Annotated in this window: 39 protein-coding genes and 1 pseudogene (1 of these 40 only partly in view); 23 read left to right on the top strand and 17 right to left on the bottom strand. The window is 65.2% G+C overall.

Going from position 1 to position 57,671, the window contains the following annotated elements:
* Nucleotides 1-195, top strand: partial view of a response regulator gene (locus J8F10_RS33175; RefSeq protein WP_210662296.1) — the end only. 516 nt of this gene lie to the left of the window's left edge; 195 of the gene's 711 nt are visible here — the last part of the coding sequence; the start codon falls outside the window, past its left edge; its stop codon occupies nt 193-195.
* Nucleotides 196-265: 70 nt separating this feature from the next.
* Here J8F10_RS33175 and J8F10_RS40090 read toward each other — a convergent pair whose 3' ends face one another.
* From J8F10_RS40090 to J8F10_RS33155, 4 genes are all read right to left on the bottom strand, one after another.
* Entirely contained in the window at nt 266-2,926 is a 2,661-nt protein-coding gene (locus J8F10_RS40090) for a hypothetical protein (RefSeq protein WP_210661148.1), read from the bottom strand.
* Between the two features lie 251 nt (nt 2,927-3,177).
* Nucleotides 3,178-3,954 carry a YdjY domain-containing protein gene (locus tag J8F10_RS33165; RefSeq protein WP_210661146.1) on the bottom strand — a complete coding sequence of 259 codons (777 nt, stop codon included), beginning with the start codon at nt 3,952-3,954 and terminating at the stop codon, nt 3,178-3,180.
* 226 nt (nt 3,955-4,180) lie between these two features.
* Nucleotides 4,181-4,582, bottom strand: coding sequence for a DUF1801 domain-containing protein (locus tag J8F10_RS33160; RefSeq protein WP_315854207.1), 402 nt, complete (start codon nt 4,580-4,582; stop codon nt 4,181-4,183).
* Between the two features lie 558 nt (nt 4,583-5,140).
* The gene (locus tag J8F10_RS33155; protein WP_210661142.1) at nt 5,141-6,952 is read right to left on the bottom strand and encodes a hypothetical protein; all 1,812 of its coding nucleotides are present in this window, start codon (nt 6,950-6,952) and stop codon (nt 5,141-5,143) included.
* A gap of 999 nt (nt 6,953-7,951) precedes the next feature.
* Here J8F10_RS33155 and J8F10_RS33150 point away from each other — a divergent pair.
* From J8F10_RS33150 to J8F10_RS33135, 4 genes are all read left to right on the top strand, one after another.
* Entirely contained in the window at nt 7,952-8,260 is a 309-nt protein-coding gene (locus J8F10_RS33150) for a hypothetical protein (protein WP_210661141.1), read from the top strand.
* Nucleotides 8,261-8,440: 180 nt separating this feature from the next.
* On the top strand, nt 8,441-9,883 hold the full coding sequence (zwf, locus tag J8F10_RS33145; protein WP_210661139.1) for a glucose-6-phosphate dehydrogenase: 1,443 nt from the start codon (nt 8,441-8,443) through the stop codon (nt 9,881-9,883).
* Between the two features lie 263 nt (nt 9,884-10,146).
* A complete protein-coding gene (locus J8F10_RS33140; protein ID WP_210661137.1) occupies nt 10,147-12,222 on the top strand; it encodes an RNA polymerase sigma factor in 2,076 nt (691 codons plus the stop codon).
* A 90-nt stretch (nt 12,223-12,312) separates the two neighbouring features.
* Nucleotides 12,313-12,591 carry a hypothetical protein gene (locus J8F10_RS33135; RefSeq protein ID WP_210661135.1) on the top strand — a complete coding sequence of 93 codons (279 nt, stop codon included), beginning with the start codon at nt 12,313-12,315 and terminating at the stop codon, nt 12,589-12,591.
* A gap of 4 nt (nt 12,592-12,595) precedes the next feature.
* On the opposite strand, the gene J8F10_RS33130 is transcribed toward J8F10_RS33135, so the two are convergent.
* Nucleotides 12,596-13,639, bottom strand: a complete 1,044-nt coding sequence (locus tag J8F10_RS33130; RefSeq protein WP_210661132.1) for a DNA topoisomerase IB — start codon at nt 13,637-13,639, stop codon at nt 12,596-12,598.
* A 115-nt stretch (nt 13,640-13,754) separates the two neighbouring features.
* On the opposite strand from J8F10_RS33130, the gene J8F10_RS33125 reads away from it, so the two are divergent.
* Complete coding sequence (locus J8F10_RS33125) at nt 13,755-17,810, top strand: PVC-type heme-binding CxxCH protein (RefSeq protein ID WP_210661130.1); 4,056 nt, start codon at nt 13,755-13,757, stop codon at nt 17,808-17,810.
* Nucleotides 17,811-18,267: 457 nt separating this feature from the next.
* Here J8F10_RS33125 and J8F10_RS33120 read toward each other — a convergent pair whose 3' ends face one another.
* From J8F10_RS33120 to J8F10_RS33110, 3 genes are all read right to left on the bottom strand, one after another.
* Nucleotides 18,268-19,956: an N-acyl-D-amino-acid deacylase family protein gene (locus tag J8F10_RS33120; protein ID WP_210661128.1), complete on the bottom strand. Its 1,689-nt coding sequence runs from the start codon at nt 19,954-19,956 to the stop codon at nt 18,268-18,270.
* 994 nt (nt 19,957-20,950) lie between these two features.
* On the bottom strand, nt 20,951-21,223 hold the full coding sequence (locus J8F10_RS33115; protein WP_210661126.1) for a hypothetical protein: 273 nt from the start codon (nt 21,221-21,223) through the stop codon (nt 20,951-20,953).
* Between the two features lie 287 nt (nt 21,224-21,510).
* Entirely contained in the window at nt 21,511-22,800 is a 1,290-nt protein-coding gene (locus J8F10_RS33110; RefSeq protein ID WP_210661122.1) for a Gfo/Idh/MocA family protein, read from the bottom strand.
* 298 nt (nt 22,801-23,098) lie between these two features.
* Here J8F10_RS33110 and J8F10_RS33105 point away from each other — a divergent pair, with 298 nt between their 5' ends.
* The 4 genes from J8F10_RS33105 (at nt 23,099) to J8F10_RS33090 (ending at nt 25,600) form a co-directional block, all read left to right on the top strand.
* Nucleotides 23,099-23,908, top strand: coding sequence for a DUF6655 family protein (locus J8F10_RS33105; protein WP_210661120.1), 810 nt, complete (start codon nt 23,099-23,101; stop codon nt 23,906-23,908).
* A gap of 327 nt (nt 23,909-24,235) precedes the next feature.
* Nucleotides 24,236-24,433, top strand: a complete 198-nt coding sequence (locus J8F10_RS33100; RefSeq protein ID WP_210661118.1) for a hypothetical protein — start codon at nt 24,236-24,238, stop codon at nt 24,431-24,433.
* Between the two features lie 287 nt (nt 24,434-24,720).
* A complete protein-coding gene (locus J8F10_RS33095) occupies nt 24,721-24,897 on the top strand; it encodes a hypothetical protein (protein WP_210661117.1) in 177 nt (58 codons plus the stop codon).
* A 7-nt stretch (nt 24,898-24,904) separates the two neighbouring features.
* Nucleotides 24,905-25,600 (top strand): RsmE family RNA methyltransferase, encoded by a 696-nt coding sequence (locus tag J8F10_RS33090; RefSeq protein ID WP_210661115.1) that lies wholly within the window; start codon nt 24,905-24,907, stop codon nt 25,598-25,600.
* Nucleotides 25,601-26,016: 416 nt separating this feature from the next.
* On the opposite strand, the gene J8F10_RS33085 is transcribed toward J8F10_RS33090, so the two are convergent.
* Nucleotides 26,017-27,195 (bottom strand): prenyltransferase/squalene oxidase repeat-containing protein, encoded by a 1,179-nt coding sequence (locus J8F10_RS33085; protein ID WP_210661113.1) that lies wholly within the window; start codon nt 27,193-27,195, stop codon nt 26,017-26,019.
* Between the two features lie 333 nt (nt 27,196-27,528).
* On the opposite strand from J8F10_RS33085, the gene J8F10_RS39510 reads away from it, so the two are divergent.
* Nucleotides 27,529-28,467: a hypothetical protein gene (locus J8F10_RS39510; RefSeq protein WP_246523725.1), complete on the top strand. Its 939-nt coding sequence runs from the start codon at nt 27,529-27,531 to the stop codon at nt 28,465-28,467.
* A gap of 23 nt (nt 28,468-28,490) precedes the next feature.
* Here the strand turns inward: J8F10_RS39510 and J8F10_RS33075 are convergent, their stop codons facing one another.
* Nucleotides 28,491-31,067 carry a GIDE domain-containing protein gene (locus J8F10_RS33075; RefSeq protein WP_210661111.1) on the bottom strand — a complete coding sequence of 859 codons (2,577 nt, stop codon included), beginning with the start codon at nt 31,065-31,067 and terminating at the stop codon, nt 28,491-28,493.
* Between the two features lie 235 nt (nt 31,068-31,302).
* On the opposite strand from J8F10_RS33075, the gene J8F10_RS33070 reads away from it, so the two are divergent.
* On the top strand, nt 31,303-31,452 hold the full coding sequence (locus J8F10_RS33070; protein ID WP_246523724.1) for a hypothetical protein: 150 nt from the start codon (nt 31,303-31,305) through the stop codon (nt 31,450-31,452).
* Between the two features lie 182 nt (nt 31,453-31,634).
* Complete coding sequence (locus tag J8F10_RS33065) at nt 31,635-32,342, top strand: phosphopantothenoylcysteine decarboxylase domain-containing protein (RefSeq protein WP_210661109.1); 708 nt, start codon at nt 31,635-31,637, stop codon at nt 32,340-32,342.
* An 83-nt stretch (nt 32,343-32,425) separates the two neighbouring features.
* On the opposite strand, the gene J8F10_RS33060 is transcribed toward J8F10_RS33065, so the two are convergent.
* On the bottom strand, nt 32,426-34,279 hold the full coding sequence (locus J8F10_RS33060) for a helicase-associated domain-containing protein (RefSeq protein WP_210661107.1): 1,854 nt from the start codon (nt 34,277-34,279) through the stop codon (nt 32,426-32,428).
* Nucleotides 34,280-34,489: 210 nt separating this feature from the next.
* Here J8F10_RS33060 and J8F10_RS33055 point away from each other — a divergent pair, with 210 nt between their 5' ends.
* A complete protein-coding gene (locus J8F10_RS33055) occupies nt 34,490-35,008 on the top strand; it encodes a hypothetical protein (RefSeq protein WP_210661105.1) in 519 nt (172 codons plus the stop codon).
* A 66-nt stretch (nt 35,009-35,074) separates the two neighbouring features.
* A pseudogene (locus J8F10_RS33050) lies at nt 35,075-35,188 on the top strand (SDR family oxidoreductase); the annotation flags it as partial.
* Between the two features lie 63 nt (nt 35,189-35,251).
* Here the strand turns inward: J8F10_RS33050 and J8F10_RS33045 are convergent.
* From J8F10_RS33045 to J8F10_RS33020, 6 genes are all read right to left on the bottom strand, one after another.
* Nucleotides 35,252-35,686, bottom strand: coding sequence for a hypothetical protein (locus J8F10_RS33045; RefSeq protein WP_210661103.1), 435 nt, complete (start codon nt 35,684-35,686; stop codon nt 35,252-35,254).
* A gap of 64 nt (nt 35,687-35,750) precedes the next feature.
* The gene (locus tag J8F10_RS33040) at nt 35,751-36,692 is read right to left on the bottom strand and encodes a DUF1559 domain-containing protein (protein ID WP_210661102.1); all 942 of its coding nucleotides are present in this window, start codon (nt 36,690-36,692) and stop codon (nt 35,751-35,753) included.
* A gap of 498 nt (nt 36,693-37,190) precedes the next feature.
* Entirely contained in the window at nt 37,191-37,697 is a 507-nt protein-coding gene (locus tag J8F10_RS33035; protein WP_210661100.1) for an SET domain-containing protein, read from the bottom strand.
* Between the two features lie 103 nt (nt 37,698-37,800).
* On the bottom strand, nt 37,801-38,811 hold the full coding sequence (locus J8F10_RS33030; protein ID WP_246523722.1) for an LLM class flavin-dependent oxidoreductase: 1,011 nt from the start codon (nt 38,809-38,811) through the stop codon (nt 37,801-37,803).
* A 179-nt stretch (nt 38,812-38,990) separates the two neighbouring features.
* On the bottom strand, nt 38,991-40,619 hold the full coding sequence (locus tag J8F10_RS33025; protein WP_315854206.1) for a M20/M25/M40 family metallo-hydrolase: 1,629 nt from the start codon (nt 40,617-40,619) through the stop codon (nt 38,991-38,993).
* Between the two features lie 93 nt (nt 40,620-40,712).
* Nucleotides 40,713-42,356, bottom strand: a complete 1,644-nt coding sequence (locus J8F10_RS33020; protein ID WP_210661096.1) for an FAD-dependent oxidoreductase — start codon at nt 42,354-42,356, stop codon at nt 40,713-40,715.
* 1,314 nt (nt 42,357-43,670) lie between these two features.
* Here J8F10_RS33020 and J8F10_RS33015 point away from each other — a divergent pair.
* From J8F10_RS33015 to J8F10_RS32980, 8 genes are all read left to right on the top strand, one after another.
* On the top strand, nt 43,671-43,919 hold the full coding sequence (locus tag J8F10_RS33015; protein ID WP_210661094.1) for a hypothetical protein: 249 nt from the start codon (nt 43,671-43,673) through the stop codon (nt 43,917-43,919).
* A 2,030-nt stretch (nt 43,920-45,949) separates the two neighbouring features.
* A complete protein-coding gene (locus J8F10_RS33010) occupies nt 45,950-46,609 on the top strand; it encodes a sugar transferase (RefSeq protein ID WP_246523720.1) in 660 nt (219 codons plus the stop codon).
* 165 nt (nt 46,610-46,774) lie between these two features.
* Nucleotides 46,775-47,911: a hypothetical protein gene (locus tag J8F10_RS33005; RefSeq protein WP_210661090.1), complete on the top strand. Its 1,137-nt coding sequence runs from the start codon at nt 46,775-46,777 to the stop codon at nt 47,909-47,911.
* 100 nt (nt 47,912-48,011) lie between these two features.
* On the top strand, nt 48,012-48,674 hold the full coding sequence (locus J8F10_RS33000; RefSeq protein ID WP_210661088.1) for a hypothetical protein: 663 nt from the start codon (nt 48,012-48,014) through the stop codon (nt 48,672-48,674).
* A 213-nt stretch (nt 48,675-48,887) separates the two neighbouring features.
* Complete coding sequence (locus J8F10_RS32995) at nt 48,888-49,793, top strand: exosortase/archaeosortase family protein (protein ID WP_210661086.1); 906 nt, start codon at nt 48,888-48,890, stop codon at nt 49,791-49,793.
* A gap of 180 nt (nt 49,794-49,973) precedes the next feature.
* The gene (locus J8F10_RS32990; RefSeq protein ID WP_210661084.1) at nt 49,974-52,286 is read left to right on the top strand and encodes a polysaccharide biosynthesis tyrosine autokinase; all 2,313 of its coding nucleotides are present in this window, start codon (nt 49,974-49,976) and stop codon (nt 52,284-52,286) included.
* Nucleotides 52,287-52,427: 141 nt separating this feature from the next.
* Nucleotides 52,428-53,069 (top strand): hypothetical protein, encoded by a 642-nt coding sequence (locus J8F10_RS32985; RefSeq protein WP_210661082.1) that lies wholly within the window; start codon nt 52,428-52,430, stop codon nt 53,067-53,069.
* 86 nt (nt 53,070-53,155) lie between these two features.
* Complete coding sequence (locus tag J8F10_RS32980) at nt 53,156-57,493, top strand: tetratricopeptide repeat protein (RefSeq protein WP_210661080.1); 4,338 nt, start codon at nt 53,156-53,158, stop codon at nt 57,491-57,493.
* The last annotated feature ends 178 nt before the right edge of the window (nt 57,494-57,671 follow it).

Genomic DNA, 57,671 nt, shown 5'->3' with positions numbered 1-57,671 from the left:
GGCCGCGCGTTCAGCCGCAAACAACTGATGGAAGCGGCGATCGGCGACAACTCCATCGTGCTCGAGCGGACCATCGACGTTCACATCAAAACGCTGCGGCAGAAGCTCACGAAGGCCGGCGGCTCTGCGGACCTGATCGAAACCGTGCGGAGCATCGGCTACCGGTTCCACGAAGACAAAGCCGAAGTGAAATAACAAGTACCTGTAACAAAAAGAACCGCCCCGCTTTCGAGCGGGGCGGTTTCGTTTTGGGCACTCGAGCACGCTATTTATCGATTCCGCCCCCTCCCAAAGGGGGTGGCGTCGTCCCAGGGATCGGCGGTTTCGGTGAAACTGGCATCGGGACACCCGGCGCTGAGGGTACTGCACCCGGAGCGCCCGGAGCGCCCGGAATGCCTGGGGCGGTTACCGGGGGCTTTTGCGGCGGGCTTCCCCCCGGGGGCATGCCCGGAACGCCACCGGGCGCGCCCGGCATCGGAGAGAGCCCACCCGGGGGTACGGCCCCGGGGAATCCGGGGGGGCCACCGGGGCCAGCGCCCGGGAATCCGGGAATGCCACCGGGCAAACCGGGAGGGCCACCGCCCGGGAAACCGGGAACCCCACCACCCCCGTTCGAGGCGCCCGGAGTTCCGCCACCCACATTATCCGTATCGATGACCACGCCATTGTGGAACAACAGCATCTTGCTGTCTGGCGAGGTAAAGAAGTGCCCCTGGAGCGGCTCCCCCTTTGCCGTGCGGATCGACGACTTCAGCTTTAGACCGTTGGCCGCGTCCGCGTCGGTCACCTCGTACACGTCCAGTCCGCTGCCCCGGTACGACGACACGAACAATCTCTTGTTTTCGAGATCGTACTCGACGTACCCGCCGTTCGCGGAGCGACTACCGACGCCGAGATCCATCTCGGTGCTGCCCTTCAACATGAACATCTTGAAGTGGATCTGAGAGGCCGCGTTGCCCCCTTGCCCACCCGGTCGGCCGGGTCCACCCGGTCCGCCCGCTGGAGGACCGCCCGGACCTCCGGGCGGCATAATTCCGCCCCCGGGAAACCCCGGGGGGCCGCCCGCTCCGCCCGGAGGACCGGCCGGTCCTGCGCCCGGAAAAGGAGCGATCCCACCTCCGGGTATACCTGGGGGGCCACCGAATCCGCCGCCCGGCCCCCCGACCGCGGGAGTCGCCGGTTGGTTCACCGGGAGCACCGACACCATCGCGCCGCCGGTCGTCGTCGGAGCCACGTCGAGCACGGCCCCCTGGAACGCGGTCGAGGGCAACGAGGTCATCGTCGCGGTGTCGAACGTCAGGACGCTCGCGGTCTTACTCTTCGCCACGTAGTCCCCGATAATCAGGAAGCTCTTGCCGTCCCCGGCCTTCACCATGTCCTTCGCGAGTTCGGGCAGCGGTTTCCGGTCAATTTCTTTGCGCGTCGCGGTATCGAACACCACGAAGTGGGACACTTTCTTCTGCGTCCCGCCCCCGCCCCCGCTGGTCGTCAGGACGTAGAGGTTCTTGCAGTCCGCCGACAACTCGATCGCGTGGATCATGTGGTGAATCGTCAGCGTCGCGACGGGCTTCAGTTCGGTCTTTTCGTCCGGCGCCTTCCCGTCGGTAGGTTTCACGTCGCGCAGCGCGTTCAGATCGTAAATGACGACGTCGCCACTGGCCGAAGCATTGTCGTACTGTGCCAACTTGCTCTGCGAGGCGAGTGGGTTCGTGACCGTTGCAGCGTACAGGAGACCCGCCTTGCCATCGATGACGGCGCGCGAAGCGAGTTGCGGGAGCCGGTAATTCGTCCCGATCTTCTTGAAATCGGGGTACGTGTACCGCCGCAGCCAGCCCTTGCTCGTCTTATCCGCCGTCCGCTCGTCGATCGTGAAGACTTCGTTCTTCTCCGTGTCGAACGCGGCCGTGTAGAAGCCCTCGATTTTTTGCTTTCGGTTCCCGTCACCGGTCCAGGGCGGGGAACCCGGTTTCGCGGGACCGCCGGGTGGTACCGGGCCACCGGGAGGACCGCCCGGAGGAAACGCCCCGGGGCCACCGGGAAGCGCCGGGGGAGGACCGGCGCTCGAACCGCCACCCGGAATCAGCGACCCAGGTCCGCCGGGAAGCGGGCCAGCACTCGAACCACCGGGAAGCGGGCCGGCACTCGAACCAGCATTCGGTTGGATCGGGACGAGTGGGGGAGGCCCACCGCTCGAACCGCCACCCGGAATCAGCGACCCGGGACCACCGGGAAGAGGACCGGCACTCGAACCACCGGGTAAGGGGCCGGCGCTCGAACCGCCACCCAGAGGGATCATTCCCGGGGGCTTCATCGGACCACCGGGGCTCATACCCGGGCCGCCCGGCGGTCCCCCACTGGGGCCGCCTCCGGGGAGGCCACCGGGAGGCGTCATGCTGCCCGGACTCCCGGGCGGCGTGGAAGAGTTCGTGTTGTCGGCCTTCGCAGCCGTTTCCGTTTTCTTGTCACCGGAAAGCAGCCAGATCCCCGCGCCCGCGATCGCGGCCAGGCCGACCACGCCGGCCGCAACGATCGCGATCATCGCGCCGGAACCACCCTGGCCCTTCTTCTTGCGAGCCGGCTTGTCGTCCTCGTCATCTTCGTCGTCATCGTCCCGCCGCTTCCGAGTCGAGCCGACAATACCGGGCTTCTTGGCACCGGCGCTGATCTTCCCCGCTTTGGCTTTGGGGCGGTCATCGTCCTCGTCTTCGTCGATCTCAACGGCCCCGACGACCGGCTTCCGGGGTGCGGTCTTCGCGGTGGGGGCAGTGGGTTTCTTTCCAGCGGCGCCCGTAACCTCGATCGGCTCGAGCGCTTCGGGTACGGCCATCTGTGCTTTGCACGACGTGCAGCGGATCGTTTTGCCGGCCAAAGTGTCCGGCACTTCAAATGCGGATTTGCACCCGGCACACGAGATCGGGATGGACATGCGCCCCTCAACGATTGGGGTTCCCGCGGCGAGAGTCGTTCGCGGGCGGAATGACGGCTAAAGGAACGACGACACGTCCGCGGGCGCGGATTGCCGATTCCTTATTCTGCCCAGAATAGCGAGCAGGAACCGCCGCCGCAACGACGTTCTAACGGACCGGCCGTTGCGCCGTTGGTGGAAAGGCAGTGTTTGGTGTTGCGCGAATCGCGCGCCCGGGGCGCGGAAACGCACCGCACCAAACACCCGTGCAACTACTTCTTCTCGGCGACCACTTCGAGAATCACCCACACCTTCGAGCCGAGTGGTGGGATCTTGTCCGTTTTGGCCTCGTAAGTGAGTTGGGCCTCGTCCTTGCTAATTTGCACCGGCATTTCCAGCGTCGAGTACGGGAAGTTGGAGATGCTGAAGATGTCCCCGCTGTTGGCCCCGTAGAACGGCTTCGCCTTCGGGTCGTCCGGGTTCTGAATGAACTGGCTCCCGGCGAACACCCAACTGTGCTGAATCGGGGCCTTCTTTTTGATGTCCCAGATCCAGTCCTGCGCCGGGTGGGTGTGGAGCTTGCCCTTGTGCTTGTAGTGGACGGACACGTTCACCTTGCTCCCGGTCGCGGGCTTGAACTCGGGCTCCCCGCTGTTGGGGTTCACGAACTGCGTGACGGTGCCGACCTTCCCTCCGGCCGCGAGGATCGCGAGGTGGACCAGTTCCGCGTCCTGGTCCACGCGCACGATCGCCTCGTGCTCTTTCGTCCCCTTCTTACAGAGGAACTGTTCGAGCGCCCCTTCCCGCAGGCACACTTCGCAGATCATGCCCACGCGCACGACTTTCTTCTTGTCGCCGTTCGGTGCGAACTCGGCGACAATGGTCTTTTCGTCCGGCGAAACGGCCTTGACGGTGTTTTTCTTGTCGAGCAACGGGTACTCGGGCAATTCTTCCGGCTTGGGCGGATCGTCCGCACTGGTCGCGAGCGGCAGGCTCGCACCTGTGGCCAGCGCGATGAGCGCCGCGAACCCGAGAATCGTCTTCAGCATGTGGGTACCTCACGGGGTTTCCACCAGTCAGACTATCAGCGGGCCGCGGTCTAACACAACGACAAAGCCACTCACTTCACGGCCCGAATCTCACTCGTCCCGCCACACGACTAACATTTGCTAACATTTCAGCCTGTGGGAAGCCGCGGAGCCGGGCGCGACGTAGGAATCGCTGATATTTCCGGCATTTTTGCGTAATCGTTTGCCGGCAGAGCCCGCTTGATGGTTAAGGAACCCAGCCGGGCAACGCAGCGGCCTGCTTCACCCACGCCGTCATCTGAGGCTCGTCGAGTTCGTCGCCTTCGTAGATGTCGATCCAGCGCGCCTCCTTGCTCTTCGGCGTGCCACCCGCGGGAACGGGTCGCAGCGACATACCGGCGAAGAAGGTCACCCGGACGTACTTCGTCAGGCAATGGGTACTGACGAACCAACCCCGGCCCTCGACACCGTAGAAGGGCGAGTTCCACCGCACGGCCTTGCGCACGTCGGGCACGGTCCGCACGATGAGCGCATCGAGCCAGCGCCCGACGTCGCTCTTCCAACCCGGCATCGCGGCGATGTACGCCTGCACCGGGGCGTCGCCGTCCGCCTTCGCGATCTGCGGGTTGCCGCCCGAAAGGAGCTTCACCGACTCGGCCTCCGCGCCTGCCTTTGCGGTCTTGCGCGCCTGACTTGTACGAGACGCGCGATTGGCCTTCGGCTTTGGCGTGCCCTCAGTCATCATTCGTCCCTAATTTTGTTAGACGTTTAACATCGTGGGTGAAATCGCGCGCGGTCGCGCCTGGCGCGGCACAGGATTTTGACACGCCGAACACGTCCGAACCGTGCTCGTGAATCGGTCACCGACTCCAAATTCAATTATACACGCGACCACAGTATACATAAAGTCAAAATCCTATTTTCAAGCGGGAGCGCACCGGACGGATGCACAGGGCTTCCGCCCTGTGCTACAAACGCCGGCCCCTCCGGGGCGGAAACGCATTGACGTTCGTCGTCGCACCAAGAATGAGGAGGGCGATGGAGCGCGGTGGATGGTTTTCGGTCTTCGCCCCGGAGGGGCCGGCTTACGTAGCACAGGGCGGAAGCCCTGTGTACCACGCCCGGATGCGCTTCCGTGTGCCCCTCATCAACGACAAAAGCCCCGGACTTGGCCCGGGGCTTTCGGGCGTGTTAGGCCGCGGTCACGTTACTTGCAGGGGTCGCCGCAGTGGGCCGGCGGGCACGGGTCGCAGGCGAGGCGGTTCGCACACAGGCCGCTGAAGAAGTCGCGGACCGGCTTCGGGCGGCACGGGTCGTTCAGCAGGCTCCGCAGCCCGCCACCCAGACCGCTCGAGCAGATCGGCGAGCAGTTGCCGGTGCTGCACGGGTTACCCGCACTGCACCCGTTGCTCGGCGTGCCGCACCCGCTGTTGCACGGGACGTAGCGGGCCTTCTTCACGATCACGTCGGTCGCGACCTGGACCGGGACGCGCTTGGTGACCGTCGTCGGCACCATCTCGGTGGTGGTGTGCGGGACCCGCACGCTCACCGTGTACGGCACCTGCTTCGTGACGGTGTAGGGCACGCACTTGGTGACGACTTCCTGCTTCATCGTGGTCACCTTCACGGGCACCTTCGTGACCACTTCTTCCGGCACGTTGCGGACGACCTTCTCGGCCACCCGGCGCATCTCCGTGACCTGCACGTTGCGGGTCACGTTGTAGGTCACGTCGCGGGACACGCGGAGCCCCTCCACGAACACCCGGCCCGCGCCGTCGGCGTCGTAGGTCGGGGCGTTCGGGTTGGCCAGAGCGCCCGGCCCGCCGCCGACGATCTTGGCCCCCTTCGCGGCCTGGGCCGCGGCGTCGCCGCCGAGGGCGGAGGCGTCCACATAGGCCCCCTGAGCGTTCCGGCGCACCGCGATCGGCTCGCGGACGATCTCGGTCACCGGCACGTTGCGGACGACCTGCGTCGGCACCTTCTCCACCACGGTCTTCTGCACGTTGCGGGTGACGGTGACGGGCACCTTCTCGGTTACCACGGTCTGCACCTTGCGGGTCACCTGGACCGGGACCTTCTCGGTCACGGTGCGCTTCACGTAGTTGGTCACCTGGACCTGCTCGGTCACGGTGCGGTTGCGGGTCACCTGGCGCTGCTCGGTGTGGGCCGGCTGGCGGACCAGCTTCTTGCGGGTGCCGACCTGCTTCTGCACCGTGGTGCAGGTGCAGGGGTCGAACTCGCACTTGTAGACCGGGACGCACTCCCAGGTGAGCTTACCGGGCACGCACACCGTCTCGCAGACGGTTTCGGGCACGGACTTGGTCACGCACTTGGTGGTGGTGCACGGCTCGCACACCGTCTTGCACACGTCCTTCAGGACCGTTTCGCACACGTCGTTGCAGACCGTGCGCTGGACGTTCTTGTAGCACGTCTCGGTCACCGGGACGCACACCGTCTTGCACACGTCCTTGATGACGGTCTCGCACACCGGCTTGCACACCGTGCGCGGGGTGTCCTTGTAGTGCGTCTCGCACACCGGCTTGCACACGAAGAAGCACTCCTTCCGCGTGTGCGGGTCGCAGACGGTCTTGCACACCGTCACCGGCACGTCCCGGTACACGGTCTCGCACACCTGCTTGCAGACCGTGGTGCGGCACTCCTTCAGCACCGTTTCGCACACCGGCTTGCACACCGTTTCCTGGACCTGCTTGTACGCGGTCTCGTTCACCGTCTTGTAGCACGTGCGCTGTTCGCACGAGTACGACGTCTTGGTGACGGGCTTCAGCACCGTCTCGCTCGTCGTCTGGTAGCAGGTGTGGTACCGCTTCTCGACGACGCTATCGTAAACGACTTGTTGCCCGCACGCCCCCTGCCCCGCCGCGAAGTTGGTCTGCGCGTCGCACGGCGAACAGTTGCCGGCCGAATACTTGGTGGTCCCGAAGTGCCCGGCGAGTGCCACCGAGCCGACGCCCAGCACGGCGATAGCCGCGAGCCACGGAGCGCCCTTACGAATCAACATGTGAAACGCCTCCTGCGGTTCAGTCCAGTTCCCGGGCCGTCTCCGCGGCGCGGGTGCCGCAGCGCGCCCCCGTTCGGCGCTGCTGCGTACCGACCGACCGTTAATCCGTCCCCCCGTTCGCAACGACGAGCGCATTCCGAACGGCTGAATCCCCTCAACAGCTCGTCTGCGTCGTGTATCGGAGCGCGTGTTCGTGCCGAATGACGCGCCCCGGCGCCGCGCGAGCAATTCGCCGCGCACGGGCGACGGGTAGAGGCGCGTGTACCGGCCGTGGCGAGGGGACCGGTTATACCGCCGGCCGTCACGAGCCCCCACACCGCGGCCCCGGCTCCGGCGCGCAAGCACGGCTGCGCACCGGCAAACGCCCGGGATTTCGTGCGTAACGAAGGGGCAAGAGCGGGAACCAGGGGCCAAAAAAGATACGAGCCGGCGGGCTCGAGGAGCCGCCGGCCGTGGGAACGTGTCGTGCTTGAAGAGAGCGGGGGCGGGTCCGGTTCGGGGGCGTTCCCGAGCCGCCGGGGGAAGTTATTCGGGGATGCGAAGCCTCCAGCCCGATAACCGGTTTTTCTGTTCGCCACCGATTATTAGTTGAAGACGGAACGAGTTGATGCACCCCGCGTGCCAATCCCGATGTGCAAATCGGCCTTGATTCGCAAATGTGCAGCAAATTTCAGGCGATCATCGACTTTTGCGGCGAGCGAGTCGGCGCGACCGCGCAACCAATTGCCGCAGTGCGGGAAGCTGGAATCACACAGTACCCGTTCGGTCCGGAAAAAACTGACCGGGGTGGCCACATTCTGGCCGGAAACGCGCGGGCGGGATTTGACCGGATTGTGCGCACATTTCCAATTGACAGCGCCCCGAGAAACTGCGAGTTGTGGAGTATAAGAGCTTATTCGGCGGTTCACCCATCTCGGACTCGCTCAACCGCCACCGCCCGTTCAACCGCCTCTCCGGTCGAATGTGGCGGATCTGTGACGCTTGGAGGACCCGAAGGTCATGATGCACTTCTCTTGCGACGTTTGCGGCAAGGACATGACCCAGGATGGGGCCGAACGGTACGTACTGAAAATGGAAGCGTTCGCGGCCACCGACCCGGCCGAACTGACCGAAGAAGACCTGGAAGCGGACCACGTCGAAGAGATGGCCCGACTACTGAACGATCTGGAAGAGGGCGAAGAACCGCCGCAACTGCTCCCGACGTGCAAGAAAATGCGGTTCGACCTGTGCCCCAACTGCTTCCGCAAGTTCGTGAACGACCCGCTCGGGCGCGAGAGCGCGTCCAAGTTCGACTTCAGTCCGAATTGAGCCCGTTTCGCGTTTCGCCCCGGCCCCCGGCGTCACATCCAGAACGCGCCGGGACCGAGACGAACCACGAAACGCAAAAACACAAAGCACCAAACGCCCCGCGAGCGTGTAGCATATCCCCGCGCCCTCTATGCTGGGGGGCGCGCACCCTTCACGCACCCCAACGCAAACGGGCCGCACATGGCACAGCCGCTCACCGTGGTCATCTTCGGGGCGTCCGGCGACCTCACGTCGCGGAAGCTGATCCCCGCGCTGTTCAATCTCGCGCAGAAGGGCAAGTTGCCGCCGGAGGCGCGCGTTGTTGGAGTGGCCCGCAGCGAGTACACGGACGAGGCGTTCCGTGAGCACCTGAAGGGCAAGGCGAAGGAGATCCTGCCCGGCGAGCAGTTCAGCGAGGAGAAGTGGGCCGCCTTCGCCCCGCGCATTCATTACGTCTCCACCGACGCGACTCAACCCGGCGGCGCGAAGCCCCTGGCCGACTGGTTCGCCGCGAACGAGAAGGAGCCGAACGGTCGGCGCCTCTACTACTTCTCGGTGTCGCCGTACTACTACCCGCCCATCAGCGCGGCGCTGGCCGAGGCCGGGTTGAACAAGAGCGAGAACGGGTACCGCCGGCTCGTGATCGAAAAACCGTTCGGCACCGACCGGGCCAGCGCGAAGAAGCTCAACGACGAGCTACACAAGCACTGGGACGAGACCCAGCTCTACCGCATCGACCACTACCTCGGCAAGGACACGGTCCAGAACATCCTCGTGTTCCGGTTCGCGAACACGCTGTTCGAGCCGCTGTGGAACGCGCAGTACATCGACCACGTGCAGATCACCGTCGCCGAGAAGGTCACGGTGGAGGGGCGCGGCGACTACTACGACAAGAGCGGCGTGATGCGTGACATGCTGCAGAACCACATCCTGCAGGTGCTCACGCTGGTCGCGATGGAGGACCCCAACCGGTACACCGCGGACAACCTGCGCAACGAGAAGATGAAGGTGCTCTCGACCGTCAACGTGCGGCCCGAATCGGAGGCCATGAAGGTGATGGCGCTGGGCCAGTACGACGGGTACCTGAACGTGAAGGGCGTGGACCCGAAATCGAAGACGCCGACCTACGCCGCGATCAAACTGGACCTGGACAACCGCCGGTGGCACGGCGTGCCCTTCTACCTCCGTAGTGGGAAGGGCCTGAAGGCCCGGTACAGCGAGGTGATGATCCAGTTCAAGTGCCCGGCGCGGCTCATGTTCCCGCTGCCGCCCAACGAGATGCTCCAGTGCAACCGGCTGAAGATGGTGATCCAGCCGAACGAGTCGATCCAACTGAACTTCCAGACCAAGGTGCCCGACGTGGACGGCGTGTCGCTGCGCCCGCACAACCTGTCGTTCGACTACAAGCAGGCGTACAAGGACCAGGCGCTCCCGGAGGCCTACGAGCGGTTGCTACTCGACGCGGTCCAGGGCGATGCGTCGCTGTTCATGCGCGCGGACGAGATCGAGCGCGCGTGGGAGATCATGGACCCGCTGATCGCGGCCGCGGACCACGCCCCGGCCCAACCGGAGAAGTACGCGGTCGGCTCGGCCGGCCCGAGCAGCGCGGACAAGCTCCTCGATTGCTGGCAGCCCATTGGCTGATAACAATGGGGCGCGCCGCACGTGCGGCGCGCCCCATTCTTTGACACGCACCGCATCTCTCAACGCACCCATTTCGGCAACACATTCCGGCGCGCCCCTTCTGCGATTTCTTAACTCATCCCACGACCGTCCGATCGGCGCCCCGCGCGATTGAACAACCCGGTACCGTTTCGTCCGGCACCCGCAAGATTCTCCCGAATCGGCGTGTCGCGGAACGGTGTTGTGGGCACTAATGGGTTCGGACGGGGCTTCGGGAGAAAGTGATGTCGCTCAGCGCGTTCGTGCGACAACTGGCCGGGCGAACGGCTCCGGTCAAATCGGCCGATACCGAGTTGCTCGCGCGGTTCATCGCGACCCGCGACGAGGGCGCGTTCGCCGCACTGGTGGACCGGCACACCCCCACCGTTTTGGGAGCGTGCCGGCGGTTACTCGGCCACGCCCAGGACTCCGAGGACGCGGCCCAGGCGGTGTTCCTGCTCCTGGCCCGCAACGCGGAACGGGTGCGCCGGCCCGCCGCGCTGGGCGCGTGGTTGCACGGGGTCGCGGTGCGCGTGGCCCGCAAAGCACGCGCCCGGCGCCGGCCGGTCCGCCCGCTGCCCGAAGTGGTACCGTCCGCCGTACCGCCCGACCCGAGTTGGGCGGACGCGCGCCGGGTGATCGACGAGGTGCTCGCGGCCCTCCCCGAATCCCTCCGAGCGCCACTCGTGTTGTGCTACCTCGAAGGGCTGACCCGCGACGAAGCCGCGGTACGGCTCGGTTGGCCCCTGGCAACGCTCCGCGGGCGGTTGGAGCGCGGGCGCGAGAAGTTGCGCGCCGGGCTCGGCCGGCGCGGGTTCCCGCTCGCGGCCGGGCTGCTGGCCGTGTTGCTCGAATCGCCCGCGCCCGCTGCGCCGGGCTGGAGCGCCACAACGACCGCCGTCGCGACCGGTGCGGTCCCGCCCCCACCAACCATTATTTCACTTTCTACCGGAGTGGTTCCCGTGATGCCCCCTCTTGTTCGTACCGTTGTGATCGTGTGCCTGGGTGTTGTGGCGGCCGGATTGTTCGCCGCGAGGAAATCCGAACCGACACCGGTCGCTCCCCCCCAACTCCCGTCCCGGGCGCTCGCTCCGGACCCGACCGCCGGCCCCCCGGACAAGTCCCTCGCAGGCGCGTGGCGCGCAACAATCACCGTGCCGGACGGGACCACCCGGACCGAAACCCTTCGGTTCGTGGACGGGAAAAACCTCGTCTGGCAGGTCCACCTGCGCAGCCCGGGCGTAGACTCGAGCGTTACGCTCCGCGGGCGGTACGAGTTGAAAAATGGCGAACTGGTCTACAACGTGACCGAGAGATGGAACGGCGAAGAACCGATGCGCATGAACCCCGAAGAGGCGGCGCGGAAGTACAAGCTCACCTGGTCCGAAGACCGCACCGGGTTCGAGGTGAAGAACTGGGACGCAAAGGGCGATGGGACCGACAGCCCCTGGGCAACTCGGAAGTTCCGGGCACTTAAAGACGAAGGGGCCGCACCGCCCGTCCCCGCTGCGCTCAACAAGGTGGAGCGGGCAATCAAGAAGGAGCCAAAATTCGTCGGCGAGCCGAAGTACCTGCTATTGGCCTTTGGTTCCGAAGTGAAGTTCCGCGTCTGGGTCGTATTGGACGGGACCGCCCTTTACGTGGACCGGAACGGGAACGGCGACCTGACCGACGACGGCGAGAAGTTCGACAACCCGAACGCGGTGCAGAAAGGGCGCGACGGAAAAGTGCGCGGGATCGTGTACACCGGGATCGACCTGACCGAACCGGACGGGACGAGTCACACGATCAAGATCATTAGCATCATGAATCTGGAGAGCGGGGGCACTTACGCGAAGCTCGGTGTGCAGGCGCGCGGCGGACCGGACCAAATCGCCGGGCTGACGAATTTGCGCCTGGCCGAGACAAAGGACGCCCAGGTACTCCACTTCGGGGGCACAGAGGTGACGGTGCGTCCGTCGCTCTCGATGCCCTCCCCCCTGGACGCGAACCAAGCGATCGAGTTCCGTGCCCAGGTCGGTACACCGGGCATCGGGTCGGGCAGCTTCGTCTCGTTCGTCGGTGAGAAACTCGCCGAGGGCCTCGGACCGACTGCGGAGTTCGAGTTCACCCCGCTGAAGGCCGGTGCGGTGCCCGCGAAGGTCGTCGTGAACCTCACCGATCGGTGCTGCGGGGACCAGTTCTTTGCGAAGGTCGCGGTGCCGGACGGCATGAAGGTTGGCGTGGGCGCCGCAAAGGTGACGCTCAGCTTTCCGGCGTGTCCGTGGGGCAAGGTCGCGCCGACAACGCACACCGTGGACGTGATGCCGAAGCAGAAGTGATATTTACAAGCATCTCGCAGCGCCTTCGTTGCCACTTCGGGTGCCGCACTTTCCGGTAGGATGACCCCTCAATCACTGGGGGGTGAGTTCATGCCCAAGCGCGTCCGCTGCGCGTGCCGCGGGAACCCAGATTGTAAGCTCTGTTTCGGGACGGCCGCCTACGAGTACGAACCCGGTCCGCGCGGGTGGATGCCGTTCGTTTGCCCCACCTGTTCGGGCACGCGCGCGGTCACGGTTGAAGGGGAGCGCCCGGCGCAGGTGTGTTTCACATGTAGTGGTGCGGGTACCGTGGACCCGGCCGATCCGCCGCGCGACGACAGCCCGCGGGGGCTGATTCGCAACCTCTGGCGCATCTTCTTCGGCGGCTAAGCACTCACCCACCGAGGAGCCGAATCACGCGCGCTTCATCAGCGGAGAGTTGCCCGCGGGCGCGCGTTTTGGCGAAGCCCCCTCGAGTAAAGGCTTCCAGTATCGATGGGTGGATGTAGCTCTTACGGCACACCGCGGGCGTGTTCCCCAACTCGGCGGCCACCTCGCGCACCACGCCACACACCGCCCGCTCCGCTTCGGTTTTCGTCTCCGGCTTCGGCAGTGCGGCCAGCTTGGTCGCGGCCTTCACCGTGCCGGCCCAGGTGCGGAAGTCCTTCGCGGTGAATTCCGCGCCCGCGGCCTTCTGGATGTAAGCGTTCACGTCCGCCGAGCCGATGGGCCGGGAACCGGCGCCGGCGCGGTACTGGAACAGGTCCTGGCCGGGGAGGTCGCGGCACTGCCGGACGAGGCGCGCGAGTTTCGCATCGGACACGATCCGGTCGTGCTCCACGCCGCTCTTACCGCGGAACTTGATGCGGACCGTACCGCGAGTAAATGTGACGTGGCGGTCAAGTAGCGTGCTGAGGCCGAACGACCGGTTCGCCCTCACGTACTCCGCGTTCCCGATGCGCAGGTGCGTTCGGTCGAGCAGTTTGACCACCGCCGCGAGCACCTTGTCGCGCGAAAGTCCGCGGCGCCGGAGATCCAGTTCGACGCGCGTGCGGACGCGCGACAGAGCGAGCCCGAACGTCAGAACGCGATCGTACTTCGTTCCGTCCCGCTTCGCGCGGAACGCCGGGTGGTAGCGGTACTGTTTCCGCCCGCGCGCGTCGAACCCGATCGCCTGGAGGTGCCCGTTCGCGTCCGGGCAGATGAGCACGTTCGTCCACGCGGGCGGGATCACGAGTGCCCGAATGCGCGCGAGTGTGACGGCGCACCGCACCACCCGGCCGTCCGGGGCGCGGTACCGGAACCCGCTCCCCGTGGGCTCGCGCTTCAGCGCGGGCTTGGTGTCGCACCAGAGGCGCAGGCGCACTTTCACGGGGAACGTGAATGGTGGGCTCGCGCTCTTCTTTTGCTTCGTGGGGCTCGCGGGCGTGCGGGGCATCTCGGGTGGTCCTCCGGGAGGCACTCCTGCAATGCGCGTGCCGGCTACACTCTTGTTCGGATGCGCGGCACCGGGTATCACGTTAGTACCGCAAATCTCTCCCCGGAGTGACCGCATGAATTCGTTGCTTCTTTCGCTCGCACTACTCGCTCCGGCGCAGCCGGCCAAAGCCGATCCGAACGACGTGGGCGTGCTACCGGTCGGTGCGGACGGCAAGGCACTCAACCTCGACTTTGAAACCGGCGACCTGAAGGACTGGACCGCGGAGGGGGAGGCCTTCAAGGGCCAGCCGATCAAGGGCGATACGGTGGCCGCGCGGCGCGGCGACAACCGCAGCCGGCACCAGGGGAATTATTGGATCGGCGGGTACGAGAAGCTCGGAGACAAGCCGACGGGCACCCTCACGAGCGCGCCGTTCAAGGTGACGCACCCGTGGGCCAGCTTCCTCGTCGGCGGCGGGGCGCACACGCTCCAAACGTGCGTCGAGATCGTGAGCGGGAAAGACGTCATCTTCCGCGCCACGGGGACGGAAGAAGAAGACATGCGCCGCGTGGCCGTCGACCTGACGAAGTTCAAGGACAAGGAGATCTTCGTCCGCGTGGTCGACAAGAACGCGGGCGGGTGGGGGCACATCAACTTCGACGACTTCCGGTTCCACGAGAAGAAGCCCTCGTTCCCGGAGCGCCCCAAAGCGGAACTGCCCGGCGTCGCGGACGCTTACAAGCACGCGGGGCTGAAGCCGCTCGACGCGGCCAAAGCCATGACCGTGCCGGACGGGTTCTCGGTCGCGCTGTTCGCGGGCGAACCGGACGTTCACCAGCCGATCGCGTTCTGCATCGACCACCGCGGGCGGTTGTGGGTGGTCGAAGCGTATGTGTACCCGCGGCGCAACCCGGCGAAGGGGCCGATTCTGCCCGAGAAGGACAAGGCGCTGGGCGACAAGATCCTGATCTTCGAGGACACGGACGGCGACGGGAAGTTCGACAAGCGCACGGTGTTCATGGAGGGGCTGAACCTCGTTTCGGGCATCGAGGTCGGGTTCGGCGGCGTGTGGATCGGGGCCGCGCCGTACTTCCTGTTCGTCCCGCACGACGAGAAGACCGACAAGCCCGCGGGCGAACCGCAGATCCTGCTCGACGGCTGGGGGTACCAGGACACCCACGAGACGCTGAACAGTTTCGTCTGGGGGCCGGACGGCTGGCTGTACGGGTGCCACGGCGTGTTCACGCACAGTCGCGTCGGCAAGCCGGGTACGCCCGACGACAAGCGGGTTCCCATCAACGCGGGCATCTGGCGGTACCACCCCACGAAGCACGTGTTCGAGGTGCTCGCGCGCGGCACATCGAACCCGTGGGGGCTGGATTACAACGCGAACGGGGACTTCTTCATCGAGGCCTGCGTCATCCCTCACATGTGGCACATCATCCAGGGCGGGCGCTACCAACGGCAAGCGGACGTGGACTTCAACCCCTACACCTACGACGACATCAAGACGATCGCGGTCCACCGGCACTACGCCGGGGCGAACCCGCACGGCGGGAACGGGCGCAGCGACAGCGCCGGTGGCGGGCACGCGCACGCGGGGCTGATGTGTTACCAGGGCGGCGTGTGGCCGAAGGAGTACCACGGCAAACTGTTTATGGGGAACCTGCACGGCCACCGCATTAACGTGGACGTGGTGACCCCGAAGGGCAGCGGGTACGTGGCGGAGCGCAACCCGGACTTCCTGCTGACCAACGACAAGTGGGCCATCCCGCTCGCGCTGAAGTCCGGGCCGGACGGCAACGCCTATCTCATCGACTGGTACGACCAGCAAATCTGCCACCTGAACCAACCGGAAAAGTGGGACCGCACCAACGGCCGCATTTACAAGATCTCGCACAAAGACGCGAAGCCGGTCAAGAACCTCGATCTCTCGAAGGCGACCGATGACGAACTGGTGAAGTACCAGCTCCACGAGAACGATTGGTACGCGCGAACCGCACGACGGCTGCTCCAAGAGCGCGCTGTAGCCGGAACGCTCGCCGCGGGCACGCGCGCCAAGCTCGCGCGGGTGGCGAGCGAACACAACGACGAGGCGATTCGGCTACGGGCGCTGTGGGCGCTCCACGTTTCTGGTGGGGTCGGCAACGAGTCCGCCGTTGCGGTTCTGAGCAAAAGCGGCGAGCAGATGCGGGCGTGGATCGTGCAACTGCTGACCGAAGCTAATTCGCCGCAGATAGTGGCCACCTGTAAGGGCTACTTGAACGACCAGGTTTCGGCACCCGTCGTCCGGCGCGCCGTTGCGTCGGCAGTACCCAAGTTGGCGATCAACGAGCGGTGGGAGCTTCTCGCCAAACTGGTTTCACACACCGAAGACGCGACCGACCACAACCTGCCGTACCTCTACTGGTACGCGCTTGAGCCTCTGTGTGCCGCGGACTCCGTGAAGGCACTGACGATCGCAGCGGATGGGCAAATCCCGTTTGTGCTCCAGTGCGCGACTCGGCGCATCGGGGCGATTGGTTCGCCGGAAGCGCTCGACCTGCTCACGAAGTCGCTCGCGGAAGCGAAGACCGAGGACCAGCGCGTCGCGTACCTTCACGGGCTGCAAGAGGCCGCGAAGGGGAAGCGTTCACTCCCGATGCCGAAGGGCTGGGCTGCAGCGTTCGAGGCGCTGATGAAGTCGCCGGACGGCGCCGTGCGGCAGCAATCGCTGGGCCTCGCCGCGGTGTTCGGTGACAAGGGCGCTCTCGTCACGCTGCGAAAAGTGCTGAGCGACGCGAAGGCCGATGCCGCGGCCCGGCTCGCGGCCCTGGCGGTTCTGGTCGATGCGAAAGACGCCGAGACCGCGCCGCTGCTGCAATCCGCGCTCGCGGACAGGAACTTGCGAACGGCCGCCCTACGAGGATTGGCCGCGTTCGATGACGCGAAAACCCCCGGCGCGATCCTGGCGCAGTACGCGAGCTTCACACTCGCGGAGAAGCGCGACGCGGTGACGACGCTCGCCGCGCGCGCCGGTTTCGCGAAGGAACTCATGAACGCGATCGCCGAAAAGAAGATCCCGGCCACCGACGTGCCCGCGGAAACCGTCCGCCAGCTACGCGGGTACCAGGACGCGGCCATCGACAAGCAGATCGCGGAGTTGTGGGGCGTCGTGCGCGAGTCCCCGGCGGAGCGCAAGAAGCTCATCGGGGAGTGGAAGGCGAAGCTCACGCGCGCCGGGATGCCCGCGCCGGACGTGAACCTGGGCCGCACCGTGTTCGCGAAGACGTGCGTGCAGTGCCACACGCTGTACGCGATCGGCGGGAAGGTCGGTCCGGAAATTACCGGGGCGAACCGCTCGAACATTGATTACCTGCTCGAAAACATCCTCGACCCCAGCGCGGTCATTCCGAAAGAGTACGCGGCCACGCGCATCGTGCTGACCGACGACCGCGTGGTGACCGGGATCGTGAAGAGCGAGGTGAACGGCGTGCTGACCGTGCTGACCGAGCGCGAGACGCTGACCATCTCCTCGAAGGACGTCGCGAGTCGCAAGGCGTCGGAACTCTCGATGATGCCCGAGGACATTCTGAAGCAGACGAGCGAGTACGAGTTCCGGTCGCTCATCGCCTACCTGCAGACCAACGGGCAGGTGCCGCTCCTGGCCACCACCGACAACGCGAAGGACTTCTTCAACGGCAAGGACCTGACCGGCTGGGACGGCGACGACGGGTTGTGGGCGGTGGACAACGGCGAGATCGTGGGCAAGTCTACCACCGGGTTGAAGAAGAACACGTTCCTGAAATCGCACGCCGCAGTCGAGAACTTCAAGCTCTCGCTCAAAGTAAAACTCGCGCCGAACAAGGAGAACAGCGGGATTCAGTTCCGCAGCGTGCCGCTCCCGGACGGCGAGATGCGCGGGCCGCAGGCCGACATCGGCGCCGGGTGGTGGGGCAAGCTCTACGAGGAGAGCGGGCGCGGGCTGCTCGCGAAGGAGGGCGGCGAAAAACTCGTGAAGCCCGACGAGTGGAACGATTACGTGGTGGAGGCCGTGGGCGGGCACGTGAAGATCTGGATCAACGGTACCCTCTGCACCGACTACGAGGACGACAAGCTCGCCCGGCGCGGCGTGATCGGGCTGCAGTTGCACAGCGGCGGCCCGCTGGAAGTGCGCTTCAAGGACATCAAACTGGAAGTGCTGAAGTAGGCGCGTTGAAGCGTAACTGACTGCAGACACGCAGTGGCACCGGGGAGGCATTTTGCTCTCCCCGGTGCCGCTGTGGTTGTATCGGGTGTTTAGCCTCGTTCGGGATCGTCGTAGCGGGTTGGACGAGCCGCGACCGCCAGGGAGCGGGAGAGACCTTGTAACGAGGAGAGACCTTGTAACGAGGAGAGACCTTGTAACGAGGAGAGACCTTGTAACGAGCCGCGACCGCCAGGGAGCGGGAGACCTTGTAGCGGGCCGCGACCGCTAGGTAACCCGGGGAGCCGCTCCCGCTCCCTTGCGGTCGCGGCTCGTCCAACCCGCCGAAACGAGACTGGCCCGCCCTCGCACAACCGAGTGCAAACGTGGGCGCGCCAGCGTTTGCACTCGGTTGGCAGCAACCTACTCGATTCGCCCGTCTACTATTCCGGCCCGATCTTCGGATTTGGCGCTTCTGTCTTTATTTCGCGTTCCCCTTGCGCAAGGCGCGGCCGGGCATCGCGTCGGTGTGTTTGCCGCGATCCAGCACCAGTTGCCCGTTCACGATGACGAACTCAATACCGTCGTTGTAAGCGAACGGCGCGGTGTAGGTCGATTTGTCGATCACCTTGTCCGGGTCGAAGACCGTGACGTCCGCGAGCGCCCCGGCGCGGAGCGTTCCTCGGTTCGCGAGGCCGATTTTCGCGGCGTTGAGCGAGGTCATTTTGCGGACCGCGTCTTCGAGCTTCAGCACGCCGCGGTCGCGCACGTACACGCCGAGCACGCGCGGGAACGTGCCGAAGTTCCGCGGGTGCGGGTTGCCGCGTTTGAGGGCACCTTCGGTCGCGTAGGCGGCCCCGTCCGAGCCGATCGAGCACCACGGCTGCTGCATCGCGAGGTTCATGTCCTTCTCGTCGTGGTGCGCGAACACCGTGGGCACCGAACCGCCCTGTTCGATCAGCACGTCGAAGAACACGTCGAGCGGGTCGGGCGCCGGGGCTTGGCCCTTCGACTTCGCCGCGATGACGCGGTCCATCGTCAGGCCCTCGTAGGTGCCGCGCCCGCTGACCAGCATGCGCGCCCAGTCGCCGCCCACCGCGGTGTAGTGGTTGTACCAGCCGGGCACGCCGTCTTGGATGTCCTTTTTGAGCCGCGCGCGGTCCTTCGGGTCTTTCAGGCGCTCCATCATTTTCGCGAGCCCGCCCTCGTGCGCCCACGGCGGGATGATGCTCGACAGATTGTTGTTCCCGCGCGTGTACGGGTACACGTTGGCCTGCACGTTCACACCGCGCGTGCGGGCCGCGTCGATCAGCTCGATCACGTCCTTCATCTTGCCCCACAACTTTTCGTCCGCGATTTTGATGTGAATGATGTCCACCGGTACGCCGGCCCGCTCGCCGACCTCGATCACCTGCTTCACGGACGCGAACACGTCCAGGCCCTCGCTCCGAATGTGCGAGGAGAAGACCCCGCCGTGCTTCTTCACGACTTTGCACAGCTCCACCAGATCGTCCGTCGTCGCGAGTGACCCCGGGGGCATCATGAGGAGCGTGGACATGCCGAACGCCCCCTCCTTCATCGCTTCGTCGAGCAGTTCCTTCATCGCGTCGAGTTGCTTCGGGGTGGGGCGCGCGTGGGACTTCCCCATGACGCACTCCCAGACGTTGTCCATGCCCACGTAGCTCGCGACGTTCACGCTCACCCCGGCCCGATCGACGGTGTCGAGGTAGCCGCCGAGCGTGGTCCAGGTGAACTCTTTTCCGCGCGCGGTGAGTTTGCGCGCGGTCAATTGCCCCTTCGCCGGCGCCGCCGATCGGCCCTCGCCCAGTACTTCCGTGGTCACGCCCTGGCGGATCTTGCTCTCCGCGTGGCCGTCTTCGAGGAGCAGATCGTCCGAGTGCGAGTGGATATCGATGAAGCCCGGCGCGACGATCAGCCCCTTCGCGTCAATCGTGCGCTTGATCTTGCCATCTGGCACGGCGCCCACGGCAACGATCTTGTCTCCGGTAATGGCGACATCGCCGTGGAACCACGGGTTCCCGGTGCCATCGACGATGCGCCCGTTTCGGATCACGAGATCGTACTCGGGTTCGGCAGCACGAGCGGGACGTGGAAGTGCGAGCAACGCGCTCGCAAGCGCGGCCGGTACGAGGAGGGAGAGCAGCTTCACAATGGCCTCGCGGTAGCGAACTTCGGGACGCCGTAGACCATACCGGAGCGGCGCCGGGTTCGCTACGCGCACGCGAAATTCGTTGCGGTCCGGGGTTGCGGTTTGGGGGCCGCGAGGATGGTTTCAGAAGAACCGGAACGGGCAGCAGACGGGGTTCCTCAGCCGTAGAGTGGCTCGACGTTCTCCACAATCTCTATCCCCAAGCACTCAACCTTAAACCCGACTCGTTCGTCCTGAAGCACGAAGGCGATATCTCGGAACTCCACGTCCAGATTGCATGACAAAGAGAGCGAGTAATCTTCCCAATGGACGGGGCCGCTCAGAAAGCGACAGGGCGAGCAATAAACGTGAAGGTTCTTCTTTGGCCGATCAGGTGAGTAAATGCGGAGGTCGAGGAAGCAGAGAGACTCGGTACTCCCAGAACTGGCCTCTGGCCCCATGCCAGCCATCGAGTAGTGTTTGCAACCGTTCAACTCGCTTCCGCTTTTTCTCTTCCAAGTTCATGTTGCGAGTCCGCAAAGAAGTGGCAGGGTGAATTGATTGCTTACCGGAACAATTAATGACCCGAGTTGCAGGGTCGAGACGGGCTATTCCAGTTGCTCGACCACCCGCCACACGAACTGTTTTCCCGATTGGTCTGCGCCCCAGCCCGCAGCGAGTGCCGCACGGATACCCGCTGCTACATCGGACGGCATCACGGGCCGCGGTGGGGTTTGAACGACTGGCCCGTTGAGATGGAACCTCTGTGGGAAGGCGAGCAGCAGCGAAGACGTCAAACAATCCGCTCGCTGGACCGTAACCATCACGCCCGGCCACCCGTCTTCTTGGCTGTGAGTCATTCGCCGTGGAAAACGCCACAGGTACAGAACGCCGTCGACCACGATGCGGCGAGACCATTTTTTCCGAACCGCCATCCCACACCCTCGCCGGAGAAGTGCCGAGTAGAGGTGAATTGGGTAATTACCCAAACAGGTTCGCTCGAGGCCAATGCAGTTTAAAGGCATTCACAGAACACCGCACACACGAAGAAGAGGGCGTACCAAAGCAGCAACAACGTCATCCCGACAACGTACCCCGTCACCACCATCACCCGACCGGCGATAGGCCCGCCGATCGGAGGGAGGTACCAAATGCCAGAAGCGATGGCTAAGCCCAACGCCACGAGGTCTGAAAATTCCGGTAGCCACCGACTCGGCCAACGGGAGAAGAACAGGCAGAGGGTGAACACGCCCAACGGCATCGCCACAAAGCCGATCCGCAACTTCACGGGTCGCTCGGTTGCCACGTTCACTGCGCCACCGGTTCAGGGTCAGGAGTTGGGTCGCGTAGTTCTTGTAGGGTGGGTCCAGGCTTTGCGCAGGCCCACCAGTCGTGCTTCGGCCGCCCGGTAAGCCGTGCGGCGTCGGGCATCCGGTGCCAATCGCATTGTTTCCCTTCGTGCTCGCGATATCCGGGGAGATGGTGGGCCTGCGCAAAGCCTGGACCCACCCTACAAAAGCGTCAACGCAGAGGTGGGCCTGCGCGAAGCCTGGACCCACCCTACACAACTCCCCCTCAGCTCAGTGCCCACGGCTTGCGGTACTCTTTCGTGAGCATCGCCGCCGCGTCCTTGTCGCCGACGATCGTTTCCGCCTTCGCGTCCCAGGTGATCTTGCGCCCGGTGCGGATCGCGATGTTCCCCAGGTGGCACACGGTCGCGCTGCGGTGGCCGGTCTCCACGTCGCAGATCGGCAACTTGCGGCTCTTGATGCAATCGAGCCAGTTCTGGTGGTGGTTCGTGCTCACGTACAGTTTCGTGTCGCCGGTCGGCAGTTCGTAGGGCTTTTCGACCTTCTGGCCGTTCATCGTCACCGTGAGCGCCCCGCGCTTCACGGCGATCGTGCCCTTCTCGCACTCGAACGTCACGCCGCCGGGGTTGCCCCCCTTACCGAGTGTGCAATGAACCGAGACGCCGGTCGCGTAGGTGAACGTTTGCTTGGCCGTTTCCGGGGTCTCGAACCACTTGTCCGCGTTGAAGGTCGCCGTGCCCTCGATCGTGGTCGGGCCGCTCTCGTCCATCCCGAGCGCCCACTGCGTGATGTCGAGGTCGTGCGCGCCGAAGTTCGTTTGTTGGCCGCCCGAATAGTCCCAGAAGAACCGGAACAGGTAGTGAACGCGGTTCGCGTTGAACGGGCGCTCGGGCGCCGGGCCGAGCCAGCGGTCGTAGTCGAGTGCCGCGGGCGGGGTGCCGTCGGGCACCGGCTTTTTCGCGCGGTCCACCCAGTTCGGCCCCGGGAGCCCGACCTTCACCTCTTTCACTTTGCCAAGCGCATTGTTCCGCACCAGCTCGCACGCCTGCCGGAACTCCTTCGAGGAGCGCTGTTGGCTCCCGGTCTGCACGATCCGCTTGTTGTCGCGCGCGGCCTTCACCATCGCGCGCCCCTCGGCCACCACGAGCGTGAGCGGCTTCTCGCAGTACACGTCCTTGCCGGCCCTGCACGAATCGATGGTGACCAGCGCGTGCCAGTGGTCCGGCGTGGTACACAGCACCGCGTCGACGTCCTTGCTCTCCAGGATCTTGCGGTAATCGTCGAACGTTGCGACCTTCGTGTTGGTCTTCTCCAGTTCCTTCGCCGCGGACGCGAGGTGCCCCTTATCCACGTCGCACACCGCGACGACGTTCTTCCGAATCGCCTTCATGTTCCCCGTGCCCTGGTTGCCCACGCCCACGCACGCGACGCGGACGGTTTCGCTCGGCTTGTCGTCGGCCAGGAGCGCGGCGCGGTACGTGAGCGCGGGGAGCGCGAGGAACGTTCCGCCCGCGGCGGACGCGCGGAGGAACGAACGACGGTTGGTGTGGGACATTGGCAGCTCTCGGTTAGTGGGTGGTGGCAGGCTCCGACAGTTTACACGGGGCCGGGGCGCGGTCCCAGAGAAAGCGCCCCCCGCTCCGTGTCCTCTGAGCTTTCGTAGGTGGGACGTTCCCAGGGCCGTTGCGTTCTCGTGGGTGCGTAACTCCACCCGCTCGTTGACACTCGCGGTTCGCCACAAACTCAGGCGAACCGCGAGTGTCAACGAGCGGGCATGCACAATCTTTGTGCTCTTGAACAGTTCCCGTGCGGCGTTATAGTGCGGCCCCGCTGCCCTTGTGGAGATTGACACGTTGACGCGGCCACACCTCACCGTTCGACGGGCGTCCTGGCTCCTGCTGGTCGCCCTGCTCGCCGGGTGCGGAACGACCAAAATGACCGACAGCCCGCGGGCCGCCACCGAGATGCTCCTCGTCTCGCAGGCGGTGGACTTGGCGGTTGCGAAGATCGATTTCACCCCGCTCAGCGGCCAGCCGGTGTTCCTCGACACCAGTCCGCTCGAAAAGGACGTGGTGGACAAGGGGTACGTCATTAGCCTCGTGCGCCAGCAGTTGCTCGCGCACGGCGCGCTGGTCCAGGAGGAGCGCACGCGGGCGGTGTTCGTTGTCGAACTGCACGCGGGCGCGGTCGGCACGGACCGGCACAGCGTGATGGTCGGCACGCCGGCCGTGTCGCTCCCGTCGGTGGTCCCCGGGTTGCCCACGAGCATCCCCGAGATCGCACTGGCGAAGAAGAACGATCAGCGGGGCGTCGCGAAGATCGGGGTGTTCGCCTACAACCGAATCACCGGGCGGGCGGTGTGGCAATCGGGCACGGTTGAAGCGACGAGCCAGGTAAAAGACACTTGGTTCTTTGGCGCCGGGCCGTTCACGCGCGGTACGATTCGACAGAGGACCGAACTAGCCGGCGAGCCCCTCCCCACGTTCCCGACCGAATTGTTCGGCGGGAAGAGCGAGAAGGACGCGCCCCCCGCATCGGGGGGGACCGCGAAGGAACAGTTCTTCCCGAACAACGCGGTTCCCGCTCCGCAGCTCCCCGCCCCTGCCGCACTCATGGGCGTAACGGGCGGGGCGATCCTGACGAACACGCCGCTCTTGCGCTAACCGCCGGATGCGCGCCCGGGCGGAAACGCCCGTACCGCGCACGGGGCGAAGAACGGATCAACCCGGTTCGTGGACCCGGCCGATATTGGGCTCTGTACGAAGGAATCGGTCGCCGGTCCCGTAAGTATTTGGGCGGGAAGTTTTGGCCCCCGTGTCGCGTTCGGTTCGGCGCAGCGTTTTGGTTCTGATACCGAAATTCCGGGCCGGGTTGAGCCGCACTCGCGGATCTTTCCTTTGGTGCCGCAAGGACGAGACCCGTTTTCGTTCTAAGTTTGAACGGCTCGGTTCGCCGGCGCCGTGCCGCGGACAGTTTCTGGAGTCCACACCATGCAACCGCTCTCTCCGCTCGTCCAAAAAGAACACACCAACCCCAACTGGGAACTCCTGCGCCGGCTCGGCTGGTCGGTGGCGAACATCTCCGGCTCGTACTGCGTGGCTTGGCGCGGGCGGGACGAAGTGGTGTTCGAGTGGCGCAACGACGGCTGGCACCGACTCGGTGGGAGCGGCGCGGTGGAAGAAGTTTGATCGGTCCCGGACCGTTAAGGAACATTAGCGCGCGGAGCCGGTTCGCTCCGCGCGTTTTGGCTTATGGCTCTCGGTGACGCAGCGAAACTCAGCGCGGGATCGTGCGCCGTGTGTATCGGGCCGGATATGTCCTTGACCGGTGCGGGCGCGATCGGGTAGCTTTACTAATTGCCCCATCTCACCGTCGCTCGAGTTTTGGACTCGTTCCCGATTCGGTTCCACTCGCACCTGTTACTAATCGAATCGCCAAACCGGGCGCACACTCTCCTTCTTTGGGAGGCCAGCTCGTGAATCTCGACACTCGCGAACCGCAAGCACCCGAATCCTACGCGACGTTCTGGGAACCGATCGTGGTGGACCCGCCGCTCCCGGTGGCGGGCGGGCGCGACCCCCGGGACGCCTACCAGGACTTCGTGAACGTGACGGAAGACGTCCCCGTCACGCTCCACGTCGAGCAGATCTGAGTCGCCCGTGGCCGACCGTTTTTACACGCCCGATCCGCTCGGACCGGGCGAGTTCGTTCTGACCGGTCCCGAGGCGCATCACCTCACTGCCGTCCGCCGGTTCGCGGAGGGCGACGAGGTCGTTCTGTTCAACGGCGACGGTCACGAGTACCCCGCGCGAGTTCTCAGTGCCGGAAAGAAAACGGTCGCGCTCTCGGTTCTTGCGCCGGTGGCCGCGGATCGCGAGCTCGGGTTCCCGCTCGTGGTCGGGTCCGCGCTCCCCAAAAGTGATCGTGCCGACTTCCTCGTCGAGAAACTCACCGAACTCGGGGCCACGCGCTTCGTTCCCCTTCTAACCACGCGCGCCGTCGTACAACCGAAGGCGTCGGTAGTCGAGAAGTTCTCACGCGCGGTGATCGAAGCGAGTAAGCAGTGCGGGCGCAACCAGTTGATGCTCGTTGATGCGCCTCAAAAGTGGGACGACTTCGTCGCACGCCCGGATTTACCCGGTCCGCGTGTGGTGCTCCACACCGGCCCCGGTTTGGGGCGCGTGGGTTCGGGTGGCGGCACGATCGCAGTCGGCCCAGAAGGGGGATTCACACCCTCCGAAGTGGACCGCGCCCGTGAAAACGGGTGGCTAGTGCTGAGCTTGGGCTCGCGCGTACTGCGAGTGGAAACGGCGGTGCTTGCCGCAGCAGCCCTTCTGGGCGAACGGTCGGTATGAGTCGGCTGAGTGTTGCGTGCTGTGGCTGTCGAAAACGGGCCAATAGCGTTTGGCAAAGCGAGGAGCGGCGATTGTACGTGTTAGTCCAGTTTCAGACTCTCTGTAGCGAGCCGCGACCGCAAGGGAGTGGAGGCGCCCCGCTCCCTTGCGGTCGCGGCTCGTCCAATCCGCTACGACGATCCCAAAACGAGACGAGCCGCGACTTGGTCCGTATCGCTCGATGATTTGGTCTCTGTTTTTCTTTTGTGCCCTTTGTGCCTCTTTGTGGCCAATCCGTCTTTGTCACTGTTTTGATCCGCGTTATCGGCGTTGATCCGCGGCGCATTTGTCACGCGCTGTGAAGTAAATAACACCGGCGGGCGAAGCCAGAATGACTTCGCCCGCCGGTGTTGTTGCTTCGCGTTCTGCGTGCGCGGTTAGCGCTGGTAGATGGGCAGAATGCCCTTCTCCAACTGGAGCAAACACAGGTTGATGCTCGTCGTGTAAACCGGCCCGATGCCGCCCGCGGTCCAGGCGCCGCTGGTCTTATCCTGGTTGTCGAGGATCTGCGAGAAGTAGACGTCCTTGAACCGCGCCCAACTGAGCCACTTGTCCTTTTCCTTCTGGTCCGGGAACATCTCCCCGTACTTCTCGTCCCCGAGCGCGTACATGGCCTGGCCGAAGTAGTACGTCTGGTACTCGTCGTGGGCCTGGCGCCCCTTCGCCAGGAACGTGCCCTCGTTGTCCTTGCAATACTTCAACCAGCGCTTGGGGAGTTCGCCCTTGTACTGCCCGGCGCTGAACCCGCAGCAGATCGCTGCAGCCGTCAGCGGCGGGCGCCCCTGTCCGCGGCCCGCGACGCCACCGGTGTAGTTGTAGATGATGCCGCCATCAGTGGTGGTGCAGGCCTCGAGGTAGTTCACGGCCTTGTCGATGTTCTCCTTGGGGACCGGGATGCCCGCGTTGCGCGCGGCCCGGAGTCCCTGGAGCGCGGTGATGGTCACCGAGCCCTCGTCGAAGTTCCCGCCGTCGGCCGCGCTCACGTACCCCCACCCGCCGATGTCCAAGTCCTTACCTTCGGCCTTCTTGTGCTTCTTGAGGGTCTGGGCCTTGCAGATGAACTCGACGGCCTTCTTGAGCAGTTTCTCGAGCTTGTCGCGCTGTTCCTTGTCCTCTTCCTCGCCGTACACGCTGGCCAGGAACATCGTGCCGAACCCCTGACCGTACATGTACCGCGTCGATTCGGTGGGGTTGCGGACGTCGCCGAGCATCCCGTTGGCCTGCTGGCGCGCCGGCGCGAGGAACCAGTCCACGGCCTTCTTCACCTGATCGGAATACTTGCCCTCTTTGAGGGTGCTGCCTTCCATCAGGAACGCCATCCCCGCGAGTGCGGTCATGGTCGTCGGGTACTGGCCGCCCTGTGCTTCCCAGTGACCGTCTTGAGCCTGGGTCTTCTTCAGGTACTCGAGCCCCTTGTCGATCGCCGACTCGATCGACTTCTTCTGGTCCTTGTCCTTTTTCTCGTCGGCGGCGAGCGCAGTTTTAGGAGTGGGAACAGCGATCACGCCGCCCACCACACCGGCCATCAGGGTCGCGAGCAACCAACTGCGGGGCATGGGACTTCTCCACTGGGTGTTCGCCACCCGTCCGTACTCGTGGGTCTGTACGGAGTAGCGGGTGTAGGTAAAAGACGATCGGTGGGTAAGAAATTAACACACGCGGGCAAAATCTGACCACAGAAACTCCACCGGATCTTGGCACCGCCCGTGACAATGGCGTAAACGCTATTGAGGAAGCGATTTGCAGCGATTTCAGATCGTCCCAACGACCGCGTGCAGGGCAGATTTTCGCGGACGCGATCACAATCGCGTGGGCTTTTCGTGTCCAGTATCGTTACGGGCTTGGTACCGCGCATCGGATCAGTCATCCTGGGGTGGGAGGGCACTGAAATGACGGAAGCGGAATGGCTGGCGTGCGAAGACCCGATTCCACTGCTCGTGTTCCTGCAGTGGGTGCCCGTCGAGGCGGTCGATCAGAGCGTGCTCGACGGGAGTGGACAATTGGAGCGGGGCGGTGGCGCCCAAAGAGAAGCCCCGGGCCTCCCCGGGAGTCAACCACCCGTTCCCGAGGCGATCGAAAGGGACCGCAAAGCGCGGTTGTTCGCCTGCGCCTGTTGCCGGCGCATTTGGAACGTGTTTGGGGACGACATCTGGACCCGAAAGCACGCGCCCTCTGGCAGTTCCCCAATGGACAGCAGGGGCAACCCGGGGCCGACCGGACAGCTCGAAGATTTGTTCGACGACGGGATCAGTCGGCGCGCCCTAGAGACCGCTGAACGGTATTGTGACGGACGGGTACCGGCGGAAGAAATGCGTCAAATGGGTGTTGCCGCGTGGGAACTCGCGCGCGCCGCCTACGAATACTTCGGCAACGCGGACTATCGCCTCGGGGATCACTACTGCGGGTCGGAACACGAGGAGAGCGAACAGTCCTATCTGACCGCTCGATGCGCGAGTTTGGCGTGCGTGCCGCGCGTCCGAGTGGCGGTTGGAGAGCTGGCTCGGGCGTCTCGGGAGGTCATCGAGTCGGGCGGGTGCGGCATCCCGAACAAACCACCGACGGAAGGGCGGGTTCAGGCGGCGGTACTCCGGGACATTTGCGGGAACCCGTTCCGCACGGTCCTCTTCTCCTCGTTGTGGCGCACCGAGACCGCGGTCGCACTGGCGGCTCAGATGTACGAGGCGCGGGATTTCGGCGCGATGCCGATTCTGGCGGACGCGCTCCAGGACGCCGGGTGCGACAGCGCCGACGTGCTCGATCACTGCCGCGGTCCGGGGCCGCACGTGCGCGGGTGCTGGGTCGTCGATCGGGTGCTCGGCCGGGAATGAAGCCCCGCGCCGAAACCGCGCCGTCAGCGCCCGCCGGACCGCACGGGTTCCAGCGTCAACCCCGTGTCCAGGCCGCTCGTGACGGTCGTCGTCACGAGCCCCGGGCCGACGAAGCGCCGCGGCGGCATTTCTCCGTGCCACTTCGGTTCGGCCCCGATGCGGCCCGTTACCCCGCCCGTCTTTCGGTCCACCAGAAGGTGCCCGCAGATCAACCAACCCGACCCGTCCGGCACCCACTGGATGCAGTCCGGCCCGCCCTCGGACCAGAGCGAGTCGAAGTTCTTCATCTCGTACCCGAGCTTGTGCGTGGCCAGGCGCGTGCCGGTCGCCGCATCGAACACCAACACTTGGCCCCACAGGTCCGGTTTCTTGCCCAGCCGCCACAGCATCGCGAACTCCTTCCCGTCCGGGGAAAATACGATGCCGGCCGCTTGGCCGAATGGTTCGCTCTTGGGCTGGAGCATGACGTCCCCGGCGACCTTTCCGGTGGTGAGATCGAAGACCACCAGGCGCTGGCCGATCACCGTCCGCGCCTCCTGGAAGACCAGGTACCGGCCCCCGCAGCTCAGCCCGGCCCACTTGGTGTGGTACACGAGGTCGAACGAGAACTCCGACAAGACGTCACCGGTTCGGACGTCCCACACCTTGTACTCGGTCTTCTCGCCCGCGTCCGGGAACCGGCCCTCGTGGGTCATGGTCAGCAGCCGATCGGCACCGACGAAGCCGATCGGGAAGGCAAAGTCCTTCCCGCGCCCGGCCTCGATCCGCCGGACGGAGCGCCCGGTCGCGGACTCGATGACCTCGATCGTGGCCTCGGACGGCCCGCCCGTCACCCGGCCCGCCAGGTACCCTCCGTCCGACGCGAGCGCGAACCGCTCCCCGAGGGCAACTTTGGCCACGAACGGTTTGCCGGTCGCGCGCCCCGTTTGCAAATTGTAGACCTGCGTCAGCCCTTCCACCTCCGGTTGCCCCGTGGGTTGCTTCGGGTTCACGGCGACGAACGAACTCGGGAGCGCCGGGAAGCGGACCGTCTTGTGCAAGAACCCGAGTGGGATGACGGGCCACGCCTTGCCCGGAGCGCCCGGGGGCGCGGGCAGCGGGTCGAGGGCGGCCGTCCACGGGACCGCCACGGCGGGCAGCTCTTTGATCGGATCTTGCCGGTAGTGGTGCCCCTCCTGAACCGGGTTCGGCCGCTCCGCGGTCGGGCCGGGCTTCTCCCAGGCCTCGACCGCCTTGAGGGCCCAGGTCCGGGCGTGAAAGTCCGCGTCGGTCGTCACCGGTCGCAGGGCGCTCAACACCTCGTCCCGGCGGGCCGGTTCGGGCACGGTGTTCACCAGGGCCACGGCCCCTCGCGCCCGCGCGAGCGGGTCCGGGGACCGGAGCTCGGTGAGAGCCTGGGTGATCGGGTCCGGGCGGGGATTGTTGGCGCCGGGGGCCGGAGGGAGGGGGTTGTTCTGCGGGGGCCGCGGGAGGTTGTTCGGTCCGGGGACAACGGGGTTGTTCTGCGGGGGGCGGCCCGGATCGGCGCGCCCGTCCCGGGGCGCGGCGAGCGGGTTCGCGTCATTTCGGCCCGGTTGCGATTTGGTCATCAGGACCGGTAGCGCGGCGAGCACCGGGGTGAGGACGCCCACCAGAACGGCCCCGACGAGGCTCCAGGTGGCCCGGGTCCGAAAGTGCGCGAGCAGCTTGGCCTCGCTCCGGTCGGACACGATGAACGGCTTGTCCCCGCGGACGAACACCGGCGCGCCGCCGCGCCCGATCTCGACGTCCCCGATCACGAACAGCTTGTCCCCCTCCTCGATCACCGTCTCGGTGTAGCGCAGCCCCTTGTTAAAGATGAGCCCCTTGGTCGCGAACCCGTACCGCTTGGAGAGGGTCCGCTGGAGGCGCTCCGGGCAGTTCTGAAACGTACCAGACGTGGAGTGGGCCGACGGGGAGAAGACCGTTTCCGCGTCCGACAGTTCGATCCGCGCCGAGCCGGTCCGGTCCTTGACCGCGCACACGATCGCCTGCCGATCGGTGACGACCGTTTCCCAGTACGTTTCGGTGCGGGTGCCCGTCCTCCGGCCCCGGCTCTGGTGGTCGTAGGTCGAGACGGTCCGCGTCTTGAGTTCCTCCACGCGAAAGAGGAAGAACACGCACTCGGTCCGGGTCATCGGGCTGACGAGCGGCTCCTCCATCGCGACCACGCGCCCGGACGTCTTCCAGTAACCGTCGTCGAGGTCGCCGACGTCGACCGCCTCGGCCGACTCGATGCTGATGATCTTCGCCCGATTTCGCAAGAAGAAGAAGAGGCAAAGGCTGAACGCGACCATGCCAAACAGGAGGAAGAAACCCGCGATGAGTAGCGGGACGTTGCTACTGTCATTCACAGTTAATCGCTCTGCGTGGGACGGAGTGTGGGAAATAAATATACCCTTCAGACCGTCGCCGAGAAAGTGATTTCGCACCTCCAGCGCCTTGTGAAGTTGCGCGGGGCGGGCGCTACCGCTGATCGGCGGTTCGGCGGTTCGGCGCACCTCGGCCAACGACAGCACCCGCCGCAGATCGGCCCGGGCACTCGCGAGTTCTGGATCTCTTCGGGCGCGAAGATCGGGCATTGTGAGGGCGCGGGCGCCGGCCCGTTGTCCCTAAAGTCCCATTTCAACTGTTCGCCGCGGGAGCTCCGAACACGGGGTTCTGTGGGCATTTGCCCGTTCCAGAAAGTTTGTTCGGACCCGTCGCCGATAGGGGCGCGAGGTTGTGTAAAACACGCAGGGCGCCCGAGGCCCATTTTGCAGACCTGACGAAGCTCCAGTCGTGGCCGCCACAGACTTTTGCTGAACGGAGTCGCCCGTGTCCGAGTCCGCCGCCTTCTGGGTTACGCTGTTCTGGTTCGCACTAACGTATTTGGGCCTCGCACTCGGGCGGCTGCCGGGGCTGCGCACGGACCGGTCCGGGGTCGCGCTCGTCGGCGCGGCGTGGTTGGCCCTGGCCCGGTACTAAAAAGCGCTCACCCGGGCCGCTTGAACGAACGATCGGAGCGGCCGGCTCGGAACGCAACGGCGCTGCGAACCGTGCCCTCGGTCACCGGCCATATCTTCATGGGAACTTATCACGCTGTTGCGAACGCATTACCGTGAGCGCCAAGTCGATGCGCTCGCGGACTGACCCTACAAGGACAGCCCATGAACATCCTCGTCACGGCCGGGAACACGCAGACTCCTGTGGATCGCGTGCGGTGTATTACGAACATCTTCTCGGGACGCACCGGGGCTCAAGTCACTGCGAGTGCGTTTGATCGCGGACACACCGTGACGCTACTCACATCGCACCCGGAAGTTCTCAGCGCGATCCCCGCAACGCGCGAGCGCGTGGCGCCGCAGTGGTGCGTGCGGGCGTACCGCACGTTCGACGATCTCGACGCGCTCATGAAGGCCGAGATTAGGACCGGAAGTTACGATGTGGTCATTCACGCGGCCGCCGTAAGTGACTACCACGTTGCGGGCGTCTTCACGCACCGGGACGGGCAATTCGAAGACGCGACCGCCGGGAAGGTGAAGAGCTCGCACCCCGAGTTGTGGCTCAAACTTACCCCCGCACCGAAACTAATCGACAAAGTGCGCGCGGAGTGGGAGTTCGCCGGGAAACTGGTGAAGTTCAAACTCGAAGTCGGCGTTTCGCCCGCGGAACTGGAAGAGATCGCGGAACGCTCGCGGGTGCATTCGCGCGCCGACCTGATGGTCGCGAACACGCTAGAGGGAATGCACGATTGGGCACTCATCGGCGCCGGCCCCAACAGGTACCAGCACGTTGCACGGGCGGAACTCGCGGCTCATTTGCTCGCGGCCGTAGAATCGCTCCCCCAGTCGGCGAATGATAGCGTAACGGTCTGATCGTCTGCTGTAATCGGTCGCGGTTCCTGCCCCGTGAGTAGTGGGTGAACTCCACCCGCAAGGGCGGCGGGTGTGCTCACCCACTACTCGCCCGCGAGGGGCCAAACGAACCCGAGTTTGCGAATCGATTTTCGCACGGCCGGGAGATCGACCTCTCGGACGACTATCAGCCGATCCCCCGCCAGTACGCACTTCCCTTTCAACTGCCGATCGTTCGCCAGTTCCGCCGCCACGTGTTCGGTCGCGCACTCGATCAGCCGGGCCGGTCCGCCGTCCTTCAGTTGCCCGGCTTTGTGGTGGAGGTCGCTCAGAAACGTCTCGACCGCGGCGGGTACGCCGCCCACCGATCGCTCTGACAGGAACCCGCGCAACTCTTCGACCCGCCCGCCCTGTTCGACCACACCGAGGATTTTCGCCGCGGACAGTTTCCAGACCGCGGGGGACGTTTCCTCCGCAAATCGCTCCAGCACCAGCCGGTCCGCGGCCGCAGGTGGGCGCGTCGCGACCACGTCCAGGTTCGCCAGAACGCGGAGCGCATCCGTCTTTTGCGGGGCGGCGGGTTGGTACTCTTCGACGAGTCCCAGGCACCACGCCCCGAGCGGATTGATGCGGAAGTACAGCAACCCGTCGTACCGGCTGAAACACGATAGATCGTCGACGCCCCAGCGCTCCCTGAAATCGTTTCGGGCACCTTGGGGCGGGATGTACGCCACATCGAGTACCCCGATGGTCGCGGCGATCTCGAACAGGAACGCGAGGATGAATCGCCCCTGGAGTTGCTCCCAGGCGTGCGCGTCCTCGTACCCGAGGCTGCCGTACTCCTGCTCGAAGAGGTACAGTTCCCAGGAATCCCGTTCCCCAACGAGTGTAAACCCGCGCCCGGTCCCCCGCATGAGGCGCCAAAAGTCCTCGACCGCGACCCACTCGCCCGGTGGACAGTCCTTCAACACATTGAGCACGGCCTTGCGCCGGGTCGCGACCGCGGTGAAGTCGGCCCGCCCCTGTCCCTTAATCACGTCGATCCGCGCGAACTCGTCGATCAGGTGCGTTTTCTGCCACGCGGCCCAGACCCCGTCCAACAGTTCGGCCGCGGGTTTGTTCAGAGCGCTGCGCCCGGCCGGAGTGAGCTTCAGCGCATCGCCGCGCTTCTCAGCGAGCCCCGCGGTCTGCACCAGCATCGGCCACGCGAACGCTTTGATGGTCAAGTCGTGAGCCGGGTCGCCGTCGTGTTTGTCCGCGTCCCCGGGGGTATAGAAGTCCCCACCCGCCAGCACGCCGGTTATCGCTTTGCGGGTCGCCTCGGTCGGGACGTGCTTCTTGTCCGTTACCCGAACCTTGCCGGCGTCGATCAGCCGGAGTACCGCGGGCAGGTCCGCTTCGGCTTCGCGGGCCGTTTCTCGCACGCGGATCGGTACCGTTTCGTTCGAGGATTTCTCGGACCAGCGCGGCCAGAGGAGCGTCCGTTCGGTCGGCGGTTCGGCGCAGGTTCGCATCTGGAACGGGTCCGGGGCCGGAACGAACTTGAGCAAAATCGCGCGCACGTCCGCGGGCAGGTAATCGTAGTTGGGGAAAAACAGGACCGCGTGGGTCGGATCGCGGCGCGGGTCGTACCAACTCGATTTGCGCTCGGCCGTGGGTTCGTACCAGGCCACCTCGCGGCCGTACTTGGCCACGAAGCGAGTGCGCGAATAGTGTCCGTTCGGGTCGTGGGTCGCTTCGCGGACCGCGAGTTGAGTGATGCGGTCGAGTTGGTCGTAGAGGGCGCGCACGCGGGCCGGATCGGTCACCGCCCGCGTCAAGACGGCAACGAGTTCGCCCTTCTTCTTCGGCGGGTTCGGCGTAAGGAGCGCGACCAGCGGTCGTAAGCCGTCAATTGTCAGCCGGTTGAACTCCTGTTCCGCGGTTCGCGCTTCGTGATTCTGCCCGGCTCGCGTCATAACGCCCCCGTTCGTGCCTCTGCGCTTCGGGCGTCATTGTAGGGCACTCGGTTTTTGACGGAGCGCCGGCCATCGCACTTCACGAAGCACTCCCGCTTCGTGGTCATTTCCCGGGGCCGAGCGGATTTCTTCAATTTGGTTGCAAGGTGCAACTTCGACCCCAGTACATATCATCAGTTGCAATTTGAAACTGAAAAAGTGGAGACAGCCATGACCGCGTTCATCCTCCTGCACACCGCTGTGAGTGTCCTACCGATCGGGTTCGGGCTCGTTTCTTTCGCTCGGTACGGCAAGATCGACCCGAAAACCCGGCTCGGCAAGTGGTACCTCGGCACCATGCTCGCGGGTGCCGTGTCCGGGTTCGGGTTCCTCCTCACGCTCGGGTTCACTCCCGGTCAAGTTTTCGGCCTCGTCACACTCGCACTGCTCGCGATCGGAACACTGAGCCTTCGCGGTTCGTGGCGCAAGCCCGGGTACACACAAACAGCCGCACTTTCGACGAGCTTCCTGATGCTCATGGTCTTCGCCACCACCGAAACTCTGAAGCGGTTCCCGTCCGGTCAGCCGTTCGCGTCCGGCCCGAGTGACCCGGCCCTCATCCCGGTGCGGCTCGCGCTACTCGCACTGTTCGTGCTCGGGCTCACTTACCAGACGCTGAAGATCCGTGCGACCACCCGCCCGGTGGCCCGGCTCGAACGGGTGCTGGCTCAGTACCACCACGCGGTGTAAGGACGTTCCAACGCGGGTCGTCGCACCGGTGAAGGCGATCGGAGGAGAGGTAATCGCGGTGCGGAGCGAGGTGCGCGGCCGGACGAAATCGCCAAGGTCGCGGTCTTCCTCGGGTCGGACGATAGCAGTTACGTAGCCGGGATCGAACTGTTCGTCGACGGTGGCATGGCTCGGGTGTAACGCGAAGTGGGACTAACGACACGAGCCGCCCTTTGTGGGCGGCTCGTGTCGCGTTGTCGGACGTCATTTCGGTTTGTGGCCGCCGGGGAACCGGATGCGGGCGAAGTCCTCGGCTTTCTCGACGCGAACCAGGCCGCGGCTGTCCACGAGCATGCGCTCCCCGTTGATGCCCTCGGCCTCGTAAGCCAGGATCGGTTCTTCGCCCTCGCCCAACCGGTTGTCCGGCACGAACGGGACGAGCACGATCGGCTTCTGGTCCCGGGGCGAGACGAGCGACGCGATCGTCTCGCCGTGCTCTTTCAGGAACGGTTTCAGGTCGTCCGAAGTGGGCGGCTTCTTCTTCGTCCGGTACGCCTGCATGTACGCGGTCGAGATCTTGCGGAACATATCGGACGCGGCAATCGTCTGGTCGTCGTACTGCCGCGGGGCCGGCGACCCGCACCCGGTGGGAGCGAGCGCGGCGCCGGCGAGGAACAAGAGGAGGCTGAGGCGAAGCATGGCAAGTCCTTGGCGGTGAGGGGAGTGCGGGCGGGCACCTGTACCCGCCCACCGGGGCGGCGGATCACAGGTCGCCCGGTACCACCTCACTGCCGTTACGGGTGCCGATCGCCCGGTACGCGTTCACGTCCATGTTGTACCGGAGGTGCTTGACCGAGCCGTCGGCGAACACGGCGTTCATACCGGTCTGGTGGGCCGATCCGAAGCGCTCGTTGGCCCCGTAGTTCCAGGTGGTCGAGGTGTCGCGCTGCCCGATGTTGTCCGGGACCGGCAGGTCCCAGGTGCGCCGGCACACGCCCCACCCGTGCCCCCGGGTGATCGGGTCGCTCCCCCAGTCGTCGCTCTGGTACCGGTTGATCGGGATGTACTTCTCGCCGACCATGAGCGTGTTCGACGTCCCGTCCGTTACTCCGGTAACGGTCAGCCGCCCCTCGAAGTTGTCGACGTCCATCCCGTTGTGCGGGTTGTCGTACTCGTATGACGTGCCGTAGCTGCTCACGTAGTCGGCCCGGAAGATCATCCGGCCGGACTCGTTCAGACTGGAGTACGGCTGCAGCCCGCGGCTCGGGCAGGAGTACGTCGCGACCACGACCTTGTCAATTGCGGCGTTGCGGCCGAGGGTCTGGTCGGCCGCCGAATTCGACACCGGCGACAATTTCCAGAGGTTCGTCTGCTCGATGTAGGGGAGGAGTTGGAACTGCCACCCGGCCAACTGGGTCGTCAGGTCGAGGGCCGGCGGGCTGACCGCGGACTTGGCCGGGATCGGGCCGTTGGCCGGGTCCCACCACCGCCCACCGGCCGTCGGGAAGTACCCGAACGTGCTCTCGTGGTTGTGGTACGCCAGCCCGATCTGTTTGAGGTTGTTGGAACACTTCATTCGGGCCGCGGCTTCGCGGACCTTCTGGACCGCGGGCAAGAGGAGCCCGATCAGAATCGCGATGATCGCGATCACCACCAGCAACTCGATTAATGTGAACCCGCGGGCTGTTTTGGTCCCCAGGCGCATGGCGAGCCCCCTACGACAAAATGAAATGAGTGGGCGAAACACTAAATGCCATCGACTTGTGACTATGAATCCGATCCAAATCTGTTCGGCTCGCCGAATAATGCAGCAGGTTGCGAGCCGACCGGTTCAGACGCGACCACGCCCCCGGCTTATGTTGAGCGGGGAGGTGCCGACGATGAACACGTCGTCCAACCGAGATACCCGCGAACTTGTCCGATCCGACTTTAGACGTGTTAGCAAAGAAGGATAAACGTCAGCCCGTCTCTAGTCTTGGCGGAACCGCGAGCTTCCACTCGGTTCCGCGCACAACCTGTTGGACGGCGCGCGGACAGCGGTATCCGCGTAACTCGACTGATGCCGATTTTCGTCGTTCGAGCCACTGAGCAAGTACGGTGGCGCAGTTCCCGCACCGGTTCGGGGAACTTCTCGAGGCTCGTATCTACATCCGCTTGTAGCAAAGCGCGATCGCCCCAAAGTCACAGGCGCCGGGCGCCGGCGTTACAGCCCGGTTCGCATCCTCCGCTGTAAGTGCCACGCGAAGTAGCCCTCGTATTTTCGCTGGAGGGCGGGGAGTTGCCAGTCCCGGCCGGTCACCAGTCCGCGACAGGCCGGCGCGCCGCAGCGACAGCGCATCGGTTCGGCGTCATGGTCGATCGTGGCGTAATCCAGCATTAATTCTTCGCCTGTAACGACGTCTCGCATGGCGACGAACACGATTTGCCCCTGCACGCCCACGTTCGGTTCACACGAGTGGTTCAAGAACATCATCACCGACTCGAACTCTTCGGTCGTCACCGGGGCGAGGAACAGGTCGTCGGCAATCTGCATGTCGGCGTCGTTTACGACCGCCTTGTGCCGCTCCAGACTCGCCTTATCGAGCAGGTGGCCGCCCTTTACACACACGATCTCATCGCGGGCGATTGGCTCGGTTGCGAACAGCCCGCGACCGACGATTCCGCTTTCCCTGACAACGGTTTTCGGCGACCGATAGGACGCGAGCTGCATAACCACACCCTGCGGACCGGGCGAAACCGAGGTTCGATGTGGACGCCCCGCGTGCCGGCGAAGTTCGCGCTCGCCCGGAAAGAGCGGGGAGTGATAGCGGTCTCTACTCGCTCCCACAATTGCGCCGCTGGGTTCCCGCGACCAACTCGAACGACCGCAATCGGGCGGCGTGGTCGTAGATTTGCCCCGTCACGATCAGTTCGTCCGCGCCGGTCGATTCGGCAATGGCTTCCAACCCACGTTGCACCACGTCCGGCGAGCCGACCGCGGAGCACAGCGTCATGCGTTCGACGTGTGCCCGTTCGAGTGGCGACCACTGCCCGTCCATCGACTCGACCGGCGGAGGGAGCAAACCGGGTGTACCGCGAACCAGGTTCAGAAACGCCTGTTGAACAGAGGTGAATAGCCGGTGGGCCTCGTCGTGCGTATCCGCTGCGACGGCGTTGACTCCGACCATGACGTGCGGCTCGGCCAGTGTTTTGGAGGGCTCGAAGTACCGCCGATAGAGCGCCAGGGCTTCGTGCATGTAGTCCGGCGCGAAGTGCGAAGCGAACGCGAACGGGAGGCCGAGCTGCGCGGCCAGTCGTGCGGAGAAATCGCTCGACCCGAGTAACCAGACCGGCACGTCCAGTCCCTCGCCCGGGACCGCGTGAACCCCGTTCCCGGGGCCGCCGGGTCGAAAGTACCCGCGCAGTTCCTCAAGGTCTTGCGGGAACGTATCAGCGCCGAAGTTCCTTCGCAGCGCGCGGGCGGTTCGGTGATCGCCACCGGGGGCGCGCCCGAGCCCGAGGTCGATGCGCCCCGGGAAGAGTGCCGCGAGTGTTCCGAACTGCTCGGCGATGACGAGCGGGGCGTGGTTCGGGAGCATGATGCCGCCCGAGCCGACGCGGATGGCCGACGTGCCGGCCGCAATTTGACCGATAAGAACAGCGGTCGCGGCGCTCGCCACGCCCGGGATACCGTGGTGCTCGGCCACCCAGTACCGTTGATACCCCCACTGTTCAGCACGTTTTGCCAGATCGAGCGTGTTGCGAAATGACTGAGCCGCCGTTCCGCCTTGGCAAATGGGGGCCAGATCGAGGACCGAGAACGGAATATCGGACAGGGTTTTCATGGTGCTCCTCGGAGGAGCGACTTCAGGCGCGCATCGCTCCCCAGGAGATACCATCGAACCGCGCACCGTGTTACGCAGGGGAGCGAAGTACCGCTTGGGTACTTTTACTCGGGCCAGCGCCGGAGGACGATTTCGGCCCGGCGAGCCCCTCTCGAATCGGCAGAGGGGCTCGCGGCCGATCACTTCACCCCGCTCTTTTCCCGCGCCGGGCGGAACTCGTCGCCCGGGTTCCATGTCGGCAGACGGTCGGCGTCGGCGACGTCGCGGGCCACGCCGAGCGCGAACTCGGCCAGTGTGACGAACCCCGAGAAGTCCCAGTCGGGCCGGACTTCGTCCTGCGGCGAGTGGTACGCCTTGTCGTTGAATTCTTGCGCCGCTTTACGGGCGAAGTCCGCGGGCTTCCCCTTAATCTTCATCCCCGCCCCAACAGAGAACGCGGGGACGCCCGCGCGGGCCATCGAGAAGTGGTCCGAGCGGTAGAAGATCCCGAGGTGCGCGCGCTGATCGGGTTCGATTTCGAGCTTGGTTTTCTCTGCCACAGTCTTGACCGTTTGCCACGCGGTGGTCCGTTCCGCGCCCGTAACAACAATCGACTCCGGCACGCCGAGCGGCAGGATCATGTCGAAGTTGAGATTGAGAGCGGTCTTCCCCAGCGGAACGATCGGGTTCTGCGCGTAGTATTTCGACCCGAGCAACCCTTTCTCTTCCGCAGTAACGGCGAGGAAGATGGCCGAGCGCTTCGGTTTCGGAGTTTGCGCCGCCCACGCCCGCGCGAGTTCGAGCAACAGAGCACAACCGGTGGCGTTGTCCGCGGCGCCGTTGTAGATCGAGTCGCCGACGACCGCCCGGCCGACCCCGAGGTGGTCCCAGTGGGCCGTGAAGGCAACCGCCTCGGATTTGAGCGCCGGGTCGCTGCCCTCGACCATACCGACGACGTTGTTGCTCACGATCTTCTCGACCGTGGTCGGAATGTTGCCCTTAAGGTTGGCGCCGAGAGCGAACGCCTTGAACCCCTTCGTATCGGCCGCTTTGAGTGCCTCGTCTACCGTTTTCCCCGAGAGCCCGAGGAGCTTCTCGCCGGCCTTGCGCGAGAGCCACCCGGCGAACGCGAGCGCCGGCTTGTCCGGGTCGCGCTTGAGTTGCGCGCCGTCGAGCGGGCGGACGACGGAGTACGGGTACCCGGCCGTTTCGTTCGTGTGGATGATGAAGCACGCCTTGGCGCCGCGGCGCGCGGCCTCCTCGAACTTGAACGTCCAGCGCCCGTAATAAGTCAGGGCCTTGCCCCCGAAGAACTTGGGGTCGTCCGAGGGGGGCTCGTTCGTGAACAGGACAACAACTTTGCCCTTCACATCAACGCCCTTGTAGTCGTCCCAATCGAACTCGGGAGCGGTGATCCCGTGCCCGACGAAAACGACCTCGGCGTCGAACTGCTCGAGGTCCGTCTGCGTGTGGCTCGTGCCGCTGAACTCTTCTTCGCAGACGATGTCGAGCACCTCTTTGCCCTTCGTCGCTTGGAGCGTGGACTTCGGACTCGTGACCACGCGGACGAGCGGGACGGGCTGGAGGTACGTGCCGGCCGCGCCCACCGGCTTCAGGCCGGCCTTCTTGTACTCGCCGGCGATGTAGTCGGTGGCGAGTTCTTCGCCGCGCGTGCCGGGTCCGCGCCCCTCGAGCCGGTCGCTCGCGAGGTACGTGACGTGGGCCTTGATCCGCTCGGGTGAAACCACGGGGGGCGGGTCGGCCGCCCGTATCGGCAGCGCGGGCGCGCAGAGCGCGGCGCAGAGGACCGGCAGCAATCGGTGAACCACGAGATTTCCTCAATCATGAAGTGCGGCGGAGCGGAGAGGTCGCTCACCGCTCATTATGCGAAAAGACGCGCCGCGGTGCGGGTTCTCGGGTCGTTACCCGAGGGACAGCAGGTGATGGGTGCAGGTGACGGCGAGCGAGCCGTCGCCGACCGCGAACCCTACGCGCTTCGTCGTTCCCGCCCGCACGTCACCGGCCGCGAGCACCCCGGGGATGGTCGTTTCGAGCGGGCACGGGGCACGATCGGCGAGCGGCCAGCGACCCGAACGCAGCGCGTCCGAGCCGGTGAGAACGTACCCCGAATCGTCGCGCGCGACCTCCGCCGGGAGCCACCGCGCGGCCGGGTCCGCGCCGATGAACACGAACACGCCCGAGCACGCGAGCCGCTCGCGCGTGCCGCTCGGTGCGTGCGCGAGCACGACGCTCTCAAGATGGTGCTCGCCCCCGACTTCCGCGACCTCGGTCCCCTCGTGTACCGTGACGTTCGCGGCCCCGCGGATGCGGCTGACGAGGTACTCGGACATCCCCGTTCCGAGCGGGCTGCGGACGACGAGGTGAACGCGGCGGGTGCGGCAGCACTCGGCGAGGTGCATGGTCGCTTGCCCGGCCGAGTTCCCCCCGCCGACCACAACGACATCGGACTCGTCGTAGAGAACGGCTTCCACCGCGGTGCAGACGTAGTGAATCCCCGCGCTCTCGAACCGCTCGGCGCCGACCGCCGGGAGCTTGCGCCACCCCACGCCCGTGGCGACGAGCACCACGCGCGCCCGGACGACCGTGTTGCAATCGAGGTGCAGGAGCCGCGGTTCGCGGGGATCGACAGGAATCTCGATGCGCTCGACCGCAACGGGCGCGACCATCCGCGCCCCGAACTTGAGCATCTGGAGCACGCCCCGCGTTGCGAGTTCCGTGCCGCTCAGCCCCGCCGGGAACCCGATGAAGTTCTCGATCTTCGACGACCCGCCCGCCTGCCCACCGGGGCCGAGGCGGTCCAACAGCAGCGTCGAGAGCCCTTCGGAGGCGGCGTACACGGCTGCCGCGATCCCGGCGGGACCGCCCCCGATGACCGCCAGATCCACCAGTTCCCCGGGGCACGGGCGCCAGATGCCCGCGCACTTGGCGAGTTCGCGAAGGGTCGGATTAAAGAGCACCTGCCCGCCGCCGCAATCGACGACCGGTTTGGGGCAATCGGGCGTCTGGGCGCGCAGCGCCTGTTGACCCGCTTCGGTTTCGGAGTTGAGCCAATTAAAGGGAACGAAGTTTTTGTGCAGGAACTCGCGGACCAAGTTCGTGTCCTTGCAGTACCCGGCGCCGACCACGGTGATCCCGAGCGTGCCCACTTTCGAGAGCAGTTCCCGGCGCCGGGTGAAGGCGCTGATGAGTTTCTCCCCAAAACTGGGAACGCGGTTGAGGAGCGTTCGGATCATCTTGTGCGGCACGCGCAGTACGCGGGTCCGGCCCCGCGCGTACCCGCTCACGATCACCGGGCGCCCGGTCAAGAGATCAATGTCTCCCGTAAACCCGCCCGCGTGGTGCGTGGTAATCAGGGCGTCGGCGGCCGACGGGTTCCGGATCTCGATCGCCCCCTCCTCAACGGCGAACAGGTCCACTTCGGCGGTACCGGCGCGGAACACGACGGCGCCGTCCTCGTACTCAACGACTTCAGCGAGGGGTTTCAGGAGCCGGAACTCTGTGGGCGTCAGATTGGGGAAGGCCGAAAGATCGGCGTCCGAAGACATGCACACCGTCCATCACGGGCGACACGAGCGCGCGAGTGGCACCGCGCCTCCCGCACCCCATCAGCGTAACCCCCGAGCCGCGAATTGCCCATGCGGAACGAGTGGCGGGCTCGTGACGCGGCGAGTGTCACAGGATCGTCTCGCGGTGGTTAAACGTGTTGATGCCCTCGCTGTGCTCCCCCAGGTCCGCAGCAAATCCCGCGTCAGGCGGCTCAACGGCCCCCGCCCCGGTACTTCCGCCGGGTCCGTTTTCGCCCCAGTTCCACCGCGATCACCGCCCACAACCGCGTCACCCGCAACGGACCGGCCACCTGGACCCGCGTGCCACAGCTAGCGGCCACACGTGAGCACTCGGAACTCTCCCGGGAGCCCAAAAACATGCGCGCTCGACTCCGACGTCGAGCCGAGCGGGTCGGCTCGACGTCACGCGACTGCAGGCAGACGGCGCCAACGCGCAAATTTACGCCCCGCCTTTACCCGCGCACACTGGCCGTGCCTCTTCGGACGAGTCACGATTCGTGTGCTAGAACGCCTTGTTGACGTCAAGACCCGCGGGTTGCGACAGGATTGTTCGTCCATCACATTTCAGGCACTGGACGTGATCAATTTCACCGGGCCGGATCGAGCCGATGACGACCGGCGAGCGCCGGGCACGTGCGGACTGTAATTACCCGAGTGTTGGAGAGCTTCTGTTCTCGCGGTTGGCCATACCATTCCGCGTAAACTGCGCGGTGCCGGGTCTACCCGGCGCCGAACCCTGCCCCCAATCCGCCCATTGCGGGCCACGTTGCCGGTGTGTCGAGATGGTCCGTGAGCAACTAATAACGAGCCCTGTTGATTAGTTGCCATCGATCATCGCAGAAGGTGTTGCCAGGAAAGAACATCCAACGCGACTGATGCGTAACGGATCGACGCAATTTGGCACCAATCCCGCTTCAACTCCACAACGCGAACGGGCTGAGTAATGTTAACTTCGGTGTGAAATTCACGTCTGGATCTGGAGCTATGAGTACGGGTTCCGACCCGCAGAGAGAATTCACCCACGTTACGCCGCGGCCGCGCCACACAGAAAATCAGTACTTACTGGTGCCGAACGGCACGATGTCTGATCTCTTTCCAAGATGACGAGTTCGATGGCGATACGCGATGGCGCGAAATTTGCGACTTTTGACTTCCAGTGGCATTCTCGCCTAAAATGAATGTTGCCACTCTGGTGTTTTTTATTGTTTTCTAGTTGAGTCGCGTTTTTTTTCCCACAGCTCTGTGTTCTAGCCTTATTCGGCGCAGTTCGCAATCGAGCGGGGGAGAGTTAAAATGACGGGGACGAAATGCCGCGCTGACGAAGTTCGGGCGCACTTGGACGAAATCAAACCTGGTTGGCAAAAGCAGATCCGTGACGATCTCGATTTTCTGACGCCCGGATGGGAGACCTTTCCCGTCCTCGTCTGGGACGACGCTTCCGACCGGTGGATCGAAGTTGTGCTCTTGGCAACGCCGGAAACGGTTTCTCAGCACGCGACCGGGCTCGCAGCTCGGTTCCGGCGATGGCTCGGGAGGAAATGAATTCATTGCATTGACGGCCGTCATTTTTTCGAGCGAAATTCCGAAAGCACAGTCCATCCTGGCTTTGGGTTAGAGAACGACTTCTGTGCGCTTTTCCCTAATTATCTGAGGGCCAAGAACGGACCAGGGCCACTCGTTGCAACTCACCGAAATTCTCCGCAGGCCCGATCCGATTTGCTCTTGGCACACACCACGGAAAAGGTTCTCCGTTCCAACTCATTTCCCCACTTTATTTCGGGTAACGATCTACCGGAAATTACGGATCCCATTGCATCACCGTTTGACCGCTTTGCGCTGCGCTCGAGTTCACCCACTGGAGCGGGTGCCCGAGGTGCTGGGCGCTGCCGGTATCGTGGAATCCACAGCACTTCCCGGCACAACAAACTCCTTGGCGGGAGGATACCGCCGCCGACCGCCCGAGCCGCTCACACGCGGCACGTTTGCTCCGCCGCTCTCCCCACGCCAAGATTCTGCTCTGTCGTCAACAGATAAGGAAATCAGTCCGAGAAGACCCGATCCAGCGCCGCGCCGCAAGACCGTAGGGCGACGAATTGCGCGAACTCGCCGAACACGGGAAGTGTTAATCAACGAAATTCGAGGTCATTCTGTGCCAGGGGATGGCTGAGCGGAAATCACTAGCTGTCGCGAAGCGCGTACATATCTTGGCAACATGAGAGCAATGACGCTGAACGACAATCGATTCGACATTAATTTAATTAAAATAATCTCTATAAAATAAACTGATTAATTTTGCAACACCAGATAGTGGCGAGACGAGACCGCCGGACCGTAGATATCAGAGGCAAGTGCCACATTGACCGACTGCGCACACCTGCTAGTGAATACATCAGGCGCCCCGTCGAGCAACGCAAGAGGTGCCATTGCATTTTCGCAATAACATCAGATAGAGGAAATAAAACAACTGCGAATGTGGCAAGAAAATTGCTGTGAATACATCGCAAGGGGCGGACAGGAACATTTTGACCGAACTGATTGGATGTGCGAGAATCAAGGCACGGCACCACCCCCAACAGATGAAGAAATAATTAATCCGCTCAATTCGCTACTGAATCCAATGCACTTCGGCTTGACAAACTGGCACTGCAAGAGGTCGGGAGCAGCCATGCAATGACATAATTCCATCGCATTTCCTGAATTTAAAAGGGAATTGATGCGATGTCAGAATATTCCATACTGCGTCCGAAAAAAGCAATTATTTGGGTTGTGTACGGCCGTAGGGTCGCTAAAAAATACTGCTAGTTCGGGGTTGCGATTGCGACTTGGAAGAATATTTTCGGGCAGATGCGGAACTTTATTGCACCTGCTCTGTTCGTAAGGTCAAGGCTCGGAGGTTTTGTTCATGTTTTTTGGGCGACGACGACCCAAAACTATGGCCGAAATCTTTTCGCAGACGGATTGCATCGTCCAGCAGCGGATTAATTGCAAGGGGCGAATTAATTCGAAGCGTGGAACGCTCGCCCAGCAATTAGATTGCGGAGTCCCAATGCTGACACAACTTGCATCACGACAGAAGAGTGGAATCGCCACACACAGTAGTCAATCGGCTAACCCGATTTCGGAGAAAGCCTGCTGTACGATTAAGCTTTGGCGCTTGCTCAGTGGCCAATCTCTTCCCCGCCACGAACTGAGTTAATCGTTTTCTAACAATTGATCCCCCTTTTCGTTTGTTCCGTGGAGAACGAATAAGGGCGCCTCTGGCTCGCAAGCGATCCGTCGCTATTGCACGAGGCGGCAATCCGCGTAGGTGTCTAATGTTCGCGTTTAATGACGGTGGGATTTTTATGTGAGTATTTTATGTAGCCCATTGCGGTCAGTAGGTGGCGGTCTGTAGGGTTGGTTGTGCTGTTCAAACAAGGAGCGAGTGTCGTATGGTGGAGTCTTTTGACTGTGCGACGGAATCGCCTTTCCAGATCCAGGCTCCGCACCCGGCCTCAAGTGCCGTGCGACCGCTCGCGAAAGTGCGGGCGACTCTTGACGATCGGGCGCCGCGTGCGAACTCGGGATGGACCTTGCGACGGGCCGCCCGGTTCCAGCGAAAGAAGTACGGCCGGCTGGCGGGCCGTACCGCCGGAGCAGTCGCCAAGCGAGCGCTCGACGTCTCGGTCGCTCTCGCCCTCTTGATCGCCCTCGCCCCCCTGTTCGCGATAGTGGCGCTGCTGATTAAGGCGACCGACGGTGGCCCCGTGTTGTTCTGGCAAACGCGGGTCGGCCGCTGGGGGCGCGAGTTCCGGTTTCCGAAGTTCCGCTCGATGGTCCCCAACGCCGAGCGCCTGCTCACCGCGATTCTCGACCAGAACCACCACCAGAGCGGGGTCACATTCAAGCTCAAGCGCGACCCGCGCGTCACGTGGATCGGGCGCCTAATACGTCGGGCGAGTATTGACGAATTGCCCCAGCTCTGGTGCGTACTGACCGGGCGCATGACACTGGTCGGCCCGCGCCCGGCGGTGGTGCGCGAGGTGGCCCAGTACACCCCGACAGAGCGCCGCCGCCTGGCCGCGACACCGGGGCTGACGTGCATCTGGCAGGTCAGCGGCCGGGGCGACATTCCCTTCGGGCGCCAAGTGGAAATGGACATCGAGTACATCCAGAAACAGTCGCTCCTGCTCGACCTGAAGCTCCTCGTCCTCACCGTCCCCGCCGTTCTGTTCGGCCGGGGCGCGTACTGACGTGCAATAGCAAGACAGCAAGCAATTATCGCGGTCGGCTAGATTCTGTGACCAGGGGATCGTCTGCCCCTCTGGCCGCGGCCCGACCGGAGCGCGGAGAGCGTGCAGTTCCCATTGAGCACCGAACTCGAGCACAAGCGTCGAGCCGAAACGACGGGGATTGAAATGCGTGCCGTTGTCATCACGAGCGATCATTCGGGGAGCGGGGCGCTCGGCGCGCTGAGCGATCTGCCACTGGCGCTCCTCGCCGACCGCCCGTTCCTCGATCACGTGTGCGAAACCTTGGTCCGTTCCCGGGTCACTGTTGTCGATTGGGTGTCCCCGCCCAATTGCGAAGCCGCCCTGGATTTTTTGGGGGACGGGACGCGGTGGGGGGTCCGCTTCAGGCACCACGCCGCGACGAGTGCCGCGCATGTGTACCAGATCGTTGGGCGACTGCTCGCGGGCCGCGCGGACGGAGAGGCCTTGGTCCTCGGCCGCGGCGACTGCCTCGTAACCGTGCTCGCACCCGCCGGAGCCGGTGGCCCGGCGACGGTCCTATACGATGCGGAGTCGGATCCGATTGACGGCCCCGGGTCCGATCAGTCCCGGCGGTGGAGCGGTTGGGCAACGGTATCCGGGAGGGCCGAACGCATTCCGGCTATTTCCGACGAGCGACAACTAGAGAGTCACCTCGTCGGTGAGGGCGATCGGACCCAGCGGGTCGCGGCGCTCGACGCGCTCGACTTCCGAACGCTCGGCGGGTACCTGGCCGCGAATCGCGCGGCGCTCGGGGATCTCGCCCCCCCCATTCCGGGGTGCGTCGGGAATTGGCCCCCGGGGGTCCGCGTGGCGCCGAGCGCGCGCGTTCACCCGCTGGCAACGTTGATCGGCCCGGTGTTCATTGGCGCGGGTTCCGAGATCGCGGCCCGGGCCACCATCGGACCGAACGTTGCCGTCGGCGCCGACTGCATTATTGACCGGGGCGTGGTCATCACGGACACCGCGGTTCTGCCGGGCACTTACGTCGGTGAAGACGTGCGCCTCGATTGCGCGCTGGTGGCCCAGGGTCGGGTTATCACCCTCGGGAAAGAGGGAGCTGTCCTTGTTACCACCGGGGTGGCCGTCGCCAGTTTGACCGACCACCTCCCGGCGCGCTTGACGGCCATCGCGGCCCGCTCGCGCGATCGGATCGCGACCTGGGGCGCACGGGCTGTGGAAACCGTGCGAGCGCTCCGGCGCTCGATTCGGGACGGATTGGGCGGCGCTAACACGGGCGGCCGAGAGGCCGATGCCGTGCCGCTCCCTACTGCGACCGACTGACGTGATCGGGAAAGGCCTCCGATCGCGTCGCGTTTTTTAGTTTTCCAGGCCCCATTGTGGTGCCCGGGATTGTTCCGACGGCCTGTTTCAAGGAGATGCAATGAAGAGCGCCCGTATGCTCGCAACCTGCGCAAAGGTGCTGTTCGCCGCCGTGGCGATCTGCGCCAGCGCCGCCCCCGCCCGGGCGGACCTGCAAATCAGCCTCAATGAATCGGCGTCGAACACCTCGGCCGGGATCTTCGTCTATGACGTGAGCTTCAACACCTCCGTCAGCGGCGGGGTGTCGGCCCAGCGGCTGCAAGCGGGGAACTTTGTCACCCTGTACGACGTTGTGGGGTTTAAGTCAGCGGGCCTGAGTGCCGAGATCCTAGCGGCGGATCCGGATCTATTCAGCCTGGCGACCCCGGCGACCGGAAAGAACCCGGCCGGGTTTACCCCTGAGGCAGGGCGCGACACGGCGCTGCCGAACGTTGTGCTTACCTACGCCGGTTCGACCCTGACGGCGGACACGACCTTCGTGGGAGCGCTTACGATCACGTCGACGGCGACTGGCGTGAACGAGAGCGGTCTGTACGCCAGCCAGGTCACCCGAAACCGGGGCGCCGCCGCCGGGTCGCCCATCGGCGCGTTCGGCGAGGTCGCCGTTCCTATGGCTTTGCCCGAACCGTCGGGGATCTTCGCGGCCATCGCGGGCCTGCCTTGCCTGGGTCTGGTCTTCGGGTTCGCTCGTCGGCGCCGCGAGATCGCGGCCGCCGCTGTGTAAACTGTCCCAGCGGGCACTTGTGAGTGCCCACTGAGAGGAGCGGGGCTGCGCGAAGGGTCGGCAGCCCCGCTCAACTTTTCTCATTGGACCGTCGTCCGTGTGTTACTGTACTAAACTGGTGACTTCGCGCCCGGCACCCGAAATCGGCTCGTGCGGTCGCTGGTCGGGGGCAACCTCTTCACGAATCGACAACTTCGACGCCCGGGTAACGTCATGGCCTTGTTTGAGAAACTCCGGTTCTTCGGAACGAGCACCGGCCTGCTGATCGTAGCCGCCGCCGCAACTGCGGCCTGGGCGTACTACCCCACGGGTCGCGCGCTCGTCCGCCTCTGGCACTCCGACCCGAATTACTCTCAAGGGTTCCTGGTCCCGATCCTCGCTCTGGGTTTGCTCTGGTATCGCGCGTGGGAGCGCCCCCCGGGCACCGCACCGGCACCGTGGTGGGGGCTCAGTCTCCTGGCGGGGGCAGTGGGCCTTCGGACCGCAGGGGCCTATTTCTTCGTGACCCCGTTCGACCACCTGTCGCTGTTGGCATCCCTCGTCGCGATTTGCCTACTCTTCGGCGGCCCGGCGTGGCTGAACCGCGCGTGGCCGGCGCTCGCACTGTTGGTCTTCATGTTTCCGATCCCCAGTTCGGTCGGTGGGACGTCGCTCACCGACGCGCTCCAGTCCATTGCGACCCGCGCGAGCACGTTCGCGCTGCAGACCTTCGGGGTCGTGGCCGCTCGCGAAGGGAACCTGATCCTCCTCAAAACTACCGAACTCGGGGTCGTCGAAGCGTGCAGCGGGTTGCGCATGCTGACGGTGTTCTGTGCCCTGGCGCTGGTCGCCGCGGCCCTGGTTCCCGCGGGCTGGGTTCGCAAGGCGATCCTGGTGGTCAGCGCCGTGCCCCTCGCCATCGCGTGCAACGTGATTCGGATCACCACGGCCGGGGTCGCGAGCGAGTCCCTGGGGACCGAGACCGGCTACTTCATCTTCCACGACCTCGCCGGCTGGCTGATGGTGCCCCTTGCGTTCCTGCTGTTGGGCGCGGAAGTGTTCGTGCTCTCGAAACTGTTCCGACCGGTGCCTTCGGCGCCGGCCTGGGCGCCGGGTTCTTCGGCCGTCGCCGCGGTCTGAGCGCGACGACAATCGCCGCCGAAGGTGCAACTTTTAGGTCGGGTCCGGCGTCGAAATAAATACCTAATTCATGGAACTTTCGCTCGGCTCGCGCAGCAAAATTCGCGCCTCAGCAACTCCACCGGGCGGTTGTTTTGATCTGCGAGTCTGCAACGAGCGGGCCGAGAAAGTGTAATCAAAATGTCCCTACCGATTCCGTCCCAATCAGGTATCGGCCAATCGCACGGGGCCCTGCAGCCGGCTACCGGGGGCGTCCTCAGATTGGTCCCCGAGCGGGCACCGAGCAAGCCGGACCACGCCGGACCGCCGGGCCTCCGCCAGCGCGTCACCCCGGGGGCGGTCCTTGCGGCACTCCGCCGCCGCTGGCCGGTGGCGCTGGCGCTGGGGCTCGTCCTCGCGCTCGGGGCCGCCGCCACCACTTGGACCCTCCGCCCGGAGAAGTACACCGCGTTCGCCATTATTCAGGTAGCGTCCACGGAGCCCAAAATGCTCCCGGACGCCACCCGGCTCCCGGACGGCTCCACTTATACCAAAACCCAGATCGCTCTGGTGCGCAGCCGGACCGTGCTCTCGGTGGCCCTCCGAAATGAAAAGGTCCGCCAGCTCCCGTTCGTTCAAGCGCAGCCCGAGCCGGTAGAGTGGCTCGAGAAAGAACTGGTGGTCGAGCAGATCCCGAACACCGAAATTGTGCGCGTGTCCCTGACCGCGCGCGGCGGGAAGAGTGATCTGGCCCCGGTCGTGAACGCCGTCGTCGAAGCGTACATGGCCGAAGTCGTTGGCGCGGAACAAACGTCCCAAAAGGCGCACCTCTACGACTTGGATAAAGCAGCGAGCAGCGTCAAGGAACAGCTCCGGCGGCTCCGCGAGTCCGTTCAAACGATCACGCGGGCGCTCAAGGGCGGGGATCCCAAAATTCTCACACTCAAGCAGCAGGCTCTCCTCGACGAGTCCGCGGCCCTCAAGCGGGAGCTCGCGGTCACGAGCTCCCGCCATCGCGACCTGGAAATCAAGATCGCCCTCTACCGCCTCCGGCTCGACCCGGTCAAACGGCTCCCGATCCCGTGGCACACGCCCGCGCCGCTCGGTGCCGCGGGCGCGGACGCGCTCATCGATCACGAGCTCGACACGGACCCGCGGGTCGTCGCTTTGGAGGCGGACGCCGCCAAACTCCGCGACCAACTCAAACGGCTCGATGCGATCTTCGCGGATCCGAACAACGTTGCAAAAAAGGACGCGCAGCGGCGCCTGAGTGCGGCCGAGGCGGCCGTCGCGACTGCTCGGGAGGAGCGGCGTGTGGCGATCGCGGCCCGGGACCGGGCACGAACCGTCGCGAGCACAGCTCAGTTGCTCCGGGAGGCCGAAATCGAACGCGACGCGATCCAGAGCCAGCGAGAGGCGCTCTCGAGCGAGGTCAACGCGCTGAAAGGCGACATCGAGTCCCTCGGTCTCAGCTCCGTCTCACTGGAACTCGAGCGGGCCGAGGTGGAGCGGAGCGAGCAGTTCCACCGGACGATTCTGGAACAAAAGCAGCGCCTGGAATTGGAGTTACAGAACTCGGCCCGGCAGCGCGTGTCGGTGCGGTACCGCGCCGAGGACGCCGCCGTGTTAAACAAGAACGGCCGGTTCCAAGAGGCGGCCGGGGCCGGGCTGATGGGCCTGTTCGCGGGCCTGTTCGCGGTCGCCGCCTTCGACCTCCGGGTCAACCGCATCCACACCCCCGCGGACGTCTCTCGGGGGCTCCGGCTGCGGGTGATCGGGTCCCTCCCGAACGCGCCCGACGACCGGCCCGCTGGGGGCGGCCAAAGCAAGTACCGCCGCGGGTTCGTCGAGTCGATCGACGGGCTCCGGACCACGCTCCTTCACGCGCACTCCGAGGGGCGCGGCGCGGCCCTCATGGTTTCCAGTTCGGGACCGGGCGAGGGGAAAACGACGCTCGCTACCGAGTTGGCCGCGAGCCTCGCGCGGGCGCGGCGCCGCACCGTTCTGGTCGATTTCGACCTGCGGGCCCCGTCCCTTCACCGGTTGTTCGGCGTCGTTCACGCGCCCGGTGTGTGCGAAGTCCTCGCGGGTACCGCCGGCCTCGACCAGGTCATCAGGCCGACCGAGACCGCCCACCTCCACATCCTCGCGGCCGGTAAACTCACACACGACGCGACCGCGGCACTCGCTCAACGGGCGACGATCCAGCGCGTCGTGGACGAGCTGCGCGCGCAGTACGACTTCGTTATCATCGACTCGAGCCCGCTGCTCCTCGTCCCCGACGCGCTCATGGTGGCCGGGTGCGTCGACGGCCTGTTGTACTCGGTCCGGCCGGGGATCAGTCGGGCGGCCGACGTGTACGCCGGGTACGAGCGGCTGAACGATCACCAGCTCCCGTTCCTCGGTGTGGTGGTCAACGGCGTGGCCCACGGCCAGTCTTACGCCCAGGGGTACGGGCAGCCACTCGATTCGCCCGCCCCGACCATTGTCGCTGGTGACGGGCGCGTGATCTGATGCACGAGTGCCGTTCCGAGCTTTCTTGGGCGCGGCTCGGGGTTTGAAGTCGCTAGTTGTCTCAGATTCACAGGGGCCGATCCGAGAAGGCGCTCTGAGACTTTGTCCGGCGCCTCCCGTTCTCTTCTGCCGCGAGGGTTCATGCTCCGCATCGCCGCAATCGCTCTGCTCGGGTTGAGTGGGGGCCTCCACGGGATCTACACCCACCGCTGGGATTCCTGGGCCGAATCGGTTGCCGGCACCGCGGTCGACCGAATCGAGCGCGTCCCGTTGCGCGCTGGAGCTTGGGAAGGCGAGCGCATCGAGGTCGACACGCTCACACTTCCCGAGGAAATGGTCGGGCGCGCGGTGAGCGTCCGGTTCGTGAACAGAATCACCGGCTCGACGGCGACAGTGTTCCTCTCCTGCGGTCCCACCGACAGCATCGCCGCACACACCCCGCGGGTCTGTTACCCGGTGAACGGGTACCCCTGTTCCGGTACGGACCTGCGGGCCTCCCCGGCGCCGGCCGAGGACCCGGCGCCGGAATTCTGGGTATCGAACTTCACGAAACCCGACGCGCTCGCGCCGATTCACCTCCGGGTGATTTGGGCGTGGTCGGACGGGAGGGGCTGGCAGGTTCCGGGCAACCCCTTGCGGACCTTCCGTCGGTCCCCCGTGATCTATAAGTGCTACGTCGTCCGCCAGGTGATTTCCCCCGACGAACCCGTCGAGAACGATCCCGGGATGCAGTTGCTGGCCGCACTGCTCCCCGAGCTCGATGGCGTGTTGTCCGGGCGCTGAGTCAGTCCGACGAACGGGTCCGCACCGGTGCGGGCCGTTCAAGCCGTACCCCGGCCGATTCGGGTCGGGGTCGTAAGGAACGCAGAATGCGCGAGCGATTGAACATCCGAGTGTCGGTGCTGTTTCTGGCAGCGGTCCTCGTGTCCGTCGCCGGCGTCGCCCTCCTCCAGCGCTGGCAGGTGCGCCGTAACGCCCCGGGCCTCTTGGAACTCGCCGACTCGGCCGAGGCGAAAGGGCGGCGGGACCGGGCCCTGTGGCTGCTCGCTTCGTACCTCGAGCGGACCCCCGGGGACACGGCCGCGCGCGCCCGGTACGGGCTCCTGGCGGAATCCCTGGCACGGGACGAGAAGACCCTTGCGGCGGTCGCGGAGGTGTTCGAGCGTGTTCTCGCCGAGGCCCCCGACCGGGCGGACGTCAGGCTCCGCCTCGCCCGGATCTACACGAATGAAAAGCGCTTCCCCGAGGCCGCACCTCACCTGGCCGTACTCAACGCGGGCGCCGCGCCCGATGCCGAGGCCGTGTACTTGCAGGGCGTGTGCCAGGAGGTCCAGGGCAAGACCGAGGCGGCCGAACAGAGTTACCAGCGCGCGATCGAACTCGACCCGCACGTGGTCCCCCGGTACGCCCAACTTGCACTTCTGCTCCGCCGCCGCACCGAGCGCGTGAAAGACGCCGCGAACATCATTGAGCGGATGGTCGAGGCCAATCCGCTCAATGAGACGGCGTACCTTACTAGGGCAAAGTACCTCCATGAGTTCGGCAAGAAGGACGAGATTCGCAACTGCGACGAGCTCGTCGCGCGCAACCTCGATAAGGCCGTCGCGCTCGCTCCGAAGAACGGCGACGTCCGCTTCACCGCCGCCGCCGTTGCCGTTGTCGCCAACAAACACGCGCAGGCCCGCGGCCACCTCAGAACGGCGATCGACCACAACCCCGGCGACGAGCGCCTGTACTTGGCTCTCGCAGTAGTTGAAGCGAAGGACGGTAACCGCACCGAGGCCGCCGAGGTTCTGCGCCGGGCCGCGACCCGACTCCCCGGTAACCCGGAGGTGCTGTTCGCCCAGGCCGACATGGCACTACAAGCGGGGAACCTGAGCGAGGCGGAACGGGTGCTGACCGAGATCGGCCGGTGGAAGCACGCGCCCGAACGGGCCGTTGTTCTCCGGGGGCGGTTGCAAATGGCCGGGGGAGATTGGCGGGCCGCGCGGGCAACACTCGAGGCCGGCCGGCCGGCCCTCACCACCGCGCCCCGTGACCTCGCCGCCGAAGCGGACGTTCTCTTGGGCCGCTGCCACGAACGACTCGGTGAGGGGGACCTCGCGCTCGTCGCGTACCGACGGGCCCGGATCTTGGCCCCGGACCGAACGGACGCTCCCACGGGCGAAGCCCGGACCCTAATCTCGCTCAACCGATTGGGGGAGGCCGCGGACCTGTACGGGCGACTCGCGGACGCGCCGACGGCGCCCGCCGAGGTGCGGCTCATGTTCACCCGGTTGCGGGTTCTCGAGTACCTTTCGATCCCGCCCGCGGACCGCCGCCCGCGGGACCTCGAACCGACCTTTGCCCAAGCCGCCGAGCGGTCCCCGAACTCGACCGAACTTCTCCTTTTGCGGGCCGAAGTGCTCTCCGCGGACCGGAAACCTGATGAGGCGGAAGCGCTCTTGCGGAAGGCCCTCGCCGCCCCCCCGGGATCGGCCGGCGCGGGGCCACGGGCCGACATCGCGCTGCCCCTGGCCCGCCTGCTCTACCAGCACGGTAAAGCCGCCGGCGCGTGGGCGGAGATCGATACCCTCGACCGATTGGCCGGCCCCTCCATCGATTCCGCCCTGACCCGGCTCGAACTCCTCCCGCCGCCCCCCAGCGAGCGCCCCGACCCGACGGTTCCCGTCGCTGTTCAGGTGGGCGTTCGGGTCGCGATCCGGGCGCTGGCCCAAGGTACATTTCAGCTCGCGGCTCAGGTGGCCAAGCCGACCGATCGTATGGACGACCGGTGCCGCTTGGCCACCGGGTTGGCCGAAGCTCACACGCGGTGGCGCGACCTGTCCGGCGCCCAGCGGTGGTGGCGGGAGGTCGTCACGCTCCGGCCGGCGGACCTGTCGGCCCGGTTCCAGCTCTTCGAGCTCGCAGTTCAGGCGGATGATCGGGGCCAAATGGAAAAAATCGTCAGAGAGATCAACCAAGCGGTGGGTGGTCAAGACAGTGCCTTCGGGCACTACGCCGAGGCGCTCCTCCGTATTGCGCGCCCCCGCGACCAGTCCCCCGAGAGCATCCGGGAGGCGCGCCAGCACCTGAATGCCGCGACCCGGCTGCGGCCGTCGTGGGCGGCGCTTTCGACCAGCCGGGCAATCCTCGCCGAACTGGAGAAGAACCCCACCGAGGCGCTCGCCGAATACCTGCGGGCGGTCGGGCTGGGCGAACGGCGCCCCCCGATCGTCCTTCGAGCCGTTCAACTCCTGTGCGCCGATCGCCGGTACGCGGAGGCCGACGCGCTGCTTCGGAAGCTCCGTACCGGCGCGGACCCGTTTGCTCCGATCAACAAGCTGGCGGCCGAGGTGTCCCTGTTCAATCGACAACCCGAGGAGGCGGTCCAACTCGCCATCGGGGTCGTCGCGCCCGACTCCAAGCAGTACGAGGAACACCTCTGGCAGGCCGAGATCATGGACCGCGCCGGCCGGCGCGACGAGGCGGTCGGCGCGCTCCGCCGGGCCATTGAGGTCTCCGGCCCCCACGGCGCGCCGTGGGTCGCTCTGGTCAAGCTCCACGTCCGAACTGGAAAGCGAGACAAGGCGGAAGAGGTACTTGCCGAAGCGCGCGAGCACCTGAAAGATTCGGGAGAACAAGTTCTGACACTCGCGCAGTGCAACGAAGCCCTCGGCCGGATGGAAGAGGCGGGGAAAGGGTACGCCTCGGCCGCGGCCCGCCCCGGCGACGCCGCGGCGATCGGAAAATTGTTCGAGTTTCACAGTCGATCGGGAACCCTTGCAAAGGCCGTCCCCGTTCTCCGAAATGTGCTCGCGGGTTCGGCCCCCGCTCTAACGGCCACGGACGCGGCCGCGGTTCGGCGGGCGCTCGCGATCGCCCTGGCCGCGATCAACGACCCTGCCACTTTTCAGGAAGCCCTCGGATTGATCGAGCAGAACCTCGCGCTCGCACCGGAGAACCCGGACGACCTGTTGGCCAAGGCGCGCGTGTTGGGCACGCGCGCGCACCACCGCCGCGAGGCCCTTAACGTCCTCCTGCGGCTCGGCACCGGGCGCGCGCCCGGCCCGGACGAACTGTTTTTCCTCGCACAATTGTACGCCGACACCGGGGCCTGGGTGGACGCTCGGCGCGTGTTCGGTTCCCTCCTGGCGCGCGAGGGCGACAACCCGACGTACCTCCGGTCCTTCGTTGACCGGCTGTTACGAAACGGCGCAACGGACGATGCCGAGGTGTGGCTCGCCCAGCTTCAGCGGGTCGCGCCCGACGACCTCGCCACCGTGCGCCTTCAGGCCCGCGTCCTGGTCAAACGGGGCGAGTTCCGTGCCGCGGCCGCGGCCCTCAGCCGCGCGGCGCGCCCCCGAACCGCTCAGCCAATCGGCTCGGCGCCTCCCGAAGCCGAGCTCCCGAGACTCAGCGCCGCCGCTCGCGCGGCCGACGAACTCGGCGCCGAGCCCGGCGCCGGGGACGCACTCTTCCCCGTGGCTGAAACGCTCTACCGGGACGCGGCTAAGCGGGGCGCCGCGGCGGATGCGCTCGCCCTCGTCGGGTTCGTCGCCCGCCGCGGTCGAGTCGAGGAGGCCATCAAACTCGGTCGGGAGGTCGAAGAGAAGGTTGGTTCCGCCGGTGTTGCCACGGCCCTTGTGACCGCGGCCTACGGTTACTGCCCGGTTCCGTTATCGGACTCACAACTCGACGCGATCGAAGCCGAGGTGAAGGCGTGCCTCGGGCGCGCGAAGCCGTCACCGGCGTCGGCCGAACTGACCGGGCTAATGCACGCCCGCCGGGGGCGCTACGCGGAGGCCGCTCGGGAATTCCGCACGGTGGTCGCGGCGAACGAAAAAAATGCCCCGGCGATTAATAACGTTGCGTACATGCTGATCCTCGCGGGTTCCCGGAACGAGGAGGTCGGAGCACTATTGGAGAAAGCTTGGGCCGTCGACGGGCCGACGGCCGGCCTCCTCGACAGCCGCGGGATGCTACACTTGGATTCGGGGCGGACGACCGAAGCCGTTACCGACCTCGAGCAGGCCGTCGAACAGAACGCGACCGCCGCCAAGTGCCTCCACTTGGCGACCGCGTACCACCGAGCGGGTAAACCGCCGGCGGTTGTCGCCCGCGCGTTGGAGCGATCTGAATCGCTCCAAACCGACGGGAGCCTCGTGCTCCCGGCCGAGCAAAAAAAGTACAGGGAACTCGCCCAGGAGCTGAAGCCGAAGCACTGAACGGCTCGGTAAATTGTTGACCGACGGATCGCGGAGAGGCAAAAAATCGCATGTTCGATAGACCGGCAACCCGAGAACCACTCCGAGTCTTTTACGCCGCTGGCCCCGGTGACGTCATTAATACCTACCGCCACTGGCGGGAAGGGCGGGACGATCCAAATGAAACTGTCCGGACGTA

This window comes from Gemmata palustris (genome assembly GCF_017939745.1).
Classification (GTDB): domain Bacteria; phylum Planctomycetota; class Planctomycetia; order Gemmatales; family Gemmataceae; genus Gemmata; species Gemmata palustris.
The sequence above is the reverse complement of the archived record's forward strand: the minus strand, read 5'-3'. Positions and strand labels throughout refer to the sequence as shown.

Coding starts and splice junctions, on each gene's coding strand:
- J8F10_RS40090 (WP_210661148.1), bottom strand. CDS start 2,926: ATGTCCATCCCGATCTCGTGTGCCGGGTGCAAATCCGCATTTGAAGTG.
- J8F10_RS33165 (WP_210661146.1), bottom strand. CDS start 3,954: ATGCTGAAGACGATTCTCGGGTTCGCGGCGCTCATCGCGCTGGCCACA.
- J8F10_RS33155 (WP_210661142.1), bottom strand. CDS start 6,952: ATGTTGATTCGTAAGGGCGCTCCGTGGCTCGCGGCTATCGCCGTGCTG.
- J8F10_RS33150 (WP_210661141.1), top strand. CDS start 7,952: ATGATGCACTTCTCTTGCGACGTTTGCGGCAAGGACATGACCCAGGAT.
- zwf (WP_210661139.1), top strand. CDS start 8,441: ATGGCACAGCCGCTCACCGTGGTCATCTTCGGGGCGTCCGGCGACCTC.
- J8F10_RS33140 (WP_210661137.1), top strand. CDS start 10,147: ATGTCGCTCAGCGCGTTCGTGCGACAACTGGCCGGGCGAACGGCTCCG.
- J8F10_RS33135 (WP_210661135.1), top strand. CDS start 12,313: ATGCCCAAGCGCGTCCGCTGCGCGTGCCGCGGGAACCCAGATTGTAAG.
- J8F10_RS33130 (WP_210661132.1), bottom strand. CDS start 13,639: ATGCCCCGCACGCCCGCGAGCCCCACGAAGCAAAAGAAGAGCGCGAGC.
- J8F10_RS33125 (WP_210661130.1), top strand. CDS start 13,755: ATGAATTCGTTGCTTCTTTCGCTCGCACTACTCGCTCCGGCGCAGCCG.
- J8F10_RS33110 (WP_210661122.1), bottom strand. CDS start 22,800: ATGTCCCACACCAACCGTCGTTCGTTCCTCCGCGCGTCCGCCGCGGGC.
- J8F10_RS33100 (WP_210661118.1), top strand. CDS start 24,236: ATGCAACCGCTCTCTCCGCTCGTCCAAAAAGAACACACCAACCCCAAC.
- J8F10_RS33085 (WP_210661113.1), bottom strand. CDS start 27,195: ATGCCCCGCAGTTGGTTGCTCGCGACCCTGATGGCCGGTGTGGTGGGC.
- J8F10_RS39510 (WP_246523725.1), top strand. CDS start 27,529: ATGACGGAAGCGGAATGGCTGGCGTGCGAAGACCCGATTCCACTGCTC.
- J8F10_RS33075 (WP_210661111.1), bottom strand. CDS start 31,067: ATGCCCGATCTTCGCGCCCGAAGAGATCCAGAACTCGCGAGTGCCCGG.
- J8F10_RS33065 (WP_210661109.1), top strand. CDS start 31,635: ATGAACATCCTCGTCACGGCCGGGAACACGCAGACTCCTGTGGATCGC.
- J8F10_RS33060 (WP_210661107.1), bottom strand. CDS start 34,279: ATGACGCGAGCCGGGCAGAATCACGAAGCGCGAACCGCGGAACAGGAG.
- J8F10_RS33055 (WP_210661105.1), top strand. CDS start 34,490: ATGACCGCGTTCATCCTCCTGCACACCGCTGTGAGTGTCCTACCGATC.
- J8F10_RS33045 (WP_210661103.1), bottom strand. CDS start 35,686: ATGCTTCGCCTCAGCCTCCTCTTGTTCCTCGCCGGCGCCGCGCTCGCT.
- J8F10_RS33040 (WP_210661102.1), bottom strand. CDS start 36,692: ATGCGCCTGGGGACCAAAACAGCCCGCGGGTTCACATTAATCGAGTTG.
- J8F10_RS33035 (WP_210661100.1), bottom strand. CDS start 37,697: ATGCAGCTCGCGTCCTATCGGTCGCCGAAAACCGTTGTCAGGGAAAGC.
- J8F10_RS33030 (WP_246523722.1), bottom strand. CDS start 38,811: ATGAAAACCCTGTCCGATATTCCGTTCTCGGTCCTCGATCTGGCCCCC.
- J8F10_RS33020 (WP_210661096.1), bottom strand. CDS start 42,356: ATGTCTTCGGACGCCGATCTTTCGGCCTTCCCCAATCTGACGCCCACA.
- J8F10_RS33015 (WP_210661094.1), top strand. CDS start 43,671: ATGACGGGGACGAAATGCCGCGCTGACGAAGTTCGGGCGCACTTGGAC.
- J8F10_RS33005 (WP_210661090.1), top strand. CDS start 46,775: ATGCGTGCCGTTGTCATCACGAGCGATCATTCGGGGAGCGGGGCGCTC.
- J8F10_RS33000 (WP_210661088.1), top strand. CDS start 48,012: ATGAAGAGCGCCCGTATGCTCGCAACCTGCGCAAAGGTGCTGTTCGCC.
- J8F10_RS32995 (WP_210661086.1), top strand. CDS start 48,888: ATGGCCTTGTTTGAGAAACTCCGGTTCTTCGGAACGAGCACCGGCCTG.
- J8F10_RS32990 (WP_210661084.1), top strand. CDS start 49,974: ATGTCCCTACCGATTCCGTCCCAATCAGGTATCGGCCAATCGCACGGG.
- J8F10_RS32985 (WP_210661082.1), top strand. CDS start 52,428: ATGCTCCGCATCGCCGCAATCGCTCTGCTCGGGTTGAGTGGGGGCCTC.
- J8F10_RS32980 (WP_210661080.1), top strand. CDS start 53,156: ATGCGCGAGCGATTGAACATCCGAGTGTCGGTGCTGTTTCTGGCAGCG.